54 protein-coding genes and 1 tRNA gene (1 of these 55 only partly in view) are annotated in these 56,417 nt (G+C 59.5%); 26 read left to right on the top strand and 29 right to left on the bottom strand.

Annotated elements, in window-relative coordinates; all coding sequences use genetic code 11:
* Positions 1–915, top strand: the 3' portion of a protein-coding gene (locus MCRY_RS14410; protein WP_085631089.1) for a glutamate-5-semialdehyde dehydrogenase. Its footprint begins 351 nt before the window's first position; 915 of the gene's 1,266 nt are visible here — the last part of the coding sequence; its start codon lies beyond the left edge, outside the window; it ends in the stop codon at positions 913–915.
* Positions 916–1,034: 119 nt separating this feature from the next.
* Entirely contained in the window at positions 1,035–2,099 is a 1,065-nt protein-coding gene (locus MCRY_RS14405) for an ABC transporter ATP-binding protein (protein WP_085631137.1), read from the top strand.
* Here the strand turns inward: MCRY_RS14405 and MCRY_RS14400 are convergent.
* The 4 genes from MCRY_RS14400 to MCRY_RS14385 all read right to left on the bottom strand — a co-directional run bounded on the left by MCRY_RS14400 (position 2,096) and on the right by MCRY_RS14385 (position 4,497).
* A complete protein-coding gene (locus MCRY_RS14400) occupies positions 2,096–3,157 on the bottom strand; it encodes a flagellar motor switch protein FliG (RefSeq protein ID WP_085631087.1) in 1,062 nt (353 codons plus the stop codon). The two genes, MCRY_RS14405 and MCRY_RS14400, sit on opposite strands and share 4 nt — an antisense overlap.
* Positions 3,158–3,211: 54 nt before the next feature.
* Positions 3,212–3,748, bottom strand: a complete 537-nt coding sequence (locus MCRY_RS14395; RefSeq protein WP_085631086.1) for a tetratricopeptide repeat protein — start codon at positions 3,746–3,748, stop codon at positions 3,212–3,214.
* A gap of 93 nt (positions 3,749–3,841) precedes the next feature.
* Positions 3,842–4,000, bottom strand: coding sequence for a chitin-binding domain-containing protein (locus MCRY_RS14390; RefSeq protein WP_085631084.1), 159 nt, complete (start codon positions 3,998–4,000; stop codon positions 3,842–3,844).
* Positions 4,001–4,068: 68 nt separating this feature from the next.
* Complete coding sequence (locus tag MCRY_RS14385; protein WP_085631082.1) at positions 4,069–4,497, bottom strand: DUF6314 family protein; 429 nt, start codon at positions 4,495–4,497, stop codon at positions 4,069–4,071.
* Between the two features lie 128 nt (positions 4,498–4,625).
* On the opposite strand from MCRY_RS14385, the gene purB reads away from it, so the two are divergent.
* Positions 4,626–5,930 (top strand): adenylosuccinate lyase, encoded by a 1,305-nt coding sequence (gene purB, locus MCRY_RS14380; RefSeq protein ID WP_085631080.1) that lies wholly within the window; start codon positions 4,626–4,628, stop codon positions 5,928–5,930.
* A 53-nt stretch (positions 5,931–5,983) separates the two neighbouring features.
* On the opposite strand, the gene MCRY_RS14375 is transcribed toward purB, so the two are convergent.
* The 4 genes from MCRY_RS14375 to MCRY_RS14360 form a co-directional block, all read right to left on the bottom strand.
* Positions 5,984–7,114: a saccharopine dehydrogenase family protein gene (locus MCRY_RS14375; RefSeq protein WP_085631078.1), complete on the bottom strand. Its 1,131-nt coding sequence runs from the start codon at positions 7,112–7,114 to the stop codon at positions 5,984–5,986.
* Entirely contained in the window at positions 7,111–8,163 is a 1,053-nt protein-coding gene (locus MCRY_RS14370) for a saccharopine dehydrogenase (RefSeq protein ID WP_085631076.1), read from the bottom strand. Before MCRY_RS14370 ends, MCRY_RS14375 begins: the two co-directional genes overlap by 4 nt.
* Positions 8,164–8,345: 182 nt before the next feature.
* Positions 8,346–9,005 (bottom strand): histidine phosphatase family protein, encoded by a 660-nt coding sequence (locus tag MCRY_RS14365; RefSeq protein ID WP_085631075.1) that lies wholly within the window; start codon positions 9,003–9,005, stop codon positions 8,346–8,348.
* A 74-nt stretch (positions 9,006–9,079) separates the two neighbouring features.
* A complete protein-coding gene (locus MCRY_RS14360) occupies positions 9,080–9,394 on the bottom strand; it encodes a DUF1476 domain-containing protein (protein WP_085631073.1) in 315 nt (104 codons plus the stop codon).
* A 198-nt stretch (positions 9,395–9,592) separates the two neighbouring features.
* Here MCRY_RS14360 and purC point away from each other — a divergent pair, with 198 nt between their 5' ends.
* The 5 genes from purC to MCRY_RS14335 all read left to right on the top strand — a co-directional run bounded on the left by purC (position 9,593) and on the right by MCRY_RS14335 (position 14,511).
* Positions 9,593–10,354 (top strand): phosphoribosylaminoimidazolesuccinocarboxamide synthase, encoded by a 762-nt coding sequence (purC, locus tag MCRY_RS14355; RefSeq protein WP_085631071.1) that lies wholly within the window; start codon positions 9,593–9,595, stop codon positions 10,352–10,354.
* A gap of 87 nt (positions 10,355–10,441) precedes the next feature.
* A complete protein-coding gene (gene purS / locus MCRY_RS14350) occupies positions 10,442–10,672 on the top strand; it encodes a phosphoribosylformylglycinamidine synthase subunit PurS (RefSeq protein WP_085631069.1) in 231 nt (76 codons plus the stop codon).
* Positions 10,672–11,340, top strand: coding sequence for a phosphoribosylformylglycinamidine synthase subunit PurQ (gene purQ / locus MCRY_RS14345; protein ID WP_085631066.1), 669 nt, complete (start codon positions 10,672–10,674; stop codon positions 11,338–11,340). The genes purS and purQ overlap by 1 nt, the downstream gene beginning before the upstream one ends.
* 88 nt (positions 11,341–11,428) lie before the next feature.
* Positions 11,429–13,171, top strand: coding sequence for a sensor histidine kinase (locus tag MCRY_RS14340; protein WP_238939608.1), 1,743 nt, complete (start codon positions 11,429–11,431; stop codon positions 13,169–13,171).
* A 5-nt stretch (positions 13,172–13,176) separates the two neighbouring features.
* Positions 13,177–14,511 (top strand): sigma-54-dependent transcriptional regulator, encoded by a 1,335-nt coding sequence (locus MCRY_RS14335; protein ID WP_085631062.1) that lies wholly within the window; start codon positions 13,177–13,179, stop codon positions 14,509–14,511.
* Positions 14,512–14,567: 56 nt separating this feature from the next.
* On the opposite strand, the gene MCRY_RS14330 is transcribed toward MCRY_RS14335, so the two are convergent.
* Together MCRY_RS14330 and rocF are read right to left on the bottom strand one after the other, a co-directional pair.
* A complete protein-coding gene (locus MCRY_RS14330) occupies positions 14,568–15,611 on the bottom strand; it encodes an ornithine cyclodeaminase (RefSeq protein WP_085631060.1) in 1,044 nt (347 codons plus the stop codon).
* 10 nt (positions 15,612–15,621) lie between these two features.
* On the bottom strand, positions 15,622–16,545 hold the full coding sequence (gene rocF, locus MCRY_RS14325; RefSeq protein WP_085631058.1) for an arginase: 924 nt from the start codon (positions 16,543–16,545) through the stop codon (positions 15,622–15,624).
* 117 nt (positions 16,546–16,662) lie between these two features.
* Between rocF and MCRY_RS14320 the strand changes: the two genes are divergently transcribed.
* Positions 16,663–17,091, top strand: a complete 429-nt coding sequence (locus MCRY_RS14320) for an Lrp/AsnC family transcriptional regulator (protein WP_085631056.1) — start codon at positions 16,663–16,665, stop codon at positions 17,089–17,091.
* Here the strand turns inward: MCRY_RS14320 and MCRY_RS14315 are convergent.
* Positions 17,088–17,537 (bottom strand): disulfide bond formation protein B, encoded by a 450-nt coding sequence (locus MCRY_RS14315; protein WP_171046100.1) that lies wholly within the window; start codon positions 17,535–17,537, stop codon positions 17,088–17,090. The two genes, MCRY_RS14320 and MCRY_RS14315, sit on opposite strands and share 4 nt — an antisense overlap.
* 14 nt (positions 17,538–17,551) lie before the next feature.
* Positions 17,552–18,130: a YqaA family protein gene (locus MCRY_RS14310; RefSeq protein WP_085631052.1), complete on the bottom strand. Its 579-nt coding sequence runs from the start codon at positions 18,128–18,130 to the stop codon at positions 17,552–17,554.
* A gap of 122 nt (positions 18,131–18,252) precedes the next feature.
* Between MCRY_RS14310 and MCRY_RS14305 the strand changes: the two genes are divergently transcribed.
* Positions 18,253–18,338, top strand: a tRNA-Leu gene (locus MCRY_RS14305).
* Between the two features lie 195 nt (positions 18,339–18,533).
* A complete protein-coding gene (locus MCRY_RS14300; protein ID WP_085631050.1) occupies positions 18,534–20,645 on the top strand; it encodes a DUF4214 domain-containing protein in 2,112 nt (703 codons plus the stop codon).
* 32 nt (positions 20,646–20,677) lie between these two features.
* Here the strand turns inward: MCRY_RS14300 and MCRY_RS14295 are convergent, their stop codons facing one another.
* The 4 genes from MCRY_RS14295 to MCRY_RS14280 form a co-directional block, all read right to left on the bottom strand.
* Positions 20,678–20,986, bottom strand: a complete 309-nt coding sequence (locus MCRY_RS14295) for a c-type cytochrome (RefSeq protein ID WP_171046101.1) — start codon at positions 20,984–20,986, stop codon at positions 20,678–20,680.
* Positions 20,987–21,068: 82 nt separating this feature from the next.
* Positions 21,069–22,328, bottom strand: coding sequence for a vWA domain-containing protein (locus MCRY_RS14290; protein WP_275296635.1), 1,260 nt, complete (start codon positions 22,326–22,328; stop codon positions 21,069–21,071).
* Positions 22,294–23,400, bottom strand: a complete 1,107-nt coding sequence (locus tag MCRY_RS14285; protein WP_085631044.1) for an AAA family ATPase — start codon at positions 23,398–23,400, stop codon at positions 22,294–22,296. Before MCRY_RS14285 ends, MCRY_RS14290 begins: the two co-directional genes overlap by 35 nt.
* The gene (locus MCRY_RS14280) at positions 23,397–24,101 is read right to left on the bottom strand and encodes a hypothetical protein (protein WP_085631042.1); all 705 of its coding nucleotides are present in this window, start codon (positions 24,099–24,101) and stop codon (positions 23,397–23,399) included. The genes MCRY_RS14285 and MCRY_RS14280 overlap by 4 nt, the downstream gene beginning before the upstream one ends.
* A gap of 99 nt (positions 24,102–24,200) precedes the next feature.
* On the opposite strand from MCRY_RS14280, the gene MCRY_RS14275 reads away from it, so the two are divergent.
* From MCRY_RS14275 to MCRY_RS14260, 4 genes are read left to right on the top strand one after another with little or no spacing between them, the layout of a single operon-like run.
* Entirely contained in the window at positions 24,201–24,857 is a 657-nt protein-coding gene (locus tag MCRY_RS14275; protein WP_085631040.1) for an ABC transporter ATP-binding protein, read from the top strand.
* Positions 24,854–27,250 carry an ABC transporter permease gene (locus tag MCRY_RS14270; protein ID WP_409644945.1) on the top strand — a complete coding sequence of 799 codons (2,397 nt, stop codon included), beginning with the start codon at positions 24,854–24,856 and terminating at the stop codon, positions 27,248–27,250. Before MCRY_RS14275 ends, MCRY_RS14270 begins: the two co-directional genes overlap by 4 nt.
* On the top strand, positions 27,240–28,280 hold the full coding sequence (locus MCRY_RS14265) for a lipocalin-like domain-containing protein (protein WP_085631038.1): 1,041 nt from the start codon (positions 27,240–27,242) through the stop codon (positions 28,278–28,280). Before MCRY_RS14270 ends, MCRY_RS14265 begins: the two co-directional genes overlap by 11 nt.
* Positions 28,273–28,827, top strand: a complete 555-nt coding sequence (locus MCRY_RS14260; RefSeq protein WP_085631037.1) for a pyridoxamine 5'-phosphate oxidase family protein — start codon at positions 28,273–28,275, stop codon at positions 28,825–28,827. Before MCRY_RS14265 ends, MCRY_RS14260 begins: the two co-directional genes overlap by 8 nt.
* 208 nt (positions 28,828–29,035) lie before the next feature.
* Here the strand turns inward: MCRY_RS14260 and MCRY_RS14255 are convergent, their stop codons facing one another.
* From MCRY_RS14255 to MCRY_RS14245, 3 genes are all read right to left on the bottom strand, one after another.
* Entirely contained in the window at positions 29,036–29,641 is a 606-nt protein-coding gene (locus MCRY_RS14255; protein ID WP_085631035.1) for a nucleotidyltransferase family protein, read from the bottom strand.
* Between the two features lie 9 nt (positions 29,642–29,650).
* Positions 29,651–32,056 carry a GcvT family protein gene (locus MCRY_RS14250; protein ID WP_085631033.1) on the bottom strand — a complete coding sequence of 802 codons (2,406 nt, stop codon included), beginning with the start codon at positions 32,054–32,056 and terminating at the stop codon, positions 29,651–29,653.
* 103 nt (positions 32,057–32,159) lie between these two features.
* Positions 32,160–32,915 carry an HpcH/HpaI aldolase family protein gene (locus MCRY_RS14245; RefSeq protein WP_171046103.1) on the bottom strand — a complete coding sequence of 252 codons (756 nt, stop codon included), beginning with the start codon at positions 32,913–32,915 and terminating at the stop codon, positions 32,160–32,162.
* A 175-nt stretch (positions 32,916–33,090) separates the two neighbouring features.
* On the opposite strand from MCRY_RS14245, the gene MCRY_RS14240 reads away from it, so the two are divergent.
* Positions 33,091–35,505: a GcvT family protein gene (locus MCRY_RS14240; protein WP_085631029.1), complete on the top strand. Its 2,415-nt coding sequence runs from the start codon at positions 33,091–33,093 to the stop codon at positions 35,503–35,505.
* Between the two features lie 141 nt (positions 35,506–35,646).
* Here the strand turns inward: MCRY_RS14240 and MCRY_RS14235 are convergent, their stop codons facing one another.
* The 4 genes from MCRY_RS14235 to MCRY_RS22935 all read right to left on the bottom strand — a co-directional run bounded on the left by MCRY_RS14235 (position 35,647) and on the right by MCRY_RS22935 (position 39,653).
* On the bottom strand, positions 35,647–36,963 hold the full coding sequence (locus MCRY_RS14235) for an HlyC/CorC family transporter (protein ID WP_085631027.1): 1,317 nt from the start codon (positions 36,961–36,963) through the stop codon (positions 35,647–35,649).
* Positions 36,964–37,031: 68 nt separating this feature from the next.
* The gene (locus MCRY_RS14230) at positions 37,032–37,958 is read right to left on the bottom strand and encodes a site-specific tyrosine recombinase XerD (RefSeq protein WP_085631025.1); all 927 of its coding nucleotides are present in this window, start codon (positions 37,956–37,958) and stop codon (positions 37,032–37,034) included.
* Positions 37,955–39,514, bottom strand: coding sequence for a hypothetical protein (locus tag MCRY_RS14225; RefSeq protein WP_085631023.1), 1,560 nt, complete (start codon positions 39,512–39,514; stop codon positions 37,955–37,957). Before MCRY_RS14225 ends, MCRY_RS14230 begins: the two co-directional genes overlap by 4 nt.
* Positions 39,504–39,653 carry a hypothetical protein gene (locus MCRY_RS22935; protein ID WP_171046104.1) on the bottom strand — a complete coding sequence of 50 codons (150 nt, stop codon included), beginning with the start codon at positions 39,651–39,653 and terminating at the stop codon, positions 39,504–39,506. The genes MCRY_RS14225 and MCRY_RS22935 overlap by 11 nt, the downstream gene beginning before the upstream one ends.
* 132 nt (positions 39,654–39,785) lie before the next feature.
* Here MCRY_RS22935 and MCRY_RS14220 point away from each other — a divergent pair, with 132 nt between their 5' ends.
* On the top strand, positions 39,786–40,334 hold the full coding sequence (locus MCRY_RS14220; RefSeq protein WP_085631021.1) for a shikimate kinase: 549 nt from the start codon (positions 39,786–39,788) through the stop codon (positions 40,332–40,334).
* On the top strand, positions 40,331–41,443 hold the full coding sequence (aroB, locus tag MCRY_RS14215; protein ID WP_085631019.1) for a 3-dehydroquinate synthase: 1,113 nt from the start codon (positions 40,331–40,333) through the stop codon (positions 41,441–41,443). Before MCRY_RS14220 ends, aroB begins: the two co-directional genes overlap by 4 nt.
* A gap of 27 nt (positions 41,444–41,470) precedes the next feature.
* On the opposite strand, the gene ssb is transcribed toward aroB, so the two are convergent.
* Positions 41,471–41,998, bottom strand: coding sequence for a single-stranded DNA-binding protein (gene ssb / locus MCRY_RS14210; protein ID WP_085631017.1), 528 nt, complete (start codon positions 41,996–41,998; stop codon positions 41,471–41,473).
* 260 nt (positions 41,999–42,258) lie between these two features.
* Between ssb and MCRY_RS14205 the strand changes: the two genes are divergently transcribed.
* Together MCRY_RS14205 and MCRY_RS14200 are read left to right on the top strand one after the other, a co-directional pair.
* Positions 42,259–42,828, top strand: coding sequence for a lytic transglycosylase domain-containing protein (locus MCRY_RS14205; protein WP_409644941.1), 570 nt, complete (start codon positions 42,259–42,261; stop codon positions 42,826–42,828).
* Between the two features lie 226 nt (positions 42,829–43,054).
* Positions 43,055–43,243: a hypothetical protein gene (locus MCRY_RS14200; protein ID WP_085631132.1), complete on the top strand. Its 189-nt coding sequence runs from the start codon at positions 43,055–43,057 to the stop codon at positions 43,241–43,243.
* 102 nt (positions 43,244–43,345) lie between these two features.
* Here the strand turns inward: MCRY_RS14200 and MCRY_RS14195 are convergent, their stop codons facing one another.
* The 5 genes from MCRY_RS14195 to miaA form a co-directional block, all read right to left on the bottom strand.
* The gene (locus MCRY_RS14195) at positions 43,346–45,430 is read right to left on the bottom strand and encodes a dipeptide ABC transporter ATP-binding protein (protein WP_085631015.1); all 2,085 of its coding nucleotides are present in this window, start codon (positions 45,428–45,430) and stop codon (positions 43,346–43,348) included.
* Positions 45,431–45,527: 97 nt separating this feature from the next.
* Positions 45,528–46,721 carry an ABC transporter permease gene (locus MCRY_RS14190; RefSeq protein WP_085631013.1) on the bottom strand — a complete coding sequence of 398 codons (1,194 nt, stop codon included), beginning with the start codon at positions 46,719–46,721 and terminating at the stop codon, positions 45,528–45,530.
* A 17-nt stretch (positions 46,722–46,738) separates the two neighbouring features.
* On the bottom strand, positions 46,739–47,794 hold the full coding sequence (locus tag MCRY_RS14185) for an ABC transporter permease (RefSeq protein ID WP_085631011.1): 1,056 nt from the start codon (positions 47,792–47,794) through the stop codon (positions 46,739–46,741).
* Positions 47,795–47,901: 107 nt separating this feature from the next.
* A complete protein-coding gene (locus tag MCRY_RS14180; RefSeq protein WP_085631009.1) occupies positions 47,902–49,569 on the bottom strand; it encodes an ABC transporter substrate-binding protein in 1,668 nt (555 codons plus the stop codon).
* Positions 49,570–49,784: 215 nt separating this feature from the next.
* Positions 49,785–50,681 carry a tRNA (adenosine(37)-N6)-dimethylallyltransferase MiaA gene (gene miaA / locus MCRY_RS14175; protein ID WP_244897917.1) on the bottom strand — a complete coding sequence of 299 codons (897 nt, stop codon included), beginning with the start codon at positions 50,679–50,681 and terminating at the stop codon, positions 49,785–49,787.
* A gap of 129 nt (positions 50,682–50,810) precedes the next feature.
* Here miaA and pyrH point away from each other — a divergent pair, with 129 nt between their 5' ends.
* From pyrH to rseP, 6 genes are all read left to right on the top strand, one after another.
* Positions 50,811–51,575: a UMP kinase gene (gene pyrH, locus MCRY_RS14170; protein ID WP_085631005.1), complete on the top strand. Its 765-nt coding sequence runs from the start codon at positions 50,811–50,813 to the stop codon at positions 51,573–51,575.
* A gap of 115 nt (positions 51,576–51,690) precedes the next feature.
* Positions 51,691–52,254: a ribosome recycling factor gene (frr, locus tag MCRY_RS14165; RefSeq protein WP_085631003.1), complete on the top strand. Its 564-nt coding sequence runs from the start codon at positions 51,691–51,693 to the stop codon at positions 52,252–52,254.
* A 27-nt stretch (positions 52,255–52,281) separates the two neighbouring features.
* Positions 52,282–53,013 carry an undecaprenyl pyrophosphate synthase gene (locus MCRY_RS14160; protein ID WP_085631001.1) on the top strand — a complete coding sequence of 244 codons (732 nt, stop codon included), beginning with the start codon at positions 52,282–52,284 and terminating at the stop codon, positions 53,011–53,013.
* A complete protein-coding gene (locus tag MCRY_RS14155; protein ID WP_085630999.1) occupies positions 53,010–53,798 on the top strand; it encodes a phosphatidate cytidylyltransferase in 789 nt (262 codons plus the stop codon). The genes MCRY_RS14160 and MCRY_RS14155 overlap by 4 nt, the downstream gene beginning before the upstream one ends.
* The gene (dxr, locus tag MCRY_RS14150) at positions 53,795–54,967 is read left to right on the top strand and encodes a 1-deoxy-D-xylulose-5-phosphate reductoisomerase (RefSeq protein WP_085630997.1); all 1,173 of its coding nucleotides are present in this window, start codon (positions 53,795–53,797) and stop codon (positions 54,965–54,967) included. Before MCRY_RS14155 ends, dxr begins: the two co-directional genes overlap by 4 nt.
* Positions 54,968–54,970: 3 nt before the next feature.
* Complete coding sequence (rseP, locus tag MCRY_RS14145) at positions 54,971–56,314, top strand: RIP metalloprotease RseP (protein ID WP_085630995.1); 1,344 nt, start codon at positions 54,971–54,973, stop codon at positions 56,312–56,314.
* Positions 56,315–56,417 lie beyond the last annotated feature (103 nt).

The raw sequence follows: 56,417 nt of genomic DNA, 5'->3' as shown, positions 1-56,417 counted from the left end.
CGCACGCCCTTGGGTGTGATCGGCGTGATCTACGAATCTCGCCCCAATGTGACAGCAGACGCAGGCGCGCTGTGCCTCAAGGCCGGCAATGCGGTGATCCTACGCGGCGGCTCGGAAAGCTTCCATTCGTCCAGCGCGATCCATGCCTGCCTTGTTGATGGTGTGGTTAAGGCGGGCCTGCCCGAAGACGCCATCCAGCTTGTTCCCACCCGTGACCGCGCGGCTGTAAGCGAAATGCTCACCATGACCGACTATATCGATGTCATCGTGCCTCGTGGCGGGAAAGGTTTGGTTGGTCTTGTCCAGCGCGAAGCGCGCGTTCCGGTTTTTGCCCATCTCGAAGGCATCGTTCACATCTATGTCGACAAGGATGCGGATCCCGTCAAAGCGTTGAACGTCATCCTGAACGCCAAGACCCGTCGCACGGGCATTTGCGGTGCAGCCGAATGCCTGCTGATCCACAAGGATGTTGTCGACACGATCGGGCAGGGTGTCGTCAAGGCGCTGCTGAATGCCGGAGTCGAAGTGCGCGCGGATGAAACGCTGCGCGCCATTGAGGGCACCGTTGCGGCCAGCGACATGGATTGGGGCTGCGAATACCTTGACAGCATCATCGCGGCCAAGGTGGTCGATGATCTTGATGCCGCCATCGATCACATCAACACCTACAGTTCCAACCACACCGATTGCATCCTGACCGAGGATGACGCGGCTGCCGCCAAGTTCTTCGAACGGATTGATAGTGCCATCCTGATGCGCAACGCCTCGACCCAGTTTGCCGATGGCGGAGAATTCGGCATGGGGGCCGAGATTGGTATCGCCACGGGCAAGATGCATGCGCGTGGACCCGTTGGGGCCGAGCAGTTGACCAGTTTCAAATACATCGTTGTTGGTGACGGCACGACGCGGGGCTGAGGGGTTGCCGTTGCTTAATCTGGCTGCTACCTGACATGAGCTAATCCGATACTTTTACTCGGAAAACTCATGAGGCAGCAGTGACCGGCACCCATCCCCGGCTCGAAATCCGAAATATCATGCGCGACTATGACGGAAAGCGCGTGGTGGATGACGTGTCTTTGATGCTTCAGCCCGGCAATGTGACTTGCCTGCTTGGCCCGTCTGGATGTGGGAAGTCGACGACGCTGCGGATCATCGCCGGGGTCGACATGCAGACCAGCGGTACGATCCACGTGGATGGTAACCTGATCTGCGACACGGTTTATCGGGTTCCTCCTGAACGGCGTTCTATAGGTCTGATCTTTCAGGATTTTGCACTGTTCCCGCACCTTACTGTTGGTGACAATGTCGGGTTCGGCCTGACCGGATCGCGCAAGGACAAATTTCCTCGTGTGGGCGAACTGCTGGAACGGGTGGGGCTGTCGCATTACATCAACGAATACCCCCACCAGCTATCGGGTGGTGAGCAGCAGCGTGTGGCTTTGGCCCGTGCAATTGCGCCGCGCCCGTCGATCATGCTGATGGACGAGCCTTTCTCGGGCCTCGACAACCGCCTGCGCGACGGTATCCGTGATGAAACGCTGGCGCTGCTCAAGGACGAAGGCACATCGGTTCTGCTGGTCACGCATGAACCTGAAGAGGCGATGCGCATGGCCGACGAAATCGCGCTGATGCGTGACGGCAAGATCGTGCAGCGAGGGGCACCTTACAACATCTACAATGCTCCTGCGGACAAGGCAGCGGTTGCGTTTTTTTCGGACATCAATCTGCTGACAAGCACGGTTCGCGGTGCGCTGACCGATACGCCGTTTGGGCAATTCCTTGCCCCGGGTGTGCCGGATGGCGGACAGGTCGAGATTGTGTTCCGCCCGCAGCATGTGGGTATTGACTTTGACAGAGACGGCCGTGGGCCGAACCCGACGCCGCTTGCTGGTACACCGGCGCGCGGTGTGGTGGAACGGGCGCGCTTCATGGGGTCGGAAAGCCTTGTGGAATTCCGGATGGATTATGATCAAGGTATCATTCGTGCCACTGTTCCGAATGTCTTCTTACCAAAGCCGGGAACCGTAATGTGGTTGACCGTGCGGCGGGACAGATGTTTCGTGTTCCGGAAAGACAGTGGGTCGGTGATCAAAACCTAGTCTTCGGTGTCTGTGGGCATTTCCAAGACAATCTCGCCACTGTCGGCAAGGGCACGAATTGCCCGGACCACAGTGTTCATGGCAGCCTCTGCGTCTTTCGGCGTTACTGCGCCCATATCTTCACTCATTTCACGAAGACCGTCTGACAGTCGTTTGGAAATATTTGATAATATGAATTCGACGCTTCGCCGATCAACATCGTCAATCGCCCCGGAGATAACCTTTGCCAGCGTCTCTTGATCGACATCTCGGGTGATCTTGGGCACGTCGATTGCAGTCATCCGGTCAGCGATATGGGCAAAGGTGAAAATGGATTTGCGTACCTGCTCGGCAAAGCCCTTGTCCTCTTCGTCGAGTGCGGTCAGCAATTGATCACGGGTCGTGGCGCGTGAAAAATTGAGAATGGCACCAACCCGTTCAGATGGTTGAGCGCGAAACGCCTTGGGCGGTTCTGCATCAAGCTGGGCCGCAAGACTGAGACCGATCCGTTCCACGGCATCAGGGGTGACGGCATCTGTCATCGACATTGCATAGGTAATCCGCCGCGCCACGTCGCCGGGCAGGGTGCTAAGCAAGTCGGCGGCTTTGGACACATCCAGCTTTGACACCATCACGGCGGCCACCTGCGTGGATTCGGATGTGACAAAGGTTTGAAGCCGGGCCACAGGAAGAGCGGCAAGGCGCTGCCACGGATCACCGATCTGTCTGACCCCCGCCTCCTTGCGCAGCCGTGCCGCGGTTTGCGCGCTGATCTTGCCGTCCAACGCCGAAAGAGCGCCTGCGATATCGCCTGGAAAGGACAGGCCGATGGAGTCCAGCTCCTCTGAGAATTCGGCAATTACGGCATGCATGGTCGCCCGATCAATGTACCGCATTTCGCCCAAAAGCTGCGTCAGTTGGATTTGCAGATCCTCGGGCAACGCCGTTAGCGGCACGTTGGCCCCTTCCTTGAGGATAAATTGAACAACAATTGCCGCCTTGGCCCGGCGTGTCAGTCGGGACATCGGCGCCACCGGAGTACCCGCACCAGAGCGGGCCAGCGTGGTCAGTTGGGTCATGCACCTTACTCCATCCTGGAGACGAAGGATTACGAGGGTAAGGTTAAGAAACCGTCAGTAGCCGTAGCTTGCGCCAGATTGAATCGCCATGCGTAGCGACACTTCCGGCCATGTCGACCGCCCGCCACGCTGACGGATTTCGCGCAGTTCTGCGCGGGCCAGCGCGACATTTCCCTGTTCGACATGCCACTGACCCAAATAGGACCGCGCCAACAGGTTGTCTGGGTTGGTAGCCAAGGCGCGCCCGTACCAATCCAGCGCCGCGTCGCTATTGCCGGATTTTCGTGCAATGAAGCCACGGTAGGTGAGAACAGGGTCTGCCTGCTGATCCAAAACCGTGTCCAACACGCGCTCTGCATCCAAAATTCGCCCAGCATACGCCAATTCACGAACGGCCTTCATGCGGTCGCTGTCGTTGAGGCTGCTTTTATCGGGATCGACGCATAGCTTCACATCCGCATCCCACACCTGACCATTGCTACAGGTCGTTGTGGTTTCCGTTGGTTTGGGGGGCGTGTCGTCGTTGAAGCCGACAGCAAGAGCCGAAACAGGCATTGTGGCCAGAGCAAGTGTCAGGAAAGCGGTGCGCATTGACGGACTTCCGGTTGTTTGGATGGGCCGATGGTCGTGCCCATAAAAAAGACGGCCATAAAGGCCGCCTCAAGACGTTGCGAAGACGGGGTCTTAGCCGCTCACAACTTTGCAGGTGTTGGTGTCCGCATCATAAACCATGCCAGTGGCACAGGTCATGGACGCCTGCTCATGTCCGCCGCATGCCGCAAAACTGGCTGTTGCCGAGGCAAGGGTCAGGGCAGCGGTCGTCAGAAGTGTCTTGATGGTCATCAGTCATTCTCCTGTTGTCAGTGGTGAAAAGGTAGCATGGCTTTCGCGTTTGGCAAAACGTTAAGGCGCTACCCCGCCAAAGGCCGAAAGCTGTTGATCATTTCGTAGGCTTTGCGCGGGCCGGACACGTCCCATGTGCTCTGCCAAACAGGCCAAGCGTTGAAGTCATAACAGACGCGGTAGGTGTCGGGATCACACCAATGGGTCGCACTTTGCGTGGTATTTCCGAAGCTGTGAAAGAACCGCCCGTCGTCAAACTCGATGATCAACTGCCCGTCCTCTTCGCGCCAGTGATAACGACGTTCGGCTGTCATTGGCGGGTGTCCGGGAAGCGACAGGCGGCCTGTTTCGTGATAGGCAAGGCCACACCTATCGGGTGTGAACACCGCTGTGCCCTCGAAGTGACCGATGGATCCGGCAAGATGATCGACGATCCGCCGGGACAACGCCCAGTCACCTTCGAAATCGCCAAGCCGTGGCGCGGTTTGGGTCTTCACGTCCGGTGCCCGTGCAGTACGGTCAGGGCAAAGCGTCTCATTCCGGTTGGCCTCTCTTGTCGCGCACCGGTCCGCAGTCTAGGAGAGCGACAAATTTCCGCAAGCCAACCGATGAAAGGATCGCGTTCATGATCCCCCGTTATTCCCGTCCTGACATGGTGTCCATCTGGGAACCCGCGACCAAGTTCCGCATCTGGTACGAGATCGAGGCCCACGCGTGCGACGCGATGGCCGATCTGGGTGTGATCCCCCGCGAAAACGCTGAAGCGGTCTGGAAGGCCAAGGATGTCGAGTTCGATGTCGCCCGTATCGACGAGATCGAAGCCGTGACCAAACACGATGTGATCGCGTTCCTGACCCATCTGGCAGAACATGTCGGATCGGAAGAGGCGCGATTTGTGCATCAGGGCATGACATCTTCGGATGTGCTCGACACCTGTTTCAACGTGCAGCTTGTCCGCGCGTCCGACCTCCTGATCAAGGATTTGGAAGACTTGCTGGCAGCCCTCAAGCGCCGCGCCTACGAGCACAAAGATACGGTGCGCATCGGCCGGTCACACGGCATCCATGCAGAGCCGACGACAATGGGCCTGACCTTTGCCCGCTTTTACGCCGAGATGGACCGCAACCTAAGCCGGATGCGCGATGCTCGCGCCGAGATCGCCACAGGCGCGATTTCCGGTGCCGTCGGTACCTTTGCCAATATTGACCCGGCGGTGGAGGAACATGTCTGCGACAAGCTGGGCCTCGTGCCGGAACCCATCAGCACACAGGTGATCCCGCGCGACCGTCATGCGGCGTTCTTTGCCACCTTGGGAGTAATCGCCAGCAGCATCGAGAACGTCGCCATCGAAATCCGCCACATGCAGCGCACCGAAGTGCTTGAAGGGGCGGAGTTTTTCTCGATGGGGCAGAAGGGGTCTTCTGCCATGCCGCACAAAAAGAACCCTGTCCTGACTGAGAACCTGACGGGGCTTGCCCGTATGGTGCGTGCTGCCGTGATCCCGGCGATGGAGAACGTGGCACTTTGGCATGAGCGCGACATCTCGCACTCGTCGGTTGAACGAATGATTGGGCCTGATGCCACAATCACGTTGGATTTTGCTTTGGCCCGACTGACTGGTGTGATCGACAAGATGCTGATCTTTCCGGACAACATGTTGGACAACATGAACAAATTTCCGGGGCTGGTGATGTCGCAGCGGGTTCTGCTTGCGCTGACCCAAGCCGGTGTGAGCCGCGAAGACGCCTATACGTTTGTACAGCGCAATGCGTTGAAGGTTTGGGAACACCGGACCGATTTCAAACAAGAGCTGCTGAACGATCCGGATGTGGTCAAAGCGCTCAGCCCAGAGCAGATCGAAGAGAAATTCGACCTTGGCTATCACACCAAACATGTCGACACGATCTTCGCCCGCGTGTTTGGCGAGTAAGCCCACTCAAGGGCTTTGAATTGTTGGCAAGGCGCTTCAAAGCGCCTTGCTGCTTAGCTCAGATGGTCCACCACCATAAGATGCTGCGCCAGCGTCTGAACTTCCTCCAACCAACGCTCTACCAGTCGAGGATCATGGGGCGCCGGGCTGACCCCCGCCGGGATTTCGCGATTGAGCACGGCTTCGATGGCCAAAGACACCGGCACCGACACCAGCCGCGCCATCGCCGTTCCGCGCGCATCGCCCCACGCATCCATCACATACGTCTTATGCCACACGGGGCGACCGTCTTTCTCGGCCAGCAGATCGACGCAGAGCACCACGCGATCCGGCTCGTCGGGGCCGTAGGCGTTCTGCTCCAGAAGCTCTGCCGCCATCTCGGCCAGCCGGTCATCACTCGCCGTCCCAACTTCAGAAAAGATATCCGCCCAAGCATCGGACCACCCGTTCAGACGCAGCGTGCCGCGCACGAATTCTTTGACCTGCCAAGTGGGTTCGAACCGGTAATCCGCCATGAACGGCAGGCTGTCGCGATTTGGATAAACCTCGAATGCCTCAGGCTGCGGCAAGGGTGCGTCGTAGCGTGTGATCGCGTCCCAAGGACGTTTGACCTCCAGTTCCGTGTAATGTCGGATCGACTTTGATGGCGACCGCAACGCTTTCAGAACACCCACGGGCGCCCAGCTGAACTTGTAGCGAAACGCATTGGCAACCTTTGGGACGCCACCACAGTAGGATTTGAAAGAAATAATATTTTCAGCATCATACGCGGCACTCTTACGGTAATCTGCAACCAGATGATGCGCCATCAGATGGTCAATGCCCGGGTCCAGCCCAACCTCGTTAACCAGCGCCACCCCGGCCATTTTGGCAGCACTGTCGAGCGCGCGCATCTCGGGCGCGATATAAGAGGACGACACAAAATGCGCACCCCGGTCGATGGCCATCTGTGCCAGTTGCACATGCCAGTCCCCCGGAAGCATCGACACCACCACATCGCCGGGTTTGACCGCACCGGCCAAGGCGGCCGGATCGAATACTCGGATGTCGTCGATCAGGTCACCCACCGCCTTGCGGGCTTTCTCGACCGTGCGGTTCCATACCGTCACAGACTGCCTGTCGTGGATCAACCGCCGTAGGCCGGGAACCGAAGACAGACCTGTGCCACACCAATGAACTGTCATGCTTTCACCTTCTGGATATGCGTGTCAAAATAGGCCTTTGCGCGCCCCCAGACGCCTTGGTCGATCTCGGCAAGGGTCTTGAGATGCGCCAGAAGCTGGCCCGCGAAATCCTCGGAGGATTCGCGCGGCATCAATGAGGGCAGGTTGTCGATCGCCATCACATCCAGCGGTGGTGTATCACAAACCCGCAAGACGGGCGCATCCCAGCTTGTGACGCGGTCATAGACCTTGATCGGAGAAAAATCGCTGTCGGGATCGCAGGCTATATCGCCAATCACCCGCAGATTGCGCGACCTGTCGCACGTGTCGGACGGCACAAAGACCGGTGTGCCGGGGCGTGCCAGAATACAATTGAAAAACAGAGTGTGATCAAGCACTTCCGGGAAAGGGCCGCCATGGGCTGTTTCTGCCATATCCCACTTGGTTACCGGCAATCCAACCTCTTCGCACAAGTCACTGGCCCCGGTTCCGACCCGCCCAAGCGCGCCGATTACCATCGCATTCGGCGTGGCTCCCGCGAGTGCGGTTTTCACGTCGTCGCGCATCGCTTCGGACGACGGCCATGTGCAGACGGATGGGCAGGGCGCGCCTGCCAATTGTGCCGCATAAGCGAGGATCGACACGGCCGCTCCTGCATATCCCGCCCAATAGCCGAAGGCAGCAACCCGGCGGCCATCGACGTTTTCCAGATATTCTAGGTCGTAAAGAACACCGCCACCCGCTTTGAACCGGGCGAGCAAACGCTGCCCCGCAGGCTGGCCTTTATAAGCGTGACCAAACATGATGTGCCGGTGGCGCAGCGCTATTCCATTATCCGGTAATTCTTTTAACCCAAAAATAATCGCATCGTCGGGCGCATTGATCCAACTGCCTTCCGGTGCAATTGTGGCTCCGGCTTTTTCATATTCAGCCGTTGGAATGACGCGTGTGGGGCTGTCTTCAACAGTCACCTCAATGCCGTCAGCCAACAGGGCCTCGACGCCCTCGGGCAATACTCCCACGCGCTCTTCGTTTTCGCGACTTTCTGCGCGCACCCACAGATGAGTCATCCACGTCCCCTTATTCCGACTCGGTGCACCCTAGCCAGCGCAACCAGCGGACAAAAGCCCTGTCCCATGCTTCTTTGGGCCGAAAATACCTCCGCCGGAGGCAAATCCGAGGCCGCAGCGCGCAGCGCGAGGACTGAGATAACCTGCGCGCGCGTCAGCGTGCTCATTTCCAACAGTCAGCGTCAGATATGCGTCTGGGCAAAAAGCCGTTCCGGCGTGTCCAGATGCGGTAGCGCGTTGAACTGGGTGAGGGCCAGTTGGCCTTCAAGCGGCAGCCACGAACTGACCGACGTGTTCTGAATGGACAGGCACACGTTACAAAAGGCGGGCATGTTCAATCCCAGTGTCAAACGCATCGCCATCCCGATCAACCCTCCTGAAGTCACCACAAGCGACCGGCCGGGCTGCGCGCTGATTTCGTCCAAAGCATCGCGTACGCGGTTCTCGAAATGGTCAAAAGCTTCTGGCGCCCCCTCAAGCTTGCCGTCCCGCCAATGACCGAACAGGCAGGGCAGATGGCGCACAAATCCTTCGCGATTGTTCGGCAGCGTGATCCCGTGCTGATCCGCCAAAAGCTGCGAGAGCGTGAAATACTCTAACTCGTTGAGCCGTTCGTCGCGCGTGATGTCGCCCGTCGTATCGGCGGCGATTCCATCCGCTGTTTCTACATGACGGCGTAGCGTGCCGGTCCAGACATGGGCGAAGACATCACCTTTCTGGCGGAAATGGTCGCCCAGCCAGCCCGATTGCTGGTGGCCAAGCGGGCTCAAACGGTCGTAGTCACCCTCGTCGCGGGCGCCGGTATTGGCCTGTCCGTGGCGGACCAGAACGATATGCGACATGCGACCTCGAACTATACTGGGACAAAATAAAACGCGCCCGACAAGCGGGCGCGTGGTAGCCTTGATCCGAAGGATCAGACCTCGTTCATGAGCTGCGCTTTGGCTTGGATCAACAGTTCCGCCATTTTCGCGCGAATCTCGTCGTCGCTGGCCTTGCCGCCAAGGTCGCCGGATACTTTCCGAACCACGTCTTCATGCCCGGCTTCCTCGAAATCCGCCTTGACCACTTCCTTGGCGTATTCGGCGGCCGCTTCTCCGGACTTGCCCATCAAATCAGCGGCCCAGAGACCCAGCAATTTGTTGCGGCGGGCCTCGGCTTTGAACTGCATTTCCGCATCGTGTGCGTATTTGTTCTCAAACGCGTTTTCGCGATCATCGAAGGTCGACATGAGGGTGCTCTCCCGGGGATGTGTTTCCTGTTGGTCTAGGTATGGCCCGACGCGACGGGCGGTTCAAGTCGTTGCGTTGCTTGCGGCACGACCCGGCATGCACTAAGAGGCACTCAACCGCAGCCGTTTTTTGCAAGTGTGGACGGTGATGCGCACTTCTTTTTCGTGCCATCCGGCGCATTGATAGAAAGACCCCACATGGCCCGTCGCAAGAAGATTTACGAAGGCAAAGCCAAGATCCTGTATGAAGGCCCCGAGCCGGGCACGATTGTCCAGTATTTCAAGGACGATGCGACAGCCTTCAACGCGGAAAAGCGCGATGTGATCGACGGCAAGGGCGTGCTCAACAACCGTCTGAGCGAGTTCTTTATGGTAGGGCTGAACTCTATCGGAGTCCCGACCCACTTTCTCAAGCGTTTGAACATGCGCGAGCAATTGGTCCGCCAGTGCGAAATCATCCCGCTTGAGGTCATTGTGCGCAATTTTGCCGCTGGCACGATGGCCAAGCGTCTGGGGATCGAAGAAGGCACGCCGTTGCCGCGTCCGATTGTCGAATATTGCTACAAGGACGACAAGCTGGGCGACCCGCTGGTCACCGAAGAGCATATCGCGGCCTTTGGCTGGGCCAGCCAGCAGGACATGGACGACATCCTGAGCCTTGCGCTGCGGGTCAACGATTTCATGTCAGGCTTGATGTACGGCGTGGGAATCAAACTGGTAGATTTCAAGATCGAAATCGGCCGCGTCTATGATGGTGATTTCCAGCGTCTCATCGTGGCAGACGAGATCAGCCCCGACAGCTGCCGTCTGTGGGACATCGAGACCGGGCGCAAGCTCGACAAGGATGTGTTCCGCCGCGATTTGGGCAATCTGGCCGATGCCTATACGGAAGTGGCCCGGCGTCTGGGTGTGATGCCGCAGAACGCGACACCGATGGAAAAGCCGAAGCTGATCAACTGACGCGGTGCCCGTGATGGGCGTCGCATTTGCATATTTGGAAAAAGAAGAAGGGGGACGGTCGCGCCCCCGGACAAGGCGGAGACGATCATGAAAGCACGGGTGCATGTGATGCTGAAGGATGGGGTGCTGGACCCGCAGGGCGAAGCGGTGCGGCACGCGCTTGGCGGACTTGGGTTTGCCGGCGTTGAAAAGGTGCGTCAGGGCAAGGTGATCGAACTCGATCTGGCGGATGGCACAACCGAAGACGCCGTACGCGAGATGTGTGAAAAGCTGCTCGCGAACACGGTGATCGAAAGCTATCAGATCGAGATGAGCTGATGCGCGCGGCGGTAATCGTATTTCCGGGTTCGAACTGCGACCGGGACTTGGCCGTGGCGTTCCGCGAGGCCGGATGTCAGGTCGAAATGGTCTGGCACAAAGACACCACTTTGCCATCAGGGATCGACCTGATCGGCATTCCGGGCGGGTTCTCCTTTGGTGACTACCTGCGTTGCGGCGCGATTGCCGCCAACTCACCGATCTGTGCCGAGGTCAAAGCGCATGCGGACCGTGGTGGGTTTGTTCTGGGCATTTGCAATGGATTTCAGGTCTTGACCGAAACCGGCCTGCTGCCGGGGGCCTTGTTGCGCAACGCTGGTCTCAAGTTCATTTGTCGCACAGAGCTTTTGACTGTGGGCACAGCAGAGAGCGTGTTTACAGGCGGCTATCAGGTTGGCCAACAGATCGACATTCCGATCGCGCATCACGATGGCAATTACATCGCGTCGGACGACGTCGTGGCGCGACTTACGGATGAAGATCGTATCGCGTTCCGCTACGCCGATAATCCAAACGGATCGACTGCGGACATCGCCGGTATCCTGTCATCCAACCGGCGTGTGCTTGGCATGATGCCGCATCCAGAACGGGCGGCTGATGAAAAGCATGGCGGCACCGACGGCAAAGCCATGTTCACCTGCATCGCGAGCGCGCTTGCGGCGGTATAGTGCCTGTTGACGCATCCGTGACGCGGCGCCGCTTGAGAGGCGGTGTGGATTTGCATATTCTGCCGCAATGGCCAAACGCGCTTCAGTGATGCGAGACACCACCCGGACAGGGTCTCTGTCCTGGAGGGTACGTGTTGCGTTGATGCTTTTGACCGCTGTTGCGGTCGCCACTGTCTTTGTCACCAACCGTTTTCTGACTGACCGATTCACCGAAAGCACCCGCAATCGCGCGGAACTTCGACTGGCGCTCTATTCCGGCAACCTGGTGTCCGAGTTGCGGCGCAATGCGATCGTGCCGCAGCTTCTGGCCCGGGACCCCGCGCTGATCGGGGCGTTGAATTCCGGCGATTTCTCTCAAAGTTCGCAACGTCTGATTTCGTTTGTGGATGAGATCGGAGCGGCCTCTTTGATGCTGCTCGACCGCGATGGCCGTACCGTGGCGGCAACCAGTCGCGAACGCCTTGGCGAACAGCACCGCAGTGCGGGCTATTTTGTCGAAGCGCTTCGGTCCAATGCCACGGTCTTTACCTCGCAGCGCCAAGAGGTGGGCAGCTACAATTTCAGCTATTCCCGCCGCATCGAAAGTCAGGGCCAATCCATCGGCGTGATTGTGGTCGAGGTCGATCTTGCCAAGTTCGAACGCGCTTGGGCGGGGATTTCCGATGCGGTGCTCGTGACCAACAGCGAGGGCGAAATCATCCTTGCCACCGAGCCGCGATGGCGTGGACAGACCGTGGCCACTGCGCTGGAACGCGAACCCGCAGACAGTGCTATCGAACGCGCGATCCGCGCCACCGCGGATTGGACCGCGCTGCCTGCGGATGCCTATTTTCAGGGTGAGGCGGTGATGCGCATCGAGGGCCGTATCCCGTTCCGCGGCTGGAACATGGTGTCTTTCACCACCTATTCCAGCGTGCGCGAACGGGTCAACGCGGTGCTGGCGCTCGAAATCATGGGATTCGCGATTCTGCTGGCGCTGGCCTTCTATGCGCTCAGCCGCAAGACGGCGTTGCGCATGGCTCTTTTCCAGCGCGAGTCGGCAGAGCTTCGCGCATTGAACCAGAGGCTGCAGCGGGAAATCGCCGAACGCGAACGGGTACAGGAAACGCTGGCTGTGGCCGAACAGACGCTCGCTCAGAGCTCCAAACTCGCCGCTTTGGGCGAGATGTCGGCCGCGGTCAGTCACGAACTGAACCAACCCTTGGCCGCGATGAAGACCTACCTGGCGGGCGCCAAACTGTTGATGCGCCGCAACCGAACCGAGGAGGCGCAGGCCGCGTTTAGTCGGATCGACGATCTGATTGAACGCATGGGGGGCATCACGCGCCAGCTCAAAAGCTACGCACGCAAGGGGCAAGAGGCATTTTCCCCAGTGAATATGGGCGATGCGCTGGCCTCCAGCCTGTCTATGATGGAGCCCCAGCTGAAATCTCGTAAGGTCAAGATCACCAAGATCCTGCCCGAAGACAGGGTGTTGGTGATGGGCGACCGGATGCGGATTGAACAGGTGATGATCAACCTCCTGCGTAACGCGCTGGATGCCACCAAGACGGTCTCCGACCCGCAGCTTGAGATCATTCTCGCCAGTGGTGAGACCGCGACGCTCACCATACGGGACAACGGGCACGGAATCGAAGACCTCGATGCGCTGTTCGAGCCGTTCTACACCACCAAGCAACCGGGTGATGGCGTGGGGCTGGGTCTTGCCATTTCCTCGGGGATCGTCAACGACCTTGGGGGACGGCTGCTGGCCCGCAACGCTGAAGGTGGTGGCGCGGTGTTCGAAATGCAGTTGCCGATATTGAACGACCAAACGCAGGCGGCGGAGTGACCCCTATGGGAAAAGCCATGAAGATTGCCATTGTCGACGACGAAAAGGACATGCGCCAGTCGATCAGCCAATGGCTGGCACTGTCAGGCTATGACACCGAAACCTTCGCCAGCGCCGAAGAGGCCCTTGGCACGCTTGGTGCGGATTATCCGGGCATCGTGATTTCCGACATCAAGATGCCGGGCATGGATGGCATCCAGCTGTTGCGCAAGCTGATGGGATCGGATTCGGCGCTACCTGTCATCATGATCACCGGCCACGGCGATGTGCCGATGGCGGTCGAAGCGATGCGCATCGGGGCTTTCGATTTCCTCGAAAAGCCGTTCAATCCGGACCGCATGTCGGACTTGGCGAAGAAAGCCACCAACGCGCGCCGCCTGACGCTCGACAATCGGGCGCTGCGTCGCGAGTTGGGCGATGGCAGCCAGATGATGCGCAAGCTGATCGGGTCCAGCCCCGCAATGGAGCGGCTGCGCGAAGACATCTTGGATTTGGGGCAGGCCGATGGGCATGTGCTGATCGACGGGGAAACCGGCACAGGCAAGACATTGGTGGCGCATGCGCTGCACGCAGTGGGCAGCCGGGCGGGAAAGAAATTCGTTCTGATCTCGTGTGCGGCGATGGATCAGGACACGTTGATCCAGCGCTTGTTCGGTCCGATGTTGCCCGAGGACAATCGTTTGCCTGCGGTCGAAGAGGCCCGAGGCGGCACGCTGGTGCTGGAAGACATCGAGGCCCTCTCGGACGCCGCACAAGCGCGGTTGCTGACCATGATCAACGATCAGGGCACACCGCCGGAAACCCGCATTGTCGCCATCTGCAACCTGCAGGACGAGGGGCGCACCTGCGAAGACGCGCTGCGCCCGGACCTCTATTATCGCCTCGCCGCGCTCAAGATCACTGCGCCGCCGCTGCGCAATCGGGGTGAGGATATCCTGACGTTGTTCACCGCTTTGGCAGACCAGTTCGCGGATGAATATGGGTGTGAAGCCCCGCAGGTCAGCGCGCAGGAAGCGGCACAGTTGCTGCAAGCGCCGTGGCCCGGAAATGTGCGACAGTTGATCAACCTTGCGGAACGCGCGGTGCTGCAATCGCGGCGCGGAACGGGCACCATCGCATCGCTGCTGATGTCCGACCATGACGAGATGCAGCCGGTGATGACCACCGAAGGCAAGCCGCTCAAGGAATATGTCGAAGCATTTGAACGCATGTTGATTGACAACACCATGCGCCGCCATCGCGGGTCGATTGCGTCGGTTATGGACGAGCTGTGCCTGCCACGCCGGACGTTGAACGAAAAGATGGCCAAGTACGGCTTGCAGCGCTCTGATTACCTTTAGGCGGGCAAGCCCTTTCGAAAGGGCTTGGGACGGATTTTCAAAAATCCGTCCCGCGCTTACCCAGCCGCGCGCATCAGCATACCATACAGATCCCGCGGATTGTCCGGGTCTGCCAGCAGGTCCAACGGCAGGTTTAACCCGGTCTCGCGGGTCAGGTCATGCACCACTCGCAGGGCCGAGAAATCCTCAATGGCAAAACCGACGCTGTCAAACAGTGTGATTTCGCGCGCATCGCGGCGGCCGGCTGCCGTGCCAGCGATCACTTGCCACAGCTCTGTCACCGGATGGTCTGCGTCCAACTGCTGGATCTCGCCCTCAATGCGGGTCTGTGGTGGGTATTCCACAAAAATCGACGATCGATGCAGGATCGCTGCCGCCAGTTCCGTCTTGCCTGGGCAGTCGCCGCCGATGGCGTTGATATGCACGCCGCTGCCGACCATGTTGTCGGTCAGGATGGTCGCGTATTGTTTGTCGGCGGTGCAGGTCGTCAGGATTTGCGCGCCTTCGATGGCCTCTTCGGCGCTATTGCAGGCAAAGACGCTAAGGCCCGTAGCCGCAAGGTTGGCCGCGCATTTGACCGTGGCGTCGGGATCTTTGTCGTAAAGCCGCACTGTGGTGATACCGCAGATGGCCTGCATCGCGATGCTCTGAAACTCCGCCTGCGCGCCATTGCCGATCATTGCCATTGTGGTCGCGCCTTCGGGGGCAAGGTGCTTCGCGGCGACAGCCGACATCGCAGCGGTGCGCAGCGCGGTGAGCAGGGTCATCTCGGACAAAAGAACCGGATAGCCCGTATCCATATCCGCCAGCAGCCCAAAGGCCGTCACGGTCTGTAACCCCTCGGATGTGTTTTTTGGATGCCCATTCACGTATTTGAACGCGTAAAGCGTGTCATTCGCGGTGGGCATCAGTTCGATCACGCCTACGGGGCTGTGCGCGGCGACGCGGGGCGTTTTGTCGAAACTTTCCCAGCGTCGGAAATCCTCTTCGATGGCCTCTGCGATACGGCGGATCATTTCGGCCAGCCCCACGCGATGCACAAGTTGCATCATGTGGTCGACGGATACAAACGGCACCAAAGCCTTGTCTGACGGTTGCATTCAGACCTCCTCAGATCATGCGCGGGGTGGGGCGGTCAAAGATGCGGCGGCCCAGTGCGGACGCGGCAAGATCGACCATCAATTGCGCTGTGCGCCCGCGTTCGTCGAGCATCGGGTTCAGTTCCACCAGATCAAGCGAGGTCATCAGCCCGCTGTCGCACAGCATTTCCATCACCAGATGTGCCTCTCGCACCGTGGCGCCGCCGGGCACCGTGGTGCCCACGGCAGGCGCATAGGCCGGGTCGATAAAGTCCACATCCAACGACACATGCAGCGCGCCGCCCGCCTTGGCGACATCCGCCAAGAACGGCTTGAGCAAGGCAGCCACACCGGATTCGTCAATGGCCCGCATGTCGTAGCCGCGCACACCTGTGCCAGCCATCAGGTCGCGTTCTGGCAGATCGACCGAGCGTAACCCGATGATGCAGGTTTGGCTGGGCGGCACGGTGGCGGGCAGGGCAGGGAAGCCGTCAAACCCGCCTTGCCCCGTAGCATAAGCCAGCGGTGTGCCATGCAGGTTGCCTGAGGCTGTGGTTTCAAGCGTGTTGAAATCGCTATGCGCATCCAGCCACAGCACGAATTGCGGACGGTCCTCGGCTTCTGCATGCGCCGCAACGCCGGGCACGGTGCCCAGAGACAGCGCGTGATCGCCACCCAGAAAGATCGGCAAACCTTGCTGCATCGCATCCTGCGCCGTGCGCATCAAAGCCGTGGTCCAGCCGATGGTTTCCGACAGGTTCACCAAACCGTCCCGTTCGGCGATGTCGTTGGCATCCGGCGCGACATTGCCCAGATCGGTGACGCGGTGCCCAAGTGCGGTCAAGGCGCTCGCGATCCCGGCTGTGCGGTAGGCGTCGGGGCCCATCAGGCAGCCTTTGCTGGCCTTACCACAATCAAGCGGCGCGCCGACCAATACGATGTTTTGTGACTGCATCAATCCTGTCCTCATACTATTTGAACGGTGTATAGAATGCAGATCGGGTAACCAGGAACTGGTCAAAGTGATCAATTTGACATACTATTGATCACTTTGATAAGATGTTGGATCGAAATGGACAGCTCTGATAAACGATTGATCTCAGTCCTTCGCCACAATGGCCGTGCATCGGTGTCGGACCTGGCCACAACGCTCAATCTATCCCGAGCCACGGTTCGATCGCGGCTGGATCGCTTACAAGCCTCGGGGGATGTGGTGGGGTTCACCGTTGTCCTTAAGGAAGACGTGGCCCACGATCCGGTGCGTGCATTGATGATGATCGGCATCGAAGGACGCGGGACGGACCGTGTTATCCGTCAGCTCACGGCGTTGCCGCAAGTGCGGGCGTTGCATTCCACCAATGGGCGCTGGGACGTGATCGCAGAACTTGGAACTGAAACGCTCGAAGCGCTGGACGATGTGCTGTCCTGCATCCGCAAATTCGATGGGATATCTCAGTCAGAAACGTCGTTGTTGCTGTCGACCCGGAAAAGCGGGGCCTAGGCAGGCTTGCGTGCTGCCGCGATCCACAGGGCCATCAGCACCAGTGAAATCACCATGTTCCAGCTGGCCATCGACAGACCGAACATCTCCCAAGGCACCTCGTCACAGCGCACCAAGGGTGCACTCATGATCTGGTCGAACAGCTCATCCGTCGACAGCCCGCCGATAGGACCCGCAGTACAGGTGGTCGGACCTTCCCACCAGCCGCGCTCGACCCCGGTGTGATAGGCCCCGACCGCGGCCGTGGCGAATGCGGCCAGTGCGCCCAACCAAGCCAGCGTTGCGTTACCGAACCGCAGTGCAACCGCCCCAATCGCAATCGCCACGACATGGGGATAACGCTGCCAGATACACAGCTTGCAGGGGGGCAGACCACCAATGTGCTGAAATGCCAAAGCGCCCAGCATCAAGGCAAGCGATCCGCCTGCGGCAAGTAGCATCAGCATTCGACGGTTCAGTGTCACAGGAATCTTACCATGTAGAAGCCTCCAAGCAGAACCACGACAAACAGCGTGAACATCAGCCCCAACCGCTTTTCAATAAAGGCTCTGACCGGTGCGCCGAATGCCCGCAACAGACCTGCTACCACAAAGAAGCGCAAGGCCCGCGCGATCACGGATGTGACAACGAAGGTCGTCAAAGGCATGGCCGTCCAACCCGACATGATGGTGATGACCTTGTACGGGAACGGCGTCACGCCCGCGATCAGCACCGCCCAGAAGCCAACGCCGTTGAAGCGATCATTGAATTCCGCCATCGAATCGGCTTTTCCAAGCGCGCTCAGAATCGGCTCGCCCAAAGCCTCGTAAAAGAAGTAGCCAATCGCGTAGCCCAGCATTCCACCCAGCACCGACGACACCGTGGCCACCAAAGCGATCACCCATGCCCGCGAGGGCCGTGCAAGGATCATCGGGATCATCAATACGTCGGGGGGAATCGGAAAGACCGAGCTTTCGACAAAGGCCACGACAGCAAGCACCCATAGGGCCCGAGGGTGGTCGGCCATCGACATGGTCCACTGGTACAGACGCTGTAACATAACGGCTCCGGAAACGGGTTGCAGGGCTAAGATCACGCGCCGCAGGACGGGTCAAGTCCACAGCATGGAAATGCGTTTTTGCGCTGGACGAGCGGAATGAGCTTGGGTAGGGATTGCGCGTGGCCCAAGTGGCGGAATGGTAGACGCAGGGGATTCAAAATCCCCCGCTGGCAACAGCGTGCGAGTTCGAGTCTCGCCTTGGGCACCACTTTAACAACCTCCTTCTTTACCGGTTCAGGTTGTCTGCCGCGTGCAGTCGACGCGTAACGCGGCAGTGCTTGCCGTTTTCCATGTATTGCGGGACGCATTGGACTGAAAAATAGTTGATGCAGAGCCGCGTTTCGCCAAACTGAATCCCGTCGCTGACGTTGCGTCATGCGATCTTTGGGGGAAGGTAAGTTCAATGGATAAAACACTGATTATTGTGCTCGACGAGTTTACCGAGCGTGTTTTCGAGTACTCGAACGTAACCCTGTTCGATTATGGTTTTTTGGACGAAGTCACTTTCTATGACTATGTGTCGAACGGGTTGGGCACGATTGATGAAACCCAAACCACGCTGACCGATCCCACGGGGGGATTTTATCGGGTCACACCTGATGATTTCGAATACAGTTTCGAGCGCGATCGTGACTTCAAGGAAGAAGCCACCGTTCAGTTCAACGGACAGGAAGCGGTTGCGCAGACGTATTTTGATTTCGTGCGCGTGGGGCAGGCTTCACAAGACATTCCAGCGCATGGAGATTGGGTGATCGAAGCGATTACACAGCGCTTGATCGACCCGTCCATGACAGAAATACTCGCTATCGATGTCGGTCTTGAAACCGGTCAGTTCCTGTTGCCATTTCAAGATGTCACCACGACCTTTGATGGCGTCGATTACACGGAACCGGCGATGATCGCGGTGGTCTTCGAGTTTCTTCAGACCTTTGATGCGGCTAGCAATCCGGCCTCGGATATCACCTATTTACCCGCTGCGTTGACGGTGTCTTTGGGGGGGAACACAGTCGAAGAAGCTGAACTCAATACGCTCGACTTTTTCGAACTGCTGGAGGTGCCGATCTTCCAGGCTTCTGCGAATACGGGCCAAGGCGGTGTCGATTGGGGCAGTGTCTACCAGAACGTCATCAATGTCGGCGCTTGGAACGTGGCCGGGAACGGCGAGCTGATGCTGTCGTCCTTCGAAAGCTTGCCGAATGTCGATATGGCCGGGGACGGCGTGGTCAGCCGTGCGGATTGGGGCACGGAATTCGGGACGTCCTTCGCTACACCGAAAATCGCGGCTGAATTCATCAATCTGGCGAATGATGTGATCGCTGATCTGAACGCACAGGGAAGCCGCGTTGCAGATTTTTTCAACACCACGTATCTGCCGCCCAGCTATTCGCAATTGGTGGCGACAGCGATCCCTGCTTTGAGCACCGATATGCTGGTCACATTCGACGATCCCACAGCAGGGCTTGCGCTGCTTCCGATCAGCAATGTGACACTGGCCGAGAACGGGCTGACACCCCGCACGGTTGAGGGCTTCGACACAGGGCTGACCGGCAGCACGATTGCGGCGCTCGAACTGATCCCCGACAGCACGTCACCGACAAACGGTCGCGATTTCCTGACCGGTGGCACAGGGGGCGAAACCCTGAGTGCGTTGGACGGGAATGACACCGTAACCGGTCTTGGCGGAAACGACGTGCTGAACGGTGGTCCGGGTATCGACACGGCGATCTTCTCGGGTCCGCAATTCGCCTACACGCTTGTCCTTGAACCGGGGGAAACACGGCTGGTCGATCGCAGGCCGGATGTGAACGGCACGGATACCCTGATCAATATCGAGTTTCTGGATTTCACGGTGGATGAACAGGATGGTCCGTTCAACCTCCAGCAATTTGGTGGTGTGGCCAGCCTGTCGGCGCAGGATTTCGAAAGCTTCATCGAGCTTTACATCGCGTATTTCAACCGTGCGCCGGATGCGGTCGGGTTGAACTTCTGGGGCACCGCCTTTGCCAATGGCACCACGTTAGAGACAATGGCGTCGCTATTCGTGGATCAAACCGAGACACGTGCAACCTATCCCGATGGGACCTCGAACACGGAATTCGCGACATCGGTCTATAACAACGTACTGGGTCGCACGCCGGATCAGGGGGGCATCGACTTCTGGGTTGGTTTGCTGGACGGAGGAGGCGTGTCGCGCGATCAGTTCATTCTGGAGGTTCTACGTGGTGCCAAATCCGAATTGAAACCGGAAGAGGGGCAGGCCTTTGTCGATCAGCAATTGCTGGACCGGGCGTATCTAGAGAACAAGGTCGATATCGGCGCGTATTTCGCCGTACATCTCGGGATGTCGAACGTAGACAATGCAACAGCCGCAATGGCTCTGTTCGATGGGACGCAAGACAGCATCAGCGAAGCCTTTGCTGCCATAGATACCCAGTATCAAACGGCGCTCGACCCCGAACTGGGTGAATTCCTTGTCCAGGTGATCGGCGTACTGGACCCACCGGCCATTGCTTGACCGACGGGCGCGGCGCGAACTTTGCGCCGCGCTCATTCCTCGAGTGACGCGATATAGGCAACCATGTCGTCAATATTGCCGCCGATCATGTACTCACTATAGCGTGGCATATCCGAATGGATCGGTTGCATGATGCGCGCGCGGATCTGCTCGGGTGACCGGTAGACAGCAATAGCGGCAAAGCTGGGGGGCTCTTGTTTGAACGGGCCGCTGGGTTCCACCATATGACAAGTCGCGCAATATTCCTCGGCGATCTGACGTCCCATGGTGACATTGGCCTCTTGTGCCACAGCCATACCTGACAAGGTAATCGCAGCGATTGTTAGACTTGCGCGGACCATCATCCCCTCCATCGGTTACGCCCCTTTTGACCATGCTACGCCCCAGCGCGGCATCCGGCAAAGGATTTGGCGCAATTCCGTCCTACCGCGCCATAACAAGCAGCGTGCCAAAGGTCGGAGCCCGGGTGACGGGGGTGGGAACTGCCCAGATCACCGGATACCAGGGCGCGGCAGGCAGGGGCGCATCAAGATCGGTCAGCACGATGAGCAGCGAGGGATCAAGGTTTTGACTGGCCTCGAACACTGGTGCGAAATCCGTGCCGCCACCACGTCGGATATCGAGACGATTGAGCGCGTCTGCATTCGCCAACCGAGTCTGGCTATGAAGCGTCGTGTCAAAGCCCCAAAGATGCATTTCGGCGTCATTGCGTCGCTGAATGCCAAGAACCTCGGCTGCAAAAAGATCAAGCTGCGTGTCCGTGACCGAACTTGACGTATCCAGCGCCAGAATAATCCGGGGGCGGCGCATGTCTCGGGCAAGGCCCGGCTGAAAGGCCGGGGACGGCGCACCTGTGGGGCGTGCCAAGGCCTCTTGAGCCACCCAACGTGCGGCGGGTCGTTTATGTGACAGGCGCGGAACGTCGCTCACGGCTTTGAGCAGCAAACGCCGCAAATGCCGCTCCCAAGGAATTTGCGAGGCTGGCAGATCGCCGAACCGGATCAGCGCCGGGCCGATGCCGATCCCAGCAGACTGGCCCAATTCCAATGCCTGTTCGACGCGCGTTGCCCAGACATCGCTTTGTGTCTCAAAGGCTCCTTTACTGGTCAGGTCCGCCGCGAATTTTCTTTTGATCATATAGTCTTCGACGGCGGGGTTCACGTGTGACGGGTCCCCCTCCAACGGGGCCGCCAGCGCGTGATACAGACGGTCCGTGTCCCAATCGGCAAGAATGTTGGGCGCAACCGTTTCAAGTCCGGGCAGCAGGTCGATCAACTCTTTCGCCCGAACCGCGGGCCTTGGCAGCGCGTGTCCACCGGCCAGCAGTGCCTCATTGACCATCGCGTCCGCCGCGAGCGTGTAGAGCCTTGGTTTGAACCCACGCCCCAGCCGCGACGCCATCTCAGCTTGTCGCGCCGAATGGCGCAGTGCAACGTGCAATACATGATGCGCAGTCAGGCCGATCTGTTCCGGTGGCGAGAGTTGCGTGAAGGACGGGCCATAATAGATTGTGTCTCCATTGGTTTCCGTCTGACCTTCATGGTCGCGATGGGTGCACCACAGCGCCAGCGCGGCAATCGCTGGATCAACCTCGCCCATTTGGATCAAGGCCATTCGTGCGCGTCGGCTGTGCTGACCCGACACCGGATTAAAGCGCCCCGGTCTCGGCTCGCGCCTGGGCATAGTCAGCATAGGCCTCGGAGCCTCGGAACGCTTCTTGCAACCCTTGCGCCAGTGCCTTGCGGATCAATAGTTCGAAGCCAAAGCTGGACAACTCGCCCAAGGGAAGCGCCTGAACCCGGTCTGATTTCAGCGTTCGGATATCCGCCATAACGTCGATCACGCCCGCAATCGTGTCAGCCTCGGTCTGTGCCACCAGCCCATAGATCAACCCGACCAACCCGTTTAATGTGTCGGGGTACAGATCCACCCGTTGCGCGCGGGGGGCGGCAAGCATGTCCTGCACTGTCACCATCGCGTCCAACTCATCCGCCACGCGGGCGAATTCGGCAGCCGGGGCAACGCCAATGGTCCCTGCGACCATCGTATCGCGGATACGGCGGTCGGGAACTGCCTGCATGATCTGGCTCACCCGTTCCCATGACCGGGGAGTGCAGGCGATCATCTCGCTACGCCGCAGGCTGTCTTCTGTGGTGTCCAGAAGATCCGGGCGCGACCTCAGGAACGCCGTAACAGCCGGGTGCAGCGACTGGTCCACCGCATAGCGTTCCAGCCAGTCCTTGGCATTTGCCGTGACATGCAAATGCACCAGACGGTCAGACAGAGCGGTGCCCATCTCATAGGCCAAGGCACCATCCTCGACCGTATTGCCCGCCGCTACGATGAACACGCTGTCGGGCAGGGTATGTCTCCCGACCCGGCGTTCCTGCAAAAGACCGTAGACGGTTGGTTGCAAATAGGGCGATGCAGCAGTCAATTCATCAAGAAACAGCACGGCAGGCCGGTCCGGTTGATCGGGCAAATCCTCGGGCCGATACCACAGGGTTTTGCGAGTTTCGTGATCGTAATAGGGCAACCCCCGCAGGTCTTGGGGTTCGATCGTGGTCAGGCGAATGTCGTAAAGTTCCGCTCCGATATGGGTCGCAAGTGTCTGGACCAGCTGCGTTTTGCCGACGCCGGGTTTGCCATGCAGCATCCATGACGTGGTCAACGCCCCGCTGTCTTGCGCCTCCCATGCCGCGCGCAGGACTTCCAGTGCATCACCCGCGGACAAGGTCTGGGCGTTCACGCTCATGCCGGGGCCTCCTGCGGTGCAGGGCTGTCCAGCAGCGCCGCCAATCGGGCATGACCCGACACGCCCCGTGCGTCAAAACTGACCGATCGCAGATACACGTCCTCGCGCAGATTGGCGGTGTGCAAAAGGCGTTCCGTGAATTCTTCGTCAAACAGCTCTGCAGCGATCAGATCCCGCTCCTCTGGCGTTAACGACAGGATGCGTGGCTTGCCATCGCGGGTCTGCAAAGACACTAGGGTCAAGGGTGTCACATGGGCCAATTCGGATTGCTCGACCACGAGCATCACCTCGCCGCTGGTCTGTCCCCGCAGCGCCGCCAGCTTGGTCAACACGCGTCGCGCGCGGTAGCTCAGCGTATCCTGCACCCGCGCTGCTTGGTCTTCGTCCATCAGTGTCTTGCGCTTCTCGGCCGAGACCCGCAGCACCTTCATCTCGAAAAACCCGATCACGATGATCATCGCCACCGGAGCCTGCGAAATCGGCAAAGCCAGATCGCGCCAGATGAACATGGCGATCACGAAAGGCGACAACGCGATGAAATAGCGGAGCGGTTCGTTCTCCATGATGACCCTTAGGTTCAGGCCAAGCCCGCCGCCTTTGGGCAAGAACGCAATACGATGCAGCACCTTGCGCGGGACAGATCCGGTCGCAAGCGCCTTGGGGTTCCAGACTGTATCTGGGGATAGGATGAACGCACTCATGGCTACCGAGGTAGCACCCGGATCACACGCGGCAAAGTGCGGCGGTGCTTTTTGTGTCTCTGGGCTTTTCCTTTCCCGTCCGCGTGATAGCTCAGGCGCATGGTGTTGACTGTTCATGACGTGACAAAATCCTTTCCCGGAGCGGAGGGCGATGTCCCTGTGCTGCGCGGCGTGTCTTTGTCGCTGGAGCGCGGCGAGACTTTGGCCCTGACTGGCGAGTCCGGTTCTGGAAAAAGCACGCTTCTGCATCTCATCGGAGGGCTGGATCGCGTTGACAGCGGTTCGATCACGGTTGCGGGCCGCGAGATCACGACGATGAGCGACACCGATCGCGCGGCTTTGCGGCGCAGCGATGTCGGCGTGATTTTCCAACAGTTCAACCTGATCCCGTCACTGACCGTTGAGGCAAATATCGCCTTTCAGGCGCGTCTGGCCGGGGCGTTTGATGCCGACCACGCTGCGCGTTTGTCCAAGGCGTTGGGCCTGACCGAACATCTGGCCAAGTACCCCGAAGCGTTGTCCGGTGGTCAGCAGCAGCGCGTGGCCATTGCCCGGACGCTCACCGCGCGTCCCAAGTTGGTCTTGGCGGATGAGCCGACCGGCAATCTTGACGAGGCCACGGCATCGGAAGTCTTGGGCCAAATGCTGCGCCTTGTGCGCGAGACCGGTGCTGCACTTTTGATGGTGACCCATTCGAGCAGCGTCGCCCGCAGGATGGAGCGGCATGTGAATCTTAGTCAGGGACACGTGGTGTGATCGCGACAGCTTTGACCGCGTTGTTGTCTCATTGGCGCTGCAACAGGTTGCAGTTTTTTGCAATGATTGCAGGACTGGCGCTGGCCACGGCGCTTTGGTCCGGGGTTCAGGCCATCAACGCCGAGGCACGCGCCAGCTACGATGCCGCCGCCGCCACCTTGGGCGAAGGTCAGTTCGACCAGCTTCTGCCCCGCAGTGGAGAGAAGATCGACCAAGCCACCTATATCGCCCTGCGCCGTGCTGGCTGGCAGGTGTCACCTGTGCTTGAAGGTCATGTGCGCACCGAAGAAGGCCGCGTGCGGGTGGTGGGCGTCGATCCGCTAACCGCGCCGGGCACGATTGCCCCGGTGGGGATGCAGGAAGACTCCAACCTCGACGATTTCCTGACCCGCGGTGTGCTGTTTGCAGCGCCCGACGTGGCAGAGGCTTTGAGCGGTGTGGTTTCGCAGCGGGTTATCACCGACCCATCCGTTGCGCCGGGTGTGGCGCTGACGGATATTGGCGTGGCGCAAACCCTGCTTGATGCCCACAACCAACTCAGTCGCCTCATCATCGCGCCCATGCAACCGATGGGCCTGCCAGACATCGCCGCAGTAGCACCGGATTTGGCGCTCCAGCCTGCGCAGGACGCGGGTGCGGATCGGCTTACCGACAGCTTTCACCTCAATCTGACCGCCTTTGGCTTGCTGAGCTTCGCCGTTGGCATCTTTATCGTGCACGGCACGATCAGCCTTGCTTTCGAACAGCGGCGCAGCATGGTGCGCACCTTGCGTGCGTTGGGAGTACCTCTGACCACGTTGATCGGATTGATGATCTCGGAACTGGTTGTGTTTGCCGTGCTGGCAGGCGGGATCGGCGTAGCCTTGGGTTATGTCATCGCGGCAGTGCTTTTGCCCAACGTCGCAGCGACCTTGCAAGGGCTCTATGGTGCATCTGTCGCCGGCACGCTGCAATTGCGCCCTGAATGGTGGCTTTCGGGTATGGCGATCGCGGTTCTGGGCACTGGGTTCGCCGCTTCGGGTGCGCTGTGGAATATCGCGCAGATGCCGCTACTGGCAAGCGCGCGTCCCCGCGCTTGGGCCGTGGCCTCGGGTGAGACCGCGCGTCGGCTGGGCGCTGTGGCTTTGGCGCTGTTGGTGATCGGGACTGGCATCGCGATCTGGGGGCAGGGGTTGACGCTGGCCTTTGCCCTTCTGGCCTGCCTGTTGATCGGCGCGGCGCTGATCCTGCCACTTCTCTTGCGCAGTGCGGTTATGCTGGCTGACGGTCAGGCGCGCTCTGCAATGTGGCAGTGGTTCTGGGCCGACACCCGCCAACAGGTGCCCGGGATGAGCCTTGCATTGATGGCGTTGTTGCTGGCGACGGCTGCGAATGTCGGTGTCTCGACCATGGTGTCGAGCTTTCGTGTTACCTTTGTTGATTTCCTTGACCAGCGGCTGGCGCCTGAGCTGTTCATCCGGATCGAAGATCCGGCGCAAAGCCCTTATCTGGAAGCGATCCTTTTGTCTGAGGCGCAGGAAGTCTTGCCGCTTCTGTCGGTCGAGACTGAAATCGCCGCGGTGCCCACTGACTTATTCGGCGTGCGCGTCGGCCCCACCTATCGCGAGAACTGGTTGTTCCTCGACGAGGCTGAGGATGTCTGGGATCGGGTCGAAACCGGCAACGCGGTGGTGGTGAGCGAACAGCTGGCCCGACGCGCCGGGATTTGGACAGATGATCTGGTGACCGTTGCGCCGGGTCTGAGTCTGCCCATCGCGGCCATCGTGGCCGATTACGGCAATCCATTGGGGCAGGCGTTGATCTCAGAGCCGCTGTTTCGCAATCTCTACCCAGAGATGCAGCCGCTTTCTTTCGGGGTGCGGTCAAATGATCCAACCACTTTACGCAATGTGCTGACCGAGGAACACGGCATTCCCGAAAGCGCGATCACGGACCAGTCGCGGATCAAGGCGTTCTCTTTGGGCGTGTTTGAACGCACCTTCACCGTCACGGGGGCGTTGAACGTGCTGACGCTGGCCGTGGCCGCCTTTGCCATTTTGATGAGCCTGCTGACCCTAGCGTCAATTCGTGTGCCGCAACTGGCCCCGGCATGGGCACTTGGGCTGACGCGGCGCAGGCTGGGACAGTTGGAGTTGCTGCGCGCGGTGGTGTTGGCGATGGTGACAACTGTTCTGGCAATCCCGCTCGGTCTGATGCTGGCTTGGGTGCTATTGTCTTACGTGAATGTCGAGGCGTTTGGCTGGAAGCTGCCTCTCTACCTGTTCCCTGGCCATTACGCCGTGCTCACGCTCTTTGCGCTGCTCGCCGCTGCGCTGGCCGCCCTCTGGCCTGCGATCCGCCTGGCCAGAACGCCGCCGTCTGACTTGCTCAAGGTGTTCGCCAATGATCGTTAGGGCATTTCTTTTGATCCTATGGCTGCCCGTTCAGGCGATGGCACAGGGCTTTGCAGGGCTCGGCACCGATGCCGAGGGCTTTGCGGTGCCGACGCCAAACCCGGTATTCGATTTCCCGCAGGACCACGGCGCGCATCCCGACTACCGGATCGAGTGGTGGTACCTGACCGCCAACCTGACGGGGCCGGACGGTACGGCGTACGGTGTGCAATGGACGCTCTTTCGGTCTGCGCTTGCCCCCGAAACCCGCGAAGGCTGGTCCGATCCGCAGGTCTGGTTCGCCCATGCCGCTGTGACCACGCCCGATACGCACCTCGTTGCCGAACGCATCGCGCGGGGCGGGATTGGTCAGGCCGGGGTCACGGTGCAACCTTTTGAGGCCTGGATCGACGATTGGCGCATGGCGGGGGCGTCCTTTGACGACCTGACCCTCACCGCGCGTGGCGACGCGTTTGCCTATGACTTGGGGCTTACGGCCAATGGCCCGCTGATCTTTCATGGTGACACGGGATTTTCCGTGAAGTCCGCACAGGGACAGGCAAGCTACTATTACTCGCAACCGTTCTACGAGGTTTCGGGCACGCTGACTCTTCCGCAAGGCGATGTGCCCGTCACCGGTGCGGCGTGGCTTGACCGGGAATGGTCGTCCCAGCCCCTGGCAGATAGCCAATCCGGCTGGGATTGGTTTTCACTGTCCTTCGCGACGGGCGACAAACTGATGGGCTTTTTGCTGCGCGAGGACGATGGCGCATCGTTTTCCTCGGCCACGTGGATTGCAGCGGATGGGACCACCACATCCTATGCAGATGGCGCCTTCGCAGCCCAACCGCTTGATTGGTCCAAGGTTTCGGGACGCGACGTGCCGACCCGGTGGGCGGTGCAATTGCCCGACAAAGGCATCGACGTGACCGTAACCGCACTCAACCCCAACGCCTGGATGGCGCTGTCGATCCCGTATTGGGAAGGGCCGGTGACGGTCGAAGGATCACACACTGGGCGCGGCTATCTGGAGATGACAGGCTATGAGTGACCCACACGACCTTGTTGCCTTTCTGGACCTCGGCTGGCAGCGGCTGACGCGCGGGGTGGCAGACCGGCGCGCTGCTGCGCGGCACCCGGTCTTTGCCACCGTGTCTTCCGATGGCGCACCAGAAGCGCGTACGGTCGTCCTCCGAGGAGCCAACCGGCACGATGGCACGGTTGAGGTCCACACCGATGGCGGGTCGGACAAGGTCACATCCCTGCGGTCTAATTCGCGCGCGCAGTTGATGGTCTGGGATGACAAGGCCAAGCTGCAAATTCGGTTGTCCACACGCGTCACGATCTTGCACGGCGGGGATGTCGCCGACCGCTGGCAGAACGTGCCGGACGGATCGCGCATGGCGTACGGTGCATCTCCGCCCCCGGGCACACCGATTCCAAACGCACATGCCTATACCAAACTGGCAAGCCTCGACTGGTTCACGGTACTGACCTGCCGAATCGAATCGATTGAGCTCATGCAGTTGATCGACCCGCACAGACGTGCTGTTTTTATGGCGAATGACGACTGGACCGGAGAGTGGCGGGTTCCTTGATCTCTACTTTCCTGCGTTCAAGGTGGCTCGTGTTCACAATTCTGGCATTTTTGTCTTGCTTTGAAGTCTTTCTTGAGTAGTGTCTCCGCTACCGACGAAAGTCGCGGCAGTTATACAGCCGATTGCGCCCGAAAGTGGCAGCGATTGGACAGAATGGGACGGCAGGGGAGAGCCGTCCCATTTTTTTTATCCGCAAACTTATCCACATTTACCGATCTGGGTTGTTTGCCCGCCAGAGGATCCACGCGTCGGGTGTATCCAGATCAGTCAGGGCATGTTCGCCGGGCAGGGCGACTCGAATCAAACGGTGCCGGTTGGCCTTTAGAATCGTCCGCGCGCCTGCGTCGCCGGTCAGCGATTCGAACTCGGACATCAGGTCGGTTGGGAAAATCACCGGGTGGCCGGGCGTGCCATCTGCCCCGGTGGCCTGTACGAGAAATTCGCCACTGGCGTCCTCGAAGGCCTGCATCACTTGGCGCAGGTCATCTTCCGTCAGGTCGGGCATGTCTGCGGGCAGGATCAAAACCCCCTCGGCATTGTCTGGCACCGCTGCCGTGGCATGACGCAATGAGGCGGACATTCCGTCGGCTGCATCGGGCACCGGGATCTGCCGTACTGCCAAGCCTTCCAACACCTCAGCACGAGGGTGGGTCGCAGAGGGCAGGGTGACGATCACATCGCCGCTGACTGCCAAAGCGCGCGCGGCCACTCCGCGCAAAAGGGCCACCCCGTCCACAGGTTCAAGCAGCTTGTCTCGATCGCCCATCCGGCGGCTGGCTCCGGCGGCGGGAATCACGAATGTTATCTGGGTCATGCCCTCAGTCTAACCGCGCATCTGTTCCCCGTCAGCGTCGTAGAGCGGTGTGGTGATAAGCGTCGCGTCACACATCTCGCCAAGGATTTCGATCTGCGCCATTTGCCCTTCGGCCGCATGGGCACGCGGGATCAGGCCCAGTGCGATGGATGTGCCCGCATGGTGCGAATAGCCGCCAGAGGTGCAGAACCCTTGGACCGTGCCGTCGATCCAGATCGGCTCATAGGCGTTCACATCGGCGTCGTTCACGGCCACCTCGAACGCGCAAAGTACCCGGTCGGGCGGGGTGGCGCGTTCTGCCTCAGCCGCCGCGCGCCCGATGAAATCAGAGTTCTTCGACCACGCGATAAAGCGGTCCATGCCGGTTTCGGCTGGCGTGTAGTCGGGCGAAAACTCCGAGAGCCATGACCCAAAGAACTTGTCCAATCGCAGCGACATCATCGCCCGCATTCCAAACGGGCGCATGCCGTGCTCTTGCCCAGCCGTCCAAAGCGTGTGCCACAACTGGCGCTGCGCCACTGGCTCGCAGTAAATCTCATACCCCAAGCCGCCGGTATAGCTGACCCGCTGCACAAGGCAGGGCGTCATGCCAATGGTCATGGTGCGTACATCCATGAACTTCAGATCGGTCGCATCGCGAGTGACCGCATCCAGAACCTTGCGGGCATTCGGCCCCGCGATCTGGAACCCTGTCAGCGCGTCCGACACGTTGCGAACGGTCACACCGTCAGAGGCGTTCTGTTCGAACCAGCGCATGTGATAGGCTTGCGAGCCATAGCTCGCGGTCAGTTGGAAATGGGTGTCCGACAGGCAGGAAATCGTGAAATCCCCGATCAAACGCCCCTTGTGCGACAGCATCGGCGTCAGCGACAACCGCCCCGGTTTCGGCACACGACCCGCCATCACGCGGTCGAGCCAGTCGCGAGCGTTTGCCCCTGTCACTTCGTACTTGCCGAAGTTCTGAACCTCATTGATTCCAACGGCTTCGCGGACGGCCTTCACCTCGCGTGCGGTCGCCTCCCACGCGTTGGACCGGCGGAAGCTTGGCGTCTCGTACCGCGCCTCGTCACCTTCCGCGAAGTAATTGACCACCTCCAGCCCGAATTGCGCGCCCCACACTGCGCCCATGTCGTCAAAGATGTCATACATCATCGTAGTGCGGTTGGGCCGTGCGGCGGGCAGTTCCTCGTTCGGGTAGCTGACGGAAAAGCGCTTTTGATAGTTCTCGATCACCTTGGGCAGGGTGTAGCCCGGGCTGATCCAATTCCCAAAACGGGCCACGTCCATCGCCGACACATCGCGTTCGCATTCGCCTTCGATCATCCATTGCGCCAGCATCAAACCAACGCCGCCGCCTTGGCTGAACCCGGCCATCACACCGCAAGCTGACCAGTAGTTGCGCAAGCCCGGCACCGGGCCGACCAGCGGGTTGCCGTCGGGGGCAAAGGTGAAAGGCCCGTGGATCACGGATTTCACACCTGCAGTTTCCAGCACCGGAAAGCGTTTGTAGGCAAAGGCAATGCTGTCCTCGATCTTGTCGAAGTCATCAGGTAGCAGTTCATGCCCGAATGTCCACGGCGTGCCACCGACAGCCCAAGGGCGGCAGGGCTGTTCGTAGAACCCAATGCAGAGCCCGCGCCCTTCCTGCCGCAGATAGGATTCGCCCGCCGGGTCCATCACATGCGGATGCTCGCTATCACGCTCGTAAATCTCCGCGATCTCATCCGTGACGATATACTGATGCTCCATCGGGTGCAGCGGCAGGTAGACGCCCGCCATCGCACCCACTTCGCGTGCCCATAGACCACCCGCGTTGACCACATGTTCGGCATGGATTGTTCCCTTGTCGGTCACGACATTCCACGTCCCATCCGGGCGCTGCGTGGTTTCCTGCACCATCACATGGGTTTCGATCGTGGCACCCCCCATCCGCGCCGCTTTGGCATAGGCGTGGGTTGTACCCGACGGATCAAGGTGCCCATCCAGCGGGTCGTACAAAGCGCCAAGGATACCATCCAGATTGGTGATCGGCGCGATTTTCGCGATCTCGTCTGGCCCGACGATCTGTGTATCCAGCCCCATGTAACGATGCTTGGCTCGCTCGGCGAGCAGCATGTCGAACCGGTCGCGGTTGTCGGCCAGCGTGATGCCGCCCACATGGTGCAACCCGCAGGACATGCCGGTGATCTCTTCGAGTTCCTTGTATAGCCGGATCGTGTAGCCCTGAAGTGCGGCCATGTTGGTGTCGCCGTTCAGCGTGTGAAACCCGCCCGCCGCATGCCATGTGGAGCCAGAGGTCAGTTCGGACCGTTCGACCAGCATCACGTCCGACCAGCCCAGCTTGGTCAGGTGATAGAGCACTGAAACCCCAACGACCCCGCCGCCGATCACCACCACACGCGCCTGCGTTTTCATCGACTCAATCCTCTTGATCCGCTTTTCGCCGAGAATGAAGTGCGCGGGGTATAGGTCCAGCCCGAAAGCGACATATCCTGTCGTTCTTTCGGGTCTTTCTAAGTCATTCGGCACACCATGCTTGGGCTTGCATCGTTTTCTCGCGCAGCCACAAAACATCGAAACCCGCAATCACGCGGTAGCCGCGATCAAACAACGACCGCGCTTGCGTTTCGTTCAGTGCGGCGTTCCCCAGAGGGATATTGGCGGCCTTGGCAGCCGCTTCGACCTTGCCCATTGCGGCCAAGAGATCGGGATGATCGAACTGGCCCATGAGACCCAGATCGGTGGACAGATCGAACATCGCGGGCACAAGCAGGTCGATCCCTTCGACTGCGCAAATCTCGTCGATATTGGCCACCGCGTCGGCGGTTTCGACCAACAGGCAACAGGTCAGGTTGTCCTCCATCTTGGCCGGGTATTCGGTCAGTGCCGTGCCCCAGCGCGAATGGGCGATGAACGGACCAAACCCGCGATTGCCGTTGGGCGGATAGCGCATGGAGGCCACCGCGCGCCGCGCGTCCTCGGCTGTGCGGATCAGCGGAAAGACGATGCCTTCCGCGCCAAGGTCCAGTACGCGCTTGACCAACCGCGCGTCGGCTTCGGCAATGCGCACCAAAGGCGCACAATGGGTGCCTGCAGTCGCGGCGATCATGGCATGAGCTTCGGTATAGCCGATGGCCCCATGTTCCATGTCGATGATCACCGCATCCGCACCAGCCGCAGCCAAGGCTTGGGTGACCGTGGCAGACGGGATTGTGCAGATGTGCATCGTCATCCGATCAGTGCTGTGATGCAGGCGGTGTTTCATATGTGCCATCATGCGGCTCCCGTGCGTTCGCTATGGCGTCAGCCTAACAACAAAAAGTGGGCTGCATAGAAAAACCGTCAGACGCCGGGTTTGTGCGGAACCGACACGTGATGTCGTCTTGGGACTATCTGATCGGGGGCGCGTCGTGGTTAGTTTCCGGGAAGTCTGTCGAAAGGAAGCCGCCATGCGCACCCATGCCCAAGCCGTTGTCATCGGAGGCGGAGTCATTGGCTGTTCGATTTTATACCATCTGGTAAAATTGGGCTGGACCGATGTTGTCCTGCTGGAACGCGACGAGCTGACCAGCGGCTCTACATGGCACGCGGCGGCGAATATCCACGGGCTGCATGACAGCACGAACATCAGCCGGATCCAGCATTACACGATGAACCTCTACAACCAGCTCGAGGCCGAGACCGGTCAAAGCTGCGGCGTGTTCCAGCCGGGGTCGCTTTACCTTGCCCAGACCGAAGCGCGCGAACACCAACTGCGCCTGCAAGCGGCCAAGGCGAAACTCTACGGCATGAACTTCCACGAGGTGAGCCGTACCGAGGCTGAGGCGTTACACCCGCTGGTCAATTTCGATGGCATCCGCTGCATCATGTACGAACCTGACGGCGGCAATGTGGACCCGTCGGGTGTGACGGCTGCCTATGCTGCAGGGGCGCGCCAGAAAGGCGCCGAGATCCATCGCTTTACTCCAGTCACTGCAACCGACCAGCAATCCGACGGCACATGGATCGTCCGTACGCCCAAGGGCGATATCCGTACGGAGTGGGTCATCAACGCCGCTGGTCTCTGGGGCCGCGAGGTGGCTGCACTTGCGGGGATCACGCTGCCGCTGCTGCCGACCGAACACCAGTATTTCGTTACAGAGGCGATTGCCGAGATCGAAGCGATGGACCGACGTTTGCCTTCTGTCGCTGACCGGGATGGCGAATACTACCTGCGGCAAGAGGGCAAGGGCTTGCTGGTCGGGGCCTACGAAAAGGACGTGCGCTTCTGGGCCGAAGACGGCACGCCGCAGGGCTTCGGGCACGAACTGTTTGCCGATGATCTGGAACGGATCGAAGACAACATGATGCGCGCCATCGACCGGGTGCCTGTTGTGGGCAGCGCCGGGATCAAACGGGTGATCAACGGCCCGATGATCTGGTCGCCGGACAGCAATGTGCTGCTGGGCCCGGTGCCCGAGAAACAGGGCTATTTTTGCTGCAACGGCATCATCCCCGGCTTTTCGCAATCTGGGGGCATGGGCCTGATGGTGGCGCAATGGATCATAGAAGGCGAGATGCAGTACGACATGTTCGCCTGGGACGTGGCGCGGTTTGGCGATTGGGCGGATGCCAAATTCACCAGGGCGCGGGTGGGGGACCAGTATGCCCACCGCTTCAAAATCCATTTCCCCGGCGAAGAACGCGAGGCCGGACGCCCGGTGCGCACGCGCTCCGTCTATGAGATGCAGCGCGATATGGGTGCGGTCTTTGGATTGAATTACGGCTGGGAACATCCGCTTTACTATTCAAAGGACGTGCCCGATAGCGCGGGCTTCACGCGTCAGCCGTGGTGGGACGTGGTGGGCCATGAGGCGCGCACCCTGCGCGACGCTGCCGGGATCATCGACATCTCCAACTTCGCGAAATACCGCGTCACGGGGCCGGGGGCCGATGACTGGCTGAATTCAGTCTTCGCCAACCACATGCCACGAGAGGTTGGCTGGTCGTGCCTCACCCCGTTGATCGGCAAGCGCGGGGGGATCGCGGGGGATGCGACGGTTACAAGGTTGGCTGAAGACGAGTTCTGGATTGTCAGCTCTGGCATGGCCGAACGCTATCAAAAACGCTTCTATGACGCGGTGCCGCTGCCTGCTGGAACCACATTCGAAAGCCTGACCACCACATGGTGCGGGTTCAACGTGGCGGGGCCCAAGTCTCGCGCCCTTCTTCAGCGCCTGACCAACACGTCGCTTGATACCGAGAACTGGCCCTTCATGCGGTCAAAGCGGATCGAGATCGCCGGAGTCGAGGTCATGGCTCTGCGGGTGTCCTTTACCGGCGATCTGGGGTGGGAACTGCACTGCCGCTCTGAAGATCAGGTCACGCTTTATGCCGCGCTTCTGGAGGCGGGACAAAAGGTGGGCGCGATCCCTGTTGGGAGCCGGGCGCTGATGAGCCTTCGAATGGAAAAAGGGTATGGGTCATGGGGCCGCGAATATAGCCCTGAATACTGGCCACAGGAATGCGGGCTGGACCGGTTGTGCCGATCCGACAAGTCCTACCTGAACCGGGATGCGGCGCTAGCGAACATGACCAAACCCGCGCGGGAACAGATGGTGCTTCTGGCTTTGAACGCCGAGGACACTGATGAGTCCAACGCGGACGCAACAGGAGGAGAGCCGATTTTCAAAGATGGGCTGGGCATCGGTCGCGTAAGTTCAGGCGCCTATGGCTACCATGTGGGCCACTCACTTGCGATCGCCTACGTCAAGAACGCCACTGCGGGCGATACAGTGGAGGTGATGGTTCTGGGCCGTCCACATCGCGCAATCATCCTCGATCAACCTCCATTTGATCCGGAGGGAACGCGGCTTCGCGCCTGAGCTTTTAAGCGTGTCGAATGCCTTGGCTGTATGGGGGTGCGATCCATCGGGCTTGCGCCAATGGCGCACGAATGGACGACCGCTAACCGTTTCCGTCAACGCAAATGTCAAAACGCGCGGACGCGTTGTGGCGCGCTCTGTTTACTCCATCGCCAATGGTCGAATCTTGAGAGCTGTGATGCGGTTGTTCTCGCGGGCGACCACTTCGAAACGGAATCCGTGGAAGCTAAAACATTGGCCGATCGTCGGAATCATCTGGGCTTCGTGGATCACCAGACCGGCCACCGTATTGGCCTCGTCGTCGGGTAGCGTCCAGTCCAGCTGTCGGTTCACATCCCGGATCGTCATGGCCCCGTCGATCCAGTAATTGCCATCGTCATCAGCCTTGACCGGATGGTCGCCGTCAGGGTCGAATTCGTCCGTGATTTCCCCCACGATTTCTTCAAGGATGTCTTCGAGGGTGATCAGGCCCTGAAGGGCTCCGTATTCGTCTACCACAAGCGCAAAATGGGTCCGGCGGCGCAGGAACTGGCGCATCTGATCGTCAAGCGATGTGCTTTCTGGGATGAAGTACGGCTTCATCGCAACATCGGCGAATTTGAAGCTGCTCATCGCCTCTGCGGGTTTGTCGCTTTCCTGCATGAACAGGTACATCGCGCGGAACAGGTCCTTGGCGTGAACGACGCCAATGATGTTTTCAGGATCGCCGCGGAAGACCGGCAAGCGCGTGTGGTTCGATTCCAGACACTGACGCAAGATGTCCTGAGGATCATTGTCGGCGTCGATCATCTCGATTCCCGACCGGTGGAGCATGATCTCTTCCACGGTGCGTTCGCTCAGGTCGAGCGCACCCAGAATACGGTCGCGGTCTTCCTTTTCGACCACGCCTTCGGAATGGCCCAGTTGCAGGGCACCCGCGATTTCTTCGCGCACGGCAAGGATATGGCTGTCCGGGTCGGTTTTGACGCCGAATATGCTGAGCACACCGCGCACAAGTACCCGAACCGCGCTGACAATGGGCGAAAACACAGTGATCACCAATTGGATCACCGGGGACACGCGGCTGGCGGCCGTTTCGGGATTGGTGATGGCATAGGTCTTGGGCAGCACTTCGGCAAAGACCAGAACCAGCACGGTCATCACCAGCGTGGCCAAAGCCACACCGGATTCGCCGAAAAGTCGCGTGAACAGGGCCGTCGCAAGCGATGTGGCGAGGATATTGACGAGGTTATTGCCGAGGAGGACCGACCCGATCAGACGTTCATTGTCTTCGGTGATCAGAAGCGCGCGGTCCGCCCCTTTGGAGCCCTTGTCGGACATCGAACGCAATTTGCCGCGCGACGCGGCGGTCAGCGCGGTTTCAGAGCCACTGAAAAAGGCGGACAGCACCAGAAGGCCAAGGATGGCTGCCGACGTGATCCAGAAAGCGGCGTCTGCCGCGGGGAGTGCGGGTTCCATGTGATCCAACGTTTTGAAAACTTGAGAGGGTTATGGGGTCAGTGCCGCCGGCGTTCAAGAGCCACGGCTCAGTCGCGGGCCAATGGGTGGTGATCCAGCACCAGCTCCTTGAGCCGTTCTTCCAGAACGTGTGTGTATATCTCGGTGGTGGAGACATCCGCATGTCCCAGAAAGGTCTGGATCGAGCGCAGGTCGGCGCCGTTGGCCAGAAGATGGGTCGCGAAGGCGTGGCGCAGCGTGTGTGGCGTCACCTTGGAGGGAGAGACCCCGCCTTCGACGGCCAAATCTTTGATCAGCACGTAAAATGCGTGGCGCGTCAGGTGGCCGGCTTTGCCGCGTGATGGGAAGAGAAAGGTGGAGGTCGGTTTGCCTTCGGCGCGGGCTGCATCTTCCATCGTTTCACGGGTCTTCAGCCAGTCGCGCAGAGCAGCGCGGGCAGGGGGGGATAGCGGCACCATCCGTTCCTTGCCGCCCTTGCCACGGATCAGCAGCATTCTTGGGTCGCCTTTTGCAGACGACAACGGCAGGGAGACCAATTCAGTCACCCGCATGCCAGTCGCGTAGAGCAATTGCATAAGGCAGGTGTTGCGCTCGCGTTCAGCTGGGTTGCGGCCATGAGCGGCGGCTGCGTTGAGAAGGCGGTCGACTTCTTCGGTGGACAGCGTCTTGGGCAGGCGTTTGTCGCGGCCCGGTCCGCTGATCTGCACTGCAGGGTTGTCCTCGCGAAAGCCTTCTTCGAAACAGAACCGATAAAGTTGTTTGATCGCAGAGAGGCGCCGCGCACGGGTCGATTTCGCCAAACCCTGCGCGTCACAGTAGATCAGGTAGCCTTCTACATCCGGTTTCTGGGCGGTGTTGAGGGATGTCCCCCTCTGCGCCAACCAGTCGGTGAAATCAGCAAGGTCGCGGGCATAGGCGAGTTGGGTGTTCGTCGCAGCACCGCGTTCGGCAGCTTGCGCATCCAGAAAAGCGGCAATCCAGTGGCGGTCGCTCATCGCCGTGCGCCTTCCATATCCAGGATGGCAAGCTGCAATGCAGCCCGGCGGGCGGTGTCTTCCAGACCAAAGGCACGCAAGGCGCGGAGCGCGTCGGTCAGGTCTGCGTCATCACCGGCGGCCCCGCTTTCGAACAGTTGGATGGCATGCAGCAGCGCTTCGCCAAGACGGTTTTCCGCAGGCAGTCCGGCCAGCATGGCAGGGGCTTGAGGTGACGCTGTCCATGCGGCGGCCAAGGCTGATGCATGAGGCAGATCGGCAGGGATGCTGCCCGGTGGGGAGCCGGTCGCCAACGATCCAAGAAACGCCAGCCGCGCATTCGGATTGTTCGCAAGCTGCTGTCCCACCGTCTCATAGCTGTCGGTCAGAAGCCCGGCGGTCGTTGCGATATCCTGCGCTCTTTGGCCCAAGGGGATGTCCTGCAGTTGCGCGGCAAAGAGGTGCGAGAACGGTACCAGAAGACCAGCGGCGCGCATCTGAGGCCAGACCTGTTCCAGCGCGGTAGATATGGCTGCAGCATTCCCCGAGCCAAGCGCGGTTTCGAGCTTCTGCAAGGCGGCGACACGATCCCAGATGCCGCCCGATGCGGCCGGTTTCTGGGCGGTATAGACACCAAGAAGCTGATTGGCGTCGATTGCGCCCACGCGGGCCAGTCGTTCCGCGGCCTGAAGCTGTGCGCGCCAGCCGGCATCGCCCGACAGTTCGACCACGGCGAAGGGCAGGGGCAGCGGGGTTGTGGGCAGCGCCTCGCCGATGGCTTCGAAAAGACGGAATTGCAGTGGCGTCGGGCGCACCGGAGGCTGCATCGGGGCCACGTCTTCGCTGTATTCCGGGTCCAGAAACCGCAGCAGCAGCTCCGTATCAAGGTCAGATAGCTGGCCCAAGGCGACACCGGTCTGGTAGATCGTCATCGCGTGCGGGTAGTCACCGCTTCGGGTCGCACACCAGATGCGCGTGGGCAGGTCAGTGGTTAGGTTGGGCATATCGCCCAGAAGGGCGCAAAGCGCCTCGTCGGATGCGGTCAGAAGTGCCAGATCGAAGGCGAGATCAAAGAGCTGGGGCGTCAATGTGCCGATGCGCTCCATCAAGGCTTCGGCCGGGGCTACAAGGCCATGCTGGTGCAGAAGGTTGACCCGGGCGTGCAGCAGCGCGTCGCCCGTGGCACTTGAAGGGGGATCGGCTTCGGCCAGCATCAGGATATGCAGCAGACCAGTGAGCGCGGGAACCGAAGGACGACGGGTCTGCAACCGGTCGAGCGTTGTGATGATCGTGGCCTCGTCGCTGCCACGCCACAGGTTTGGCGGCAAACCGGTGACCGAACTTGGCAGCAACCCAACGCCACTGATGCCCGGCGCGTCCAGCGGCTGCACGTCGATATCGGGCACTGCCGCGCTTTGGGCCACCGGGTTCTGATCCGGAAGCATCACAAGCGGAGGCGCAATACGCTGCACCGTCAACCAGTCGATCGCGGACAGCGGTTGGTCCTGCTGCTGGTCCTGAGCAAACACGGGCCATGCGGTGCTGGCCAGAATCAAGAGGATCGACTTAATTCGCATCCAGCGTCACGGGTTGTCTGACTTCCGTTTGCGGCGGCGAGAAATCCGCGCCGAAATACGGCCCCACATAGGCATATGCCACAAGCGCCAAAGCGCCGAGGATGCCCAGATAGATCAGCCATTTGATGATGCGCCCCATGTAGACCCTTGCCCTGCCTCGTTGATTTTTTCCAAGTTATAACTGGCATTCCACCCAAGATCACGTCATTCAACGGCGGATGTCAAAAAATTGGCGGCACTTGGCCGAGATACAAGGGGTCACTCGGGGGCAATGCAGGCAAGACTAAAGAAAACTGTGGTTCTTGTTGGCATGATGGGAGCGGGGAAAACAGCTGTCGGCAAGGCGGTCGCCGGTATGTTGCACGCTCCTTTTCTTGATTCGGATGCCGAAATCGAAAAAGCGGCCAACATGACCATCCCCGAGATTTTCGAACGTGATGGAGAGCCGTTCTTTCGCATCAAAGAGCGTCAGATCATTTCGCGCCTGCTTGAACGGGAAAAGGGCGTTTTGTCGACCGGAGGCGGGGCATACATGGCCGCCGAGAACCGCGAGATAATCTCGAAGGAGGGGGTTGCGGTGTGGCTGAATGCCGATCTGGACCTTCTTTGGCACCGGGTGCGCCACAAGGACACCCGGCCATTGTTGCGGGTGCCGGATCCTCTTGGCGCGCTGACCCGACTTTATAATGAACGCGTGCCGATCTACGCCAAGGCGGACCTCAGCGTTGTGTCCGAACCGGGGTTGTCGATTGATGAGATGGCAAAACGGGTGATTGAGGCGCTGAAGACGCGCCCGGATGTATTGGAGGTGCAGGCATGATCGAAACCGTACATGTTCCTTTGGACGGTCGTGCTTATGATGTGCGCATCGGCTCTGACCTGCTTGGCCGTGCCGGGGTCGAGATCGCACCGCTGCTGAAACGTCCACGTGTAGCCATCGTGACCGATGCGCATGTCGCTCCGTTGCATCTTGCCGCGCTTGAGGGGGCACTGGCTGCGGAAGGCATTGCTTCGGTCAGCCTGACGCTTCCTGCAGGAGAAAGCACAAAGGGCTGGCCGCAGTTCGAACGATGCGTGGAATGGCTGCTGGAGCAAAAGATCGAACGCCGCGATGTGGTCATTGCCCTTGGGGGTGGTGTGATTGGTGATCTGGTCGGCTTCGCTGGTGCAGTGCTGCGCCGTGGGGTTCGGTTTGTGCAGATCCCCACATCGTTGTTGGCGCAGGTCGACAGCTCTGTCGGCGGCAAGACGGGGATCAACGCGCCTCAAGGCAAAAACCTGATTGGGGCGTTTCACCAACCCGCGCTGGTGCTGGCGGATATTTCGGTTCTTCAGACTTTGCCCACGCGCGATTTTCTGGCGGGCTATGGCGAGGTGGTCAAATACGGCCTTCTGGGCGATGCAGCGTTTTTCGACTGGCAAGACCAGAACGCCGCCCGCATCACCGCGCGCGACCCCGATGCGCTGGCCTATGCCGTCAAACGGTCGGTTGAGATGAAGGCTGAAATCGTCGTGCGAGATGAGACCGAACAGGGCGACCGCGCGCTGTTGAACCTCGGGCACACGTTCTGTCACGCGTTCGAAGCTGCCACCGGGTATTCCGAGCGTTTGCTGCACGGAGAAGGCGTGGCCATTGGCTGTGCATTGGCGTTCGAGCTGTCGTCGCGTCTGGTCCTGTGTTCCCAAGAAGAGCCAAGCCGCGTACGCGAAATGCTCAGTGCGATGGGAATGAAGGTCACGCTCGCCGATATCGACGGTGACCTGCCCGATGCTCAGGCGCTGCTTGAGCTTATGGGGCAGGACAAAAAGGTGATCGACGGGCAATTGCGCTTTATTCTGGCGCGCGGCATTGGCGACGCTTTCGTCACCTCGGATGTTCCGTCGGATACGGTGCTCGCGTTGTTGCAGGACGCCTTGTCCGAGCGATAAAAAAGTGCCCCTTGGGGCGCTTTCTTGTCAGAACGGGATTTCGTCGTCGATATCGCGGGCCGGGGCACGGGCGGGGCCACCGCCACCACCTCCGCCGCTGGAGCCGCCATAATCGTTGCCGCCATAACCGCCGCCGTAATCCCCACCATAATCGCCACCGCTGCTGCTGCCGCCGCCATAACCACCACTGCCGCCGCCGCCATCGCGGCTGTCAAGCAAAGTCAGTTCACCGCGATACGGGCGCAGCACGACTTCTGTCGTGTAGCGATCCTGACCGGACTGGTCCTGCCATTTGCGGGTTTCCAATTGGCCTTCGATGTAAACCTTGGAGCCCTTCTTGAGATATTGTTCTGCAATCCGCGCCAGCGGTTCGGAAAAAATTGCAACACTGTGCCATTCGGTCCGTTCCTTGCGTTCGCCCGTGTTGCGATCTTTCCAGTTCTCGGACGTGGCAATCCGCAGGTTGCAGACTTTGCCGCCGTTCTGGAATGTCCGCACTTCCGGATCGCGGCCGAGATTGCCGACGATGATGACCTTGTTGACTGATCCGGCCATGTTTCCCCCATCTAGAATTCGAATCTGTGACGCCACGCGCCGTTTCACTGACCCTACACCAGCGCTCTGCCGGATTGCCATCCGCTATTGGCCCAAGGCTTCGCTGTCACTCCATCAGCTTGTGGTTAACAAATGATGAGCAACCAAGGCTGGTGTGATCTGCGATTCCCGACTATACATCTGCAAAATCTCAATGTGGGACGTGAGCATTTATGCGAACAGCAAGACCGAGATTTATTGCGGTTGTGTGTGTGGCCGTAATGATGAGTGCAGGATCCGCAAGCGCCGAGGTACTGTCTTCTAAAAGCCGTGTGACGCTTTTTTCAAGCAAAACCAAAGTGTTGGATTCGCGAGCCGCCCAGCAATACAAAAGCTCGGTGCGTTTGCAGCCGCCCAAGGTCGTGACGCCGACAAAATGGGGCGATGCCGGAGAAGACGGTCCGGTCCCGAAATATCGTGGTCGATATGTCGGGGAATACGCGGGCATGGCGCGCGATGCCGCCCGGCGGCACGGGATTCCTGAAGACTTGTTCCTGCGTCTTGTGCAACAGGAAAGCAATTTCAATCCAAATGCGCGGTCCCACAAGGGAGCGATCGGCCTGGCCCAGCTGATGCCCGGCACAGCACAAGACCTGCGCGTCAATCCTAACGACCCCGCCGAGAACCTCGATGGTGGTGCGCGCTATCTGAAAGAGCAGTACCGCAAGTTCGGCCAATGGCCTTTGGCGCTTGCTGCCTATAACGCAGGACCCGGCGCAGTTGAAAAGCACAAGGGAATTCCGCCTTACCGCGAAACCCGGAACTACGTCAAAAAAATCTGGGGACGGTAAGTCTCGTCAATTCAGACACTTGACGCCGATTGTTTCGCAGCCGGGAAATTGCGGCAATCCGACCCCGATTTTGAGTATATCTTTCCCTCGTTGCGACCAAAACGGTTTCATTTCGGTCAAACTGCTGCCCCATTCAACCTCCAAAACACCATCAGAAAACGTGGAACTGTACCCGGATCAGATACCGCTCGAAGGGCGGGCCGAGGCGGGAAGTATGGAGAGTGGCATGATTAAGTTCATCAACAGGTTTCAGTCGGACGAGTCGGGTGCGGTGACCGTCGATTGGGTGGTATTGACTGCTGCAGTCGTGGGCATGGCGATGTTGACCTATGTCGGTCTTGCCGACAACACACAGGCCGTGACCGATGCAACAGGCGCGGCTGTCCTGACCGCTCAGGATTTCCTGACCAACTGATCCAACAGCACAGACATGCCAGCCCTATTGGGCTGACCCAGTGTGTTGCACGACATTTTGATACGGTCCCGATCAGACGGAACCACGATGCAAGCTGGTCGGTTATTCAGCAGCGATCTGGATAACCGGTTCCATGCTCGCAAGGTCCGCATCGCTTAGGTGGCATTTCACCTGATGCCCATCCCCCAACTGGCGCAGGGGCGGGACTTCCCGTTCGCACAGCCCATCTGCAACCTGTGATTTCCAGCGACACCGCGTTTGGAACGGGCAGCCGGGTGGTGGATTCATGGCCGAGGGAATGTCGCCTTCCAATACGATGTGCTTTTTCGTCACCCGCGTGTCGGCAATCGGGACCGCTGACAACAGCGCTTCGGTATAAGGATGGTAAGGGGGTGAAAACACCTGATCCGTCGTGCCCAGCTCCACCACATGCCCAAGATACATAACCATAACGCGATCAGATAGATAGCGGACGATGCTTAAGTCATGGCTGATGAACAGCAGAGTGGTTTTCTGCTCGCGTTGGATCTCCATCAACAGGTCTGTGACCGCCGCCTGTACCGATACGTCCAAAGCCGAGACGGGTTCATCCGCCACCACGATACGTGCGTTTCCGGCAAAGGCGCGGGCGATGCCAACGCGCTGTTTCTGCCCACCTGACAACTGGCGCGGCATCCGCTCTGCAAAGGCGCGCGGCAGTTTCACAAGGTCGAGCAGTTCCAGCATCCGCTCGCGCCGCTCGGCGTCATTCTTGCCGACGCCGAACACCTCAAGCGCGCGGATGATCTGCCGACCCACCGTCATCGACGGATTGAGCGTGTCGAACGGGTTTTGAAACACCATTTGAACATCCGCGATCGTCTGAGTGTCGCGTTTCTCGATCGGTGTTGCCTCGATATTGCGATTGTCGAGCAGGATTTGCCCGTCCGTCGCGGTCTCTAGCCCCATCAAGACCTTGGCAAAGGTCGACTTGCCGCAGCCGGACTCGCCGACGATGGCCAATGTCTCGGATTCTCGGGCCTCGAAACTCAGGGTTTCGTTGGCTTTGACCACTTTCGTATCGCCCCGTTTGCCAAACAGCGCATTCGCCGCAACCTCGTAATATTTCTTCAGGTTGTCCATCTTGAGAACAACACGTCCCGGTTCGGATTTTCGCGTCGTGTCGCCTGCCTCCATCGGGGCCTGCCAGTCGATCTCCTTGAACCGCAGACAGCGTGTGGCGTGACGCTCGTTTCCCGGAACATCGAACATCTTGATATCACCCGCATCGCAGCGCCCGGCTTCGAAATAATCGCAACGCGGACCGAAATTGCAGCCGTTGGGCCGCTCGTGTGGCAGGGGAAAGTTGCCGGGAATGGCGCGCAAAGGACGCGCGTTCTTGTCAGCGCCGGGCAGGGGAATCGACTGGAACAACGCCTGAGTATAGGGATGCTGCATCTCGTCGAAGACATCCTTAATTGACCCACGCTCCACTGCTTCGCCGGAATACATCACACAGAGCCGGTCGCAGGTTTCCAGAACCAGACCAAGGTTGTGGCTGATGAACAGCATTGATGTGCCGTATTTCTTGCCCAGTTCCTTGACCAGTTCGACCACCGCCGCCTCAACCGTCACGTCAAGCGCGGTTGTCGGCTCGTCTAGGATCAGAAGCGACGGCTCGGCCATCAGGGCCATGGCGATCACGATGCGCTGCTGCTGGCCACCGGACAGCTGGTGCGGATAGGCATCCAGAATGCGCTTGGGGTCGGGCAACTTTACATCTGTGACCACTTGCAAGGCGCGCGCGTAAGCCTCTTTTTCCGACGATCCGCGATGGATCATCGGCACTTCCATCAACTGCCGCCCGATCTTCATCGCCGGGTTCAACGACGCCATAGGTTCCTGGTAGATCATCGCGATCTCGGAGCCGCGGATTTTGCGCAGCTCGTCCTGGCTCATGGCGCCCAGATCGCGGCCCTTGAACTTGATCGACCCGCCGACGATGCGCCCGTTCTTGCCGAGATCCTGCATCACACCCAGCGCGACGGTGGATTTCCCGCAACCCGACTCGCCCACAAGGCCCACCGCTTCGCCCGGCATGACTTTGACCGAAAAATCCATCACGGCTGGGATTTCCCGCAATCTTGTGAAAAAGGAAATCGACAAGCTGTCGATCTCGAGGATGGGGCCGTCATAGCTGTCTGTCATGTCTTTTCTCCCTGTCGGAGCTGGAGACTTGCGTCCCTCTTCATCTTGCCAAGTAAACTCCGGGGGTCTGGGGGCAGAGCCCCCAGACCTCCTTTCATCAATCGCGCAAGCTTTCTTCACGCAGGCCATCGGCTAACAAATTCAACCCAAGCACCATGCTGAGAAGGGCAAAGGCAGGCACCATCGCGGGGTGCAGGTAGATCTGCAGCAGTCGGCGCCCATCATTGATCGTGGTGCCCCAATCCGGGCTTTCCGGCGGCAGGCCAAGACCGAAAAAGCCAAGCGTGCCCAAAAGGATCGTCGTGTAGCCGATCCGCAGGCAGAAATCGACGATCAACGGACCGCGCGCGTTGGGCAGGATTTCCCACAACATGATGTACCATGGCCGTTCGCCGCGCGTCTGGGCCGCGGCCACGTAATCGCGGGTCTTGATGTCCATGGCCAAGCCCCGCACGATCCGGAAAACCGTGGGTGAGTTGACGAAGACCACCGACACAAACACCACAAGAATGCCGCCTTGCAGGTTGAACAAATCCACCGCATCCGGCAGCACGGTCAGCGCCGTTCCCGGTTGCGAGATCAGCGACAGGTATAGCCATCCCATCACCCCCAGAACGCCGATCAGCAGCGGCGTGCGGACCTTTGGTTGTGTGCGGTAGCGCGAGTTGAGCAGTACGCCGACAAAGATGATCGGGAAGATGAACAACACCATCGCCATGTAATTGGGGATGCCTGTGTCCACGATCTCGGGTGTGACCAGCAGGTAGAACAGCAGGATCACCGGAAAGGCGAGGATCAGGTTCGCCAGAAAACTGAGGAATGTATCGAGCCGTCCACCATAGTAGCCCGCAGGCAGGCCCAATGTGATCCCGACCATGAACGCAAAGAGCGTCGCCAAGGGCGCGATCTGGACCACCACCCACGCGCCTTTGACCATGCGGCTGAACACGTCGCGAGCAAGATTGTCGCCACCGAACAGATAATAGGGGTACTGGCCGTCCTCCACCCCCATAATCGCCGTTCCGGGGGGCTTGTTCTTCATGCTCGACACCTGCGACAGCGGATCATGGGTGATAATCAGATCGAAAGCCCCGAAGATGCCGGTAAACACCCAGAACATCACCAGCGCAAAGCCGATCATGCCGATGGTGCTGTCGAAAAGCTTGCCGTAAAGGCCCAGTCGCCGCTTGTAGACAAAAGAGAGGGTGAAGAGTGAGATCAGCGAAACCCAGACGGGCATGAACTGGATCAGAACTCGGGTGATGATTTCAAACCAGCTGAGCGGTTCCATTTTGCTATTCCTTCCGCTCAGGACACGCTGATGCGCGGGTTGAGATACACGTAGCCGATGTCCGAAATGAGCTGAGTGATCAGCACCACGAAGACCGATACGACCGAAACCCCCAGCAGCAATTCGATGTCATTGTTCCCGGCCGCCTGCACCAGCGTCCAGCCGAAGCCCTTGTAGTTGAACAAGGTCTCGACGATCACCACGCCATTCAGCAGCCACGGGAATTGCAGCATGATCACCGTGAACGGCGCGATCAGCGCATTCCGCAAAGCGTGTTTGAGAACGATGTTCGGAAAGCTGACACCCTTCAAACGGGCGGTGCGGATGTATTGCGCCGTCATCACTTCGGCCATCGACGCGCGGGTCATCCGGGCGATATAGCCCATGCCGTAAAGCGCGATGGTCATGACGGGCAGAGTAAAGTTTTCGAAAGTCGCGTTTTCCATCGCACTGGTGGCCGACCCATTGAACCATCGCAAGCCGAACGCGGTCGAGGCAAAGACGGCGATGAATACGACGCCAGAGACATATTCGGGGGTGGCCGTCGTAATGATCGATACAGTGGAGAGCGACCGATCCGTGCGGCTGCCTTCGCGCATGCCGGCCAGAACGCCGATAATCAATGCGCCGGGCACCATGACCATCATCACCCAGAACATCAGCTTTCCGGTCAGGCCCAGCCGTGTCGCAATGATCGACCCGACACCGTCCTGAAAGACAGTTGAATATCCCCAGTCGCCCTGCAGAACACCGCAGAAACTGCGAGCATCTTCGGGCAGAACACCGTTTTCAAGCGCACCATTGCAGCGTGACCGCGTCGTCCCGTCCCGGCCTTCGATCACCCAGCCGGGGGCGACGCCGAGCCATTGCGCGTATTTCAGGGGCAGGGGTTGGGCGTAGCCGCGATCTTGAAGAAAGCTTGCAACCTGTTCGTCCGTCATCCGGACGTTGCCCTGGTTTTTGGCCAGCTTTTCCAAGTTTGGAGCAAGATTGGTGAGCCAGAAAACGATAAACGTCAAACAAAGTGCTGTCAGAAGCATCGTCGCGATGCGTCGGAGCAGAAAAAAAGCCATGTCGGGTGGGTCTCCCTCGTCATGTCAGCGCAGAACCGCGCAGAGCGTGGAGTCTCAGCGGCGGTCTGTCCCCCCGCAATGCAGGGGAACAGAGCCAGACTTTGGGATCAGGCCGCGAACCCGAACTTGTAGAGATGGAACTCGTGCGATGGGTGCTTCTCTGCGTTCACCACGTTGCCGTTGTGGTGGTTGTAGAGCGACCGCCAGAACGGCTGGATCATCACACCATCGTCACGCAGGGTCTGCTCTACCTTGGCCATCACGTCGCGCCGCTTTTCGGCATCGGCAATGGACAGGGCGTCTGCCATCAGCGCGTCGAACTCTGGGTTCGCATAGCCGCTTTCGTTCCACGCCTCGCCCGAACGATAGGCCAGCGACAGAACCTGAACGTCCAGTGGACGGTGGTTCCACGTGGTCGCGCTGAACGGGAATTTGGTCCAGTCGTTCCAGAAGGTCGACCCCGGCAGAACAGTGTGCTTGATGTTCACGCCAGCGTCCGCGATCTGCGCCCGCACCGAAGCACCGGTGTTGCGTTCCCAATCGTCGTCTAGAGTGATCAGCTCGTGCTCGTAATCGGCGAAATCAGTGCCGTCGAGCATCGCCTTGCCTGCGGCCGGATCGAACGGTGCCGGACCGATATCCGCATAGGCGGGGTGGATCGGGCAGACATGGTGGTTCTCGGCCACCTGACCACGGCCATTGTATCCCAGCTCAAGGCAGACCGCGTTGTCGACCATCATCGCCAAAGCGACACGCACGTTGCGGTCGGCATAAGGCACACGTCCATCGACTTCGGTTTGCTGGTTGAACCGGTGCACCAGTGTTGCCGCCGTCACGGTTTCTGTCTTTGACCAACCGATGGCATCTAGGATGTCGATGAAATCGCCAACCGATTCATAAAGCAGATCGACCTCACCCGATTCCGCCGCCGCCAGCCACGAGGCCGGGTCGGTGCCGTAATCGATGAATTCGATCCGGTCGAGGTAAGGTCCGCCAAGCACTTCGGTGCCCCACCATGTGTGGTCGGTGGCGCGTTCAATGATCGCTTTGACACCGACTTCGATGGACACCGGACGGAATGGGCCAGTGCCAATGCCGTTTGCGTAGACGTCACCGCCGTCATAGCTTTCGTGTACGATTGCTGACGGATAATCGGACATGTTGGCGATGATCGCGATGTCGGGTGCCGACAGGTTCAAACGCACTGTCGTATCGTCGACAACTTCGATCGCGCCGTCGCGGGCCTGACCTGTGTTCGCATCGATCAGACCACCCATCCGAGCCGACATGGAGTTGCCCTCCATCGCCGAATCGCACCAACCGGCAATGTTGCGTGCAACATCGGCGGCGGTGAACGGGTCGCCGTTGTTCCATGTCACGCCCGGCCGCACGTTGAGAGTGTATACCTTGGCGTCGTCACTGACCTCCCAGCTTTCCAAAAGCATACCGCGGAACGATCCATCGTTCTGGTATTCGATGAGGTATTCTAGGAAACCGCGCGACTGGTTGCCGATTTCGGACCAGTCATAGGCACGGGGGTCTTTCATGGCTTTGACCAGCGTCTGAATGCGCAGTGTGCCACCTTGTTGAATATTTGCCGTCTGCGCCTGAACCGGCTGGGACAGTCCGATCAAACCGTAAGCTGCGGCGGCCGTGACGCCAAGGCTGGTCGCGCGCGTCAGGAATTCGCGGCGGTCCAAGAGGCCGGCCTTGTATTCGTCGGCGTATAGCTTGGCCGCTGGGTGCAGTGTTTTGGTCTGCATGGTGTGCGTCATCTGATTCTCCCTGTGACACGTTTGTTATGTGCGCGCTTGAATGCTGCGCTGTTTTTCCGAGACCGAGGTCGGCGCTCGTTGTTTTCTTACATAGCGCCTTAACGGATTGGCCCCGTCAATCGTCAGACTAGACCTTTTGAGGTCTGATTGCGACACCCGGCTTGGCCTAATGCGACATCACGGAACGATTAGCCCAAGGCAGGGGGTAAAACCTGTCACAGTTCCCTTGCGTCAACCTGCTCCCAGTCGCGCATCCGTGCACGAAACCAAGTACGCTGCCGCTTGGCGAATTGCCGTGTGAGGACAGTCGATCTATTGCGCGCCTCGTCGAGACTCATTGTGCCGTCGATCACTGCCATCAGTTCAGCCGCGCCGATGGCTTTTGCCGAGGGAAGTGAAGGCAACCATGTTGGGCGGTTTGCCCGCGCCTCGTCCAGCGCTCCGGTTGCAAGCATCTGATCAAACCGACGTTCGATCCTTGGGGTCAGCCAGTCTTTGTCTGCAGTCACGACACAGGCTGTCACCTGCGCAAGCGGCAAGAGCGGTGGGTCGGTTTCGTCTTGCCATTCGGCCAGCCCTTTGCCGGTGCTGGTCAGCACTTCCCACGCGCGCTGCACGCGCATCGGGTTCGCGGTGTCGATACGGTTGCGGGTCTCTGCGTCAAGCTCGGCCACAAGCGACGCATGGCCCTCGGCCTCGATCCGTCGCATGGCTTCGTTGCGGATGTCATCCGGTGTTGCGGGAATCTGCGCCAAGCCTTCGGTGAGTGCGGTGAAATAGAGCCCCGTTCCGCCTACGATGATCGGGCGTTCGCCACCGTTCAAAAGAGGGACGAGGTCTCGCAGCCAATCACCGACAGAATAGGGTTTGTCGCCCGCCACATGTCCATAGAGTGCATGTGGCGCGCGGGCTTCGTCCTCCAGCGATGGGCGTGCTGTAAGAATCCGCCAGTCCGAATAAACCTGTATGGCGTCTGCGTTGACGATCACACCACCTTGGGTTTCAGCGATGCGCAGCGCGAGTTCGGATTTGCCGCTGGCGGTCGGACCTGCAATCAGCACCGGTCTGGCCGGATCTATCGCTGCGATCCGGTCTGAGACGTGTTGGTCCACTGTTGCCGTCCCTTCAAGATGGTCTGCCCTGCGGCGTGTTTGCCGGATTGGGCGAGTTCGCCTTGCCCCTAAGCCGGTTTTCCGACAGGTTGCACGCAACTTTAGACTCTCGTTGAAACGGAGCGCAACATGGCGGACACCCAGACCCCTCATCCGAAATACAAACGCGTGATGCTCAAGATATCGGGCGAGGCGCTGATGGGGGATCAGGGCTATGGGCTGCATCCGCCAACGGTCCAACGCATCGCACAAGAAGTTAAATCGGTTCACGACCTTGGTGTCGAGATTTGTATGGTCATCGGCGGCGGGAACATTTTCCGGGGGCTGCAAGGCAGCGCACAGGGAATGGAGCGCACGACAGCCGATTACATGGGCATGTTGGCAACGGTGATGAATGCGCTGGCGATGCAGTCCGCTTTGGAAGAGCAGGGCGTGTTCACCCGCGTGATCTCGGCCATCCGCATGGACGAGGTTGCCGAGCCGTATATCCGACGTCGCGCTGTTCGGCACCTTGAGAAAAAGCGTGTGTGCGTCTTTGCAGGCGGCACAGGCAATCCGTATTTCACCACGGACACCGCCGCTGCGTTGCGTGCAAATGAAATGAACTGCGAAGCGATCCTGATGGGCAAGAATGGCGTCGATGGGATTTACGACAAAGACCCGCGCACCAATTCAGACGCGAAACGATATGACGCCGTGACCTATGACGAGGTGCTGCAAAAGAACCTCAAGGTGATGGATGCCTCAGCCATCGCGCTTGCGCGTGACAACAGCCTGCCGATCATCGTGTTCTCGCTTGATGAACCGGGCGGGTTCCGCGGTATCCTCGCCGGTGATGGCACCTACACCAAGGTGCATGGTGGATCGAAAGCAGGGGCAGGCGAGGCGGCTTGACCAATCCGTCACAGCGCGGCGCGTGAATAAACCACAGTGATGCAAGGTGCTATACTTTCGGGCACGCGTCGCTTAGAACCCGAAACAAAGCACAAAAACCGCTCTTGAGGGCCATATGGCAGACGACTTCATTCTCGACACCGACGATCTGACGCGCCGCATGGATGGCGCGATGGCAAACCTGCGCACCGAATTTGCGTCTCTCCGCACCGGTCGCGCCAGTGCGTCCATGCTGGAACCTGTGATGGTGGACGCATACGGAAGCATGACGCCCATCAACCAGGTCGGCACGGTCAACGTGCCCGAGCCGCGCATGGTCACGATCAATGTGTGGGACAAGGGATTGGTCGGCAAGGTCGAGAAAGCGATCCGCGAAAGTGGTCTGGGTATCAATCCGCAGCTTAATGGCACGATCATCATGTTGCCGATCCCGGAACTGAACGAAGAGCGGCGCCGCGAATTGGGCAAAGTTGCCGGTCAATACGCAGAACACGCCCGTGTGTCGGTGCGCAATATCCGCCGTGACGGCATGGATCAGATCAAAAAGGCCAAGGGGGACGGCCTTTCTGAAGATGATCAGAAGTTCTGGGAAGGTGAAGTTCAGGAACTCACCGATGCCTACATCAAAAAGGTCGATGCCGCTTTGGAGACAAAGCAGGAAGAGATCATGCAGGTCTGAGACCGGCACAACAAGGACCCCTTCAAGATGGTAAATCCCCAGCCCACAGCAAAAGATGACGGTCCACGCCATGTGGCGATCATCATGGACGGCAATGGTCGCTGGGCCACCCAGCGCGGTAGACCGCGTTTGTTCGGGCATCAGGCAGGCGCACGTCGCGTTCGCGAGATTGTCGAGGCGTGTCCGGATCTTGGGGTGGATTACCTGACGGTCTTTGCCTTCTCGACCGAAAATTGGAAGCGCACGCAGTCCGAAGTCTCTGGGCTGATGAACCTCTTTCGCCGCTACATCACGCGCGAGGCAAAGGCGCTCAAGGCGAACGACGTCTGCGTCCGCTTCATCGGCGACCGCGTGCGTCTGGACCAGAAGCTGGTCGCGATGATGGACGAACTTGAAGCGCTGACGGCGCATTGCCGGACGGTCAATCTGACCATTGCGATCAATTACGGCGGACGAGACGAGGTGGCTCGCGCCACCAAGCGGTTGGCCCGTGACGTGGCTGAAGGGCGGCTGAATCCGGATGATGTAGACGAAGAAACGCTTCCAAAGTATTTAGATACCTGCGTTTTACCTGATCCAGACCTTGTGATCCGCACCAGCGGAGAAGCCCGCATCTCGAACTTTCTTCTGTGGCAATCAGCCTATTCGGAATACGAATTTATCGATACGCTCTGGCCCGATTTCACCGCTGACGAATTCCGGTCGGTGGTCGGTGGCTTTGGCACCCGTGAACGCCGTTTCGGCGCAGTGGTGGCATGACTTCAGGCAAGTGGGACGACCTTGCGCCGCGGCTGATTTCGGCCGTGGCGATGGTTGGCATCGGCGCGCTGGGTGTCTGGCTGGGTGGTCTTTGGTTTCACGGTCTGATTTCCATCGTTGTCGGCCTTATGGTCTGGGAATTGGTGACGATGCTGGACACGGCGCGCAGCAAGTCCCCGATGATCCTTGCCGTCGTGTCGGCGTTGGTTTCGATGGTTGCGATCGAATTGCCAGCCTCGTTTGCGCTGCCGCTATTGCTGATGCCGTCGATGCTGGGATTGGGCCGAATGGAGCGGGGCGGTGTGACCTATGCGGTCTTTACCGCGTTTATCCTGCTTGCCGGCTATGGCTTGATGTCCCTGCGCGATGACTTCGGCCTGACTTGGATGGTCTGGCTTTTGCTTGTCGTGGTGGTCACCGACATCGCAGGTTATTTCGCAGGACGTTTGATCGGCGGACCCAAGCTGTGGCCGCGCGTCAGCCCGAAAAAGACATGGTCCGGGACAGTTGCAGGGTGGGCAGGGTCATCAGTGGTTGCAGTGCTCTTCGCCAGCAACACTCAAGCGGGCATCGGCCTGATCGGGGTCAGTATCGCCGTCAGCATGGCCAGCCAGATTGGCGACATCGCCGAAAGCGCCATAAAGCGCCGGGCAGGGGTCAAGGACAGTTCGCGCCTGATCCCCGGTCACGGGGGGCTTCTAGATCGGTTTGACGGCATGCTTGGGGCGGCCTTGTTCATTGTGATCGCCGGGCAGCTTGTCGGATTTCCGCCGGGGACCCAATGAGGCGGGTCACGATTTTTGGGGCCACAGGCTCTATCGGACAAAACACGCTGGACCTGATAGGTCGGGACCGTGACGCCTATCAGGTCGTCGCGCTGACTGGTGATCAGAACATCGCACAGCTTGCGGGGGACGCCATCGCCTTTGGCGCCGAGATCGCAATTACAGCGGATCCCGCGCGTCTCGATGATTTGCGGGCGGCCTTGGATGGCTCTGGCGTTGAGGCCGCCGCCGGACCTGCTGCCTTGATCGAAGCGGCCAACCGACCTGCGGATTGGGTGATGTCGTCGATTGTCGGCGCGGCGGGGCTGGCACCGGGATTGCGGGCGCTGGAACAGGGGGCAAGCCTCGCTCTTGCCAACAAGGAAAGCATGGTCTGCGCGGGGCCGTTGATGCTTTCGACTGCCAAAGCGTACGGAGCGTCGATCCTGCCGGTGGACAGCGAACATTCAGCGGTGTTTCAGGCCCTGATCGGCGAAGACATCAGTGCCGTTGAGCGTGTGATCATTACGGCGTCGGGCGGTGCATTCCGCGACTGGCCTTTGGAAGATTTGGCCAATGCGACGCCGGAACAGGCTGCAACACACCCCAATTGGGATATGGGTCAGCGGATCACCATCGACAGTGCGTCCATGTTTAACAAAGCGCTGGAGTTGATTGAAACAAAAGAGTTCTTTCAAATAAACCCGGCAAAAATTGAAGCCGTTGTTCATCCTGAATCCATGATCCATGCTTTGGTCGGGTTCCGTGATGGTGCGTTGATGGCCCATGTTGGTCCGCCCGATATGCGCCATGCCATCGGCTTTGCGTTACACTACCCGGAACGCAAATTCTTGCCGGTCGAGCGTCTGGATCTGGTCAAGCTGGGCCAGCTGACCTTTCGGCCCGCAGACGAAACGCGTTGGCCTGCCTTGCGCCTTGCGCGCGAGGTGATGGCAACGGGCGGATTGGCAGGGGCCTGTTTCAACGCGGCCAAGGAGCGGGCGTTGGACGGGTTCATCGCGAAACGCATTGGATTCCAGCAAATCGCAGTGGTCGTGGAAGAGGTCTTGAGCAGAGTTTCGGCCCATCCCGGTCATATTGATGCCGCCATCACACTTGATAACGTGATGCAGCTAGACCATCTCGCACGTGTACGAGCAGACGAGATCATGAACGAATTAGAGGGTTGAGCCTTGGATATTGCAGCGTTGCTGCCGCAGTTTGGTAGTTTGATTTGGACCCTCTTGGCCTTTGTGATCGCCCTGTCGATCATCGTGGCTATTCACGAATACGGTCATTACATCGTGGGGCGTTGGTCTGGCATCGATGCCGAGGTGTTCTCGCTTGGCTTCGGTCCGGTATTGTTCTCGCGGGTCGACAAACGCGGCACCAAGTGGCAATTCGCGCTGTTGCCTTTAGGAGGCTACGTCAAGTTCAAAGGTGATAGCAACGCCTCTGGTGGCAAAGACGATGAGGCAATGTCGAAGCTGTCCGATGCAGAGCGGCGGCGGACGATGAACGGTGCACCGCTTTGGGCGCGCGCCGCAACGGTTGCGGCAGGCCCGGTGTTCAATTTCGCGCTCTCTATTCTGATTTTCACTGGCGTGTTGATGCTGCGCGGCGAAGTAACCGACCCGGTCAAGGTGGGTGAGCTGCGCGCGGTTCCGGCCCAGAATGAACTTCAGGTTGGGGACGTATTGCTAGAGATTGAGGGCGTTGTGCTGCCCGCTTATGGCGAATCCTCGAGCTTTCAGTCCTTTCTTGACGATCTGCCGGTTCAGGAACATCTGAACTACACCGTACAGCGGGGCGACAGCAGTCTGGTTGTCGAAGGCCCCTATGTCTATCCTCCCGTGGCAACACAGATCATCCCACGCTCGGCGGCGGATGATGCCGGGTTCCGTGCCGGGGACATCATCGTGTCCGTTGATGGCACGCCGATCTATGCGTTTGAACAGTTGCGCGCGGCAGTAGAAGGATCGGAAGGCGCAACATTGACGCTTGAAGTCTGGCGCGATGGCGACATCCGCGATCTGGAAATGACGCCCCGGCGCACTGATGAGCCACAGAGCGACGGTACGTTCGAGACCAACTACCGGATCGGTATCGTCGGCGGCATGTTTTTTGAGCCCGCCACTGAAATGACCGGACCATTCAGCGCTTTGCTGTCGGGCGTGCAGCAGACGGGTCGGATCATCGACGGGTCATTGTCCGGCCTGTGGTACATGATCACCGGAGCGATCAGCACCTGCAACCTGTCGGGGCCGATTGGAATCGCCGAAACTTCCGGGTCGATGGCATCGCAGGGGACAACCAGTTTTATCTGGTTCATCGCCGTTCTCAGCACGGCGGTCGGGTTGTTGAACCTGTTTCCGATTCCCGTGCTCGATGGCGGTCACCTTGTCTTTCACGCCTACGAAGCTGTCACCGGGCGTCCGCCCAGCGATAAGGCGTTGCGTGTTTTGATGGCGATTGGTCTGACGCTGTTGCTGTCGCTCATGCTTTTTGCGCTATCGAACGACCTTTTCTGCCCCTGATTTTTCTGGCTTCAAACCGGGGCATTTCATAGAAATGCCCCGGTTTGCGCCTGATTGCTGACACATTTCCCCATCATTTCGGAACTCGGAACAGTCTATCCGA

This window comes from Marivita cryptomonadis (assembly GCF_002115725.1).
Taxonomy (GTDB): domain Bacteria; phylum Pseudomonadota; class Alphaproteobacteria; order Rhodobacterales; family Rhodobacteraceae; genus Marivita; species Marivita cryptomonadis.
Note: the sequence above shows the minus strand (reverse complement) of the source record. Positions and strands in the feature narration are given on the sequence as shown.

Excerpts from the sequence above, each read along its gene's own strand:
- MCRY_RS14405 (WP_085631137.1), top strand. The coding sequence starts at position 1,035 with ATGCGCGACTATGACGGAAAGCGCGTGGTGGATGACGTGTCTTTGATG.
- MCRY_RS14400 (WP_085631087.1), bottom strand. The coding sequence starts at position 3,157 with ATGACCCAACTGACCACGCTGGCCCGCTCTGGTGCGGGTACTCCGGTG.
- MCRY_RS14395 (WP_085631086.1), bottom strand. The coding sequence starts at position 3,748 with ATGCGCACCGCTTTCCTGACACTTGCTCTGGCCACAATGCCTGTTTCG.
- MCRY_RS14390 (WP_085631084.1), bottom strand. The coding sequence starts at position 4,000 with ATGACCATCAAGACACTTCTGACGACCGCTGCCCTGACCCTTGCCTCG.
- purB (WP_085631080.1), top strand. The coding sequence starts at position 4,626 with ATGATCCCCCGTTATTCCCGTCCTGACATGGTGTCCATCTGGGAACCC.
- MCRY_RS14375 (WP_085631078.1), bottom strand. The coding sequence starts at position 7,114 with ATGACAGTTCATTGGTGTGGCACAGGTCTGTCTTCGGTTCCCGGCCTA.
- MCRY_RS14370 (WP_085631076.1), bottom strand. The coding sequence starts at position 8,163 with ATGACTCATCTGTGGGTGCGCGCAGAAAGTCGCGAAAACGAAGAGCGC.
- MCRY_RS14365 (WP_085631075.1), bottom strand. The coding sequence starts at position 9,005 with ATGTCGCATATCGTTCTGGTCCGCCACGGACAGGCCAATACCGGCGCC.
- MCRY_RS14360 (WP_085631073.1), bottom strand. The coding sequence starts at position 9,394 with ATGTCGACCTTCGATGATCGCGAAAACGCGTTTGAGAACAAATACGCA.
- purC (WP_085631071.1), top strand. The coding sequence starts at position 9,593 with ATGGCCCGTCGCAAGAAGATTTACGAAGGCAAAGCCAAGATCCTGTAT.
- purS (WP_085631069.1), top strand. The coding sequence starts at position 10,442 with ATGAAAGCACGGGTGCATGTGATGCTGAAGGATGGGGTGCTGGACCCG.
- purQ (WP_085631066.1), top strand. The coding sequence starts at position 10,672 with ATGCGCGCGGCGGTAATCGTATTTCCGGGTTCGAACTGCGACCGGGAC.
- MCRY_RS14340 (WP_238939608.1), top strand. The coding sequence starts at position 11,429 with ATGCGAGACACCACCCGGACAGGGTCTCTGTCCTGGAGGGTACGTGTT.
- MCRY_RS14335 (WP_085631062.1), top strand. The coding sequence starts at position 13,177 with ATGGGAAAAGCCATGAAGATTGCCATTGTCGACGACGAAAAGGACATG.
- MCRY_RS14330 (WP_085631060.1), bottom strand. The coding sequence starts at position 15,611 with ATGCAACCGTCAGACAAGGCTTTGGTGCCGTTTGTATCCGTCGACCAC.
- rocF (WP_085631058.1), bottom strand. The coding sequence starts at position 16,545 with ATGCAGTCACAAAACATCGTATTGGTCGGCGCGCCGCTTGATTGTGGT.
- MCRY_RS14320 (WP_085631056.1), top strand. The coding sequence starts at position 16,663 with ATGGACAGCTCTGATAAACGATTGATCTCAGTCCTTCGCCACAATGGC.
- MCRY_RS14315 (WP_171046100.1), bottom strand. The coding sequence starts at position 17,537 with ATGCTGATGCTACTTGCCGCAGGCGGATCGCTTGCCTTGATGCTGGGC.
- MCRY_RS14310 (WP_085631052.1), bottom strand. The coding sequence starts at position 18,130 with ATGTTACAGCGTCTGTACCAGTGGACCATGTCGATGGCCGACCACCCT.
- MCRY_RS14300 (WP_085631050.1), top strand. The coding sequence starts at position 18,534 with ATGGATAAAACACTGATTATTGTGCTCGACGAGTTTACCGAGCGTGTT.
- MCRY_RS14295 (WP_171046101.1), bottom strand. The coding sequence starts at position 20,986 with ATGGTCCGCGCAAGTCTAACAATCGCTGCGATTACCTTGTCAGGTATG.
- MCRY_RS14290 (WP_275296635.1), bottom strand. The coding sequence starts at position 22,328 with ATGCCCAGGCGCGAGCCGAGACCGGGGCGCTTTAATCCGGTGTCGGGT.
- MCRY_RS14285 (WP_085631044.1), bottom strand. The coding sequence starts at position 23,400 with ATGAGCGTGAACGCCCAGACCTTGTCCGCGGGTGATGCACTGGAAGTC.
- MCRY_RS14280 (WP_085631042.1), bottom strand. The coding sequence starts at position 24,101 with ATGAGTGCGTTCATCCTATCCCCAGATACAGTCTGGAACCCCAAGGCG.
- MCRY_RS14275 (WP_085631040.1), top strand. The coding sequence starts at position 24,201 with ATGGTGTTGACTGTTCATGACGTGACAAAATCCTTTCCCGGAGCGGAG.
- MCRY_RS14265 (WP_085631038.1), top strand. The coding sequence starts at position 27,240 with ATGATCGTTAGGGCATTTCTTTTGATCCTATGGCTGCCCGTTCAGGCG.
- MCRY_RS14260 (WP_085631037.1), top strand. The coding sequence starts at position 28,273 with ATGAGTGACCCACACGACCTTGTTGCCTTTCTGGACCTCGGCTGGCAG.
- MCRY_RS14255 (WP_085631035.1), bottom strand. The coding sequence starts at position 29,641 with ATGACCCAGATAACATTCGTGATTCCCGCCGCCGGAGCCAGCCGCCGG.
- MCRY_RS14250 (WP_085631033.1), bottom strand. The coding sequence starts at position 32,056 with ATGAAAACGCAGGCGCGTGTGGTGGTGATCGGCGGCGGGGTCGTTGGG.
- MCRY_RS14245 (WP_171046103.1), bottom strand. The coding sequence starts at position 32,915 with ATGGCACATATGAAACACCGCCTGCATCACAGCACTGATCGGATGACG.
- MCRY_RS14240 (WP_085631029.1), top strand. The coding sequence starts at position 33,091 with ATGCGCACCCATGCCCAAGCCGTTGTCATCGGAGGCGGAGTCATTGGC.
- MCRY_RS14235 (WP_085631027.1), bottom strand. The coding sequence starts at position 36,963 with ATGGAACCCGCACTCCCCGCGGCAGACGCCGCTTTCTGGATCACGTCG.
- MCRY_RS14230 (WP_085631025.1), bottom strand. The coding sequence starts at position 37,958 with ATGAGCGACCGCCACTGGATTGCCGCTTTTCTGGATGCGCAAGCTGCC.
- MCRY_RS14225 (WP_085631023.1), bottom strand. The coding sequence starts at position 39,514 with ATGCGAATTAAGTCGATCCTCTTGATTCTGGCCAGCACCGCATGGCCC.
- MCRY_RS22935 (WP_171046104.1), bottom strand. The coding sequence starts at position 39,653 with ATGGGGCGCATCATCAAATGGCTGATCTATCTGGGCATCCTCGGCGCT.
- MCRY_RS14220 (WP_085631021.1), top strand. The coding sequence starts at position 39,786 with ATGCAGGCAAGACTAAAGAAAACTGTGGTTCTTGTTGGCATGATGGGA.
- aroB (WP_085631019.1), top strand. The coding sequence starts at position 40,331 with ATGATCGAAACCGTACATGTTCCTTTGGACGGTCGTGCTTATGATGTG.
- ssb (WP_085631017.1), bottom strand. The coding sequence starts at position 41,998 with ATGGCCGGATCAGTCAACAAGGTCATCATCGTCGGCAATCTCGGCCGC.
- MCRY_RS14205 (WP_409644941.1), top strand. The coding sequence starts at position 42,259 with ATGATGAGTGCAGGATCCGCAAGCGCCGAGGTACTGTCTTCTAAAAGC.
- MCRY_RS14200 (WP_085631132.1), top strand. The coding sequence starts at position 43,055 with ATGATTAAGTTCATCAACAGGTTTCAGTCGGACGAGTCGGGTGCGGTG.
- MCRY_RS14195 (WP_085631015.1), bottom strand. The coding sequence starts at position 45,430 with ATGACAGACAGCTATGACGGCCCCATCCTCGAGATCGACAGCTTGTCG.
- MCRY_RS14190 (WP_085631013.1), bottom strand. The coding sequence starts at position 46,721 with ATGGAACCGCTCAGCTGGTTTGAAATCATCACCCGAGTTCTGATCCAG.
- MCRY_RS14185 (WP_085631011.1), bottom strand. The coding sequence starts at position 47,794 with ATGGCTTTTTTTCTGCTCCGACGCATCGCGACGATGCTTCTGACAGCA.
- MCRY_RS14180 (WP_085631009.1), bottom strand. The coding sequence starts at position 49,569 with ATGACGCACACCATGCAGACCAAAACACTGCACCCAGCGGCCAAGCTA.
- pyrH (WP_085631005.1), top strand. The coding sequence starts at position 50,811 with ATGGCGGACACCCAGACCCCTCATCCGAAATACAAACGCGTGATGCTC.
- frr (WP_085631003.1), top strand. The coding sequence starts at position 51,691 with ATGGCAGACGACTTCATTCTCGACACCGACGATCTGACGCGCCGCATG.
- MCRY_RS14160 (WP_085631001.1), top strand. The coding sequence starts at position 52,282 with ATGGTAAATCCCCAGCCCACAGCAAAAGATGACGGTCCACGCCATGTG.
- MCRY_RS14155 (WP_085630999.1), top strand. The coding sequence starts at position 53,010 with ATGACTTCAGGCAAGTGGGACGACCTTGCGCCGCGGCTGATTTCGGCC.
- dxr (WP_085630997.1), top strand. The coding sequence starts at position 53,795 with ATGAGGCGGGTCACGATTTTTGGGGCCACAGGCTCTATCGGACAAAAC.